38 protein-coding genes and 1 tRNA gene are annotated in these 44,784 nt (G+C 67.2%); 17 read left to right on the top strand and 22 right to left on the bottom strand.

The annotated features are described in order from the left end of the window. Positions 1 to 210: 210 nt before the first annotated feature. Positions 211 to 2,742, bottom strand: coding sequence for an FtsX-like permease family protein (locus IM708_RS14125; protein ID WP_209427216.1), 2,532 nt, complete (start codon positions 2,740 to 2,742; stop codon positions 211 to 213). Beyond that, positions 2,739 to 3,437 carry an ATP-binding cassette domain-containing protein gene (locus tag IM708_RS14120; protein WP_209427215.1) on the bottom strand — a complete coding sequence of 233 codons (699 nt, stop codon included), beginning with the start codon at positions 3,435 to 3,437 and terminating at the stop codon, positions 2,739 to 2,741. The genes IM708_RS14125 and IM708_RS14120 overlap by 4 nt, the downstream gene beginning before the upstream one ends. Here IM708_RS14120 and IM708_RS14115 point away from each other — a divergent pair. The 3 genes from IM708_RS14115 (at position 3,436) to IM708_RS14105 (ending at position 5,707) form a co-directional block, all read left to right on the top strand. Then, positions 3,436 to 4,167, top strand: coding sequence for an arylesterase (locus tag IM708_RS14115; protein WP_209427214.1), 732 nt, complete (start codon positions 3,436 to 3,438; stop codon positions 4,165 to 4,167). The genes IM708_RS14120 and IM708_RS14115 overlap by 2 nt on opposite strands. Continuing rightward, positions 4,164 to 4,595, top strand: a complete 432-nt coding sequence (locus IM708_RS14110) for an HIT domain-containing protein (RefSeq protein WP_209427213.1) — start codon at positions 4,164 to 4,166, stop codon at positions 4,593 to 4,595. Before IM708_RS14115 ends, IM708_RS14110 begins: the two co-directional genes overlap by 4 nt. A gap of 185 nt (positions 4,596 to 4,780) precedes the next feature. Then, positions 4,781 to 5,707: a PRC-barrel domain-containing protein gene (locus IM708_RS14105; protein ID WP_209427212.1), complete on the top strand. Its 927-nt coding sequence runs from the start codon at positions 4,781 to 4,783 to the stop codon at positions 5,705 to 5,707. Positions 5,708 to 5,935: 228 nt separating this feature from the next. On the opposite strand, the gene carB is transcribed toward IM708_RS14105, so the two are convergent. The 9 genes from carB to IM708_RS14060 form a co-directional block, all read right to left on the bottom strand. After that, on the bottom strand, positions 5,936 to 9,265 hold the full coding sequence (gene carB, locus IM708_RS14100) for a carbamoyl-phosphate synthase large subunit (RefSeq protein ID WP_209427211.1): 3,330 nt from the start codon (positions 9,263 to 9,265) through the stop codon (positions 5,936 to 5,938). A gap of 306 nt (positions 9,266 to 9,571) precedes the next feature. Continuing rightward, positions 9,572 to 10,723, bottom strand: coding sequence for an iron-containing alcohol dehydrogenase (locus IM708_RS14095; RefSeq protein ID WP_209427210.1), 1,152 nt, complete (start codon positions 10,721 to 10,723; stop codon positions 9,572 to 9,574). Beyond that, positions 10,720 to 12,108 (bottom strand): aldehyde dehydrogenase family protein, encoded by a 1,389-nt coding sequence (locus IM708_RS14090; protein WP_209427209.1) that lies wholly within the window; start codon positions 12,106 to 12,108, stop codon positions 10,720 to 10,722. The genes IM708_RS14095 and IM708_RS14090 overlap by 4 nt, the downstream gene beginning before the upstream one ends. Positions 12,109 to 12,172: 64 nt before the next feature. After that, a complete protein-coding gene (locus IM708_RS14085; RefSeq protein ID WP_209427208.1) occupies positions 12,173 to 13,540 on the bottom strand; it encodes a glutamine synthetase family protein in 1,368 nt (455 codons plus the stop codon). 102 nt (positions 13,541 to 13,642) lie between these two features. Beyond that, positions 13,643 to 14,680: a TRAP transporter substrate-binding protein gene (locus IM708_RS14080; RefSeq protein ID WP_209427207.1), complete on the bottom strand. Its 1,038-nt coding sequence runs from the start codon at positions 14,678 to 14,680 to the stop codon at positions 13,643 to 13,645. 26 nt (positions 14,681 to 14,706) lie between these two features. Further along, complete coding sequence (locus IM708_RS14075; protein ID WP_209427206.1) at positions 14,707 to 15,393, bottom strand: hypothetical protein; 687 nt, start codon at positions 15,391 to 15,393, stop codon at positions 14,707 to 14,709. Positions 15,394 to 15,413: 20 nt separating this feature from the next. Continuing rightward, positions 15,414 to 16,814 (bottom strand): TRAP transporter large permease subunit, encoded by a 1,401-nt coding sequence (locus IM708_RS14070; RefSeq protein ID WP_209427205.1) that lies wholly within the window; start codon positions 16,812 to 16,814, stop codon positions 15,414 to 15,416. After that, the gene (locus IM708_RS14065; RefSeq protein WP_209427204.1) at positions 16,814 to 17,323 is read right to left on the bottom strand and encodes a TRAP transporter small permease subunit; all 510 of its coding nucleotides are present in this window, start codon (positions 17,321 to 17,323) and stop codon (positions 16,814 to 16,816) included. The genes IM708_RS14070 and IM708_RS14065 overlap by 1 nt, the downstream gene beginning before the upstream one ends. Beyond that, positions 17,308 to 18,150 carry an N-formylglutamate amidohydrolase gene (locus IM708_RS14060; protein ID WP_209427203.1) on the bottom strand — a complete coding sequence of 281 codons (843 nt, stop codon included), beginning with the start codon at positions 18,148 to 18,150 and terminating at the stop codon, positions 17,308 to 17,310. The genes IM708_RS14065 and IM708_RS14060 overlap by 16 nt, the downstream gene beginning before the upstream one ends. 140 nt (positions 18,151 to 18,290) lie before the next feature. Here IM708_RS14060 and IM708_RS14055 point away from each other — a divergent pair, with 140 nt between their 5' ends. The 4 genes from IM708_RS14055 (at position 18,291) to IM708_RS14040 (ending at position 22,797) form a co-directional block, all read left to right on the top strand. Next, positions 18,291 to 19,178 carry a MurR/RpiR family transcriptional regulator gene (locus tag IM708_RS14055; RefSeq protein ID WP_209427202.1) on the top strand — a complete coding sequence of 296 codons (888 nt, stop codon included), beginning with the start codon at positions 18,291 to 18,293 and terminating at the stop codon, positions 19,176 to 19,178. 131 nt (positions 19,179 to 19,309) lie between these two features. Next, positions 19,310 to 21,718 carry an endopeptidase La gene (lon, locus tag IM708_RS14050; protein ID WP_209427201.1) on the top strand — a complete coding sequence of 803 codons (2,409 nt, stop codon included), beginning with the start codon at positions 19,310 to 19,312 and terminating at the stop codon, positions 21,716 to 21,718. A 105-nt stretch (positions 21,719 to 21,823) separates the two neighbouring features. Further along, positions 21,824 to 21,898: transfer RNA gene (locus IM708_RS14045), tRNA-Val, on the top strand. A 236-nt stretch (positions 21,899 to 22,134) separates the two neighbouring features. Next, the gene (locus IM708_RS14040; protein WP_245243198.1) at positions 22,135 to 22,797 is read left to right on the top strand and encodes a hypothetical protein; all 663 of its coding nucleotides are present in this window, start codon (positions 22,135 to 22,137) and stop codon (positions 22,795 to 22,797) included. Here the strand turns inward: IM708_RS14040 and IM708_RS14035 are convergent. From IM708_RS14035 to IM708_RS14025, 3 genes are all read right to left on the bottom strand, one after another. Beyond that, complete coding sequence (locus tag IM708_RS14035) at positions 22,783 to 24,051, bottom strand: VWA-like domain-containing protein (protein ID WP_209427200.1); 1,269 nt, start codon at positions 24,049 to 24,051, stop codon at positions 22,783 to 22,785. The two genes, IM708_RS14040 and IM708_RS14035, sit on opposite strands and share 15 nt — an antisense overlap. Then, positions 24,048 to 25,160 (bottom strand): MoxR family ATPase, encoded by a 1,113-nt coding sequence (locus IM708_RS14030; RefSeq protein WP_209427199.1) that lies wholly within the window; start codon positions 25,158 to 25,160, stop codon positions 24,048 to 24,050. Before IM708_RS14030 ends, IM708_RS14035 begins: the two co-directional genes overlap by 4 nt. Before the next feature lie 113 nt (positions 25,161 to 25,273). Further along, a complete protein-coding gene (locus IM708_RS14025; protein ID WP_209427198.1) occupies positions 25,274 to 26,515 on the bottom strand; it encodes an MFS transporter in 1,242 nt (413 codons plus the stop codon). A gap of 171 nt (positions 26,516 to 26,686) precedes the next feature. Here IM708_RS14025 and IM708_RS14020 point away from each other — a divergent pair, with 171 nt between their 5' ends. Beyond that, positions 26,687 to 27,085 (top strand): DUF2177 family protein, encoded by a 399-nt coding sequence (locus IM708_RS14020; protein ID WP_209427197.1) that lies wholly within the window; start codon positions 26,687 to 26,689, stop codon positions 27,083 to 27,085. Positions 27,086 to 27,139: 54 nt separating this feature from the next. Here IM708_RS14020 and IM708_RS14015 read toward each other — a convergent pair whose 3' ends face one another. Further along, positions 27,140 to 27,394: a hypothetical protein gene (locus tag IM708_RS14015; RefSeq protein WP_209427196.1), complete on the bottom strand. Its 255-nt coding sequence runs from the start codon at positions 27,392 to 27,394 to the stop codon at positions 27,140 to 27,142. A 265-nt stretch (positions 27,395 to 27,659) separates the two neighbouring features. Here IM708_RS14015 and IM708_RS14010 point away from each other — a divergent pair, with 265 nt between their 5' ends. Next, the gene (locus tag IM708_RS14010) at positions 27,660 to 28,724 is read left to right on the top strand and encodes an AbrB family transcriptional regulator (protein WP_209427195.1); all 1,065 of its coding nucleotides are present in this window, start codon (positions 27,660 to 27,662) and stop codon (positions 28,722 to 28,724) included. 165 nt (positions 28,725 to 28,889) lie between these two features. Beyond that, positions 28,890 to 30,062 carry a YbfB/YjiJ family MFS transporter gene (locus IM708_RS14005; protein ID WP_209427220.1) on the top strand — a complete coding sequence of 391 codons (1,173 nt, stop codon included), beginning with the start codon at positions 28,890 to 28,892 and terminating at the stop codon, positions 30,060 to 30,062. A gap of 38 nt (positions 30,063 to 30,100) precedes the next feature. Here IM708_RS14005 and IM708_RS14000 read toward each other — a convergent pair whose 3' ends face one another. Then, positions 30,101 to 30,658, bottom strand: a complete 558-nt coding sequence (locus IM708_RS14000) for a DUF882 domain-containing protein (protein ID WP_209427194.1) — start codon at positions 30,656 to 30,658, stop codon at positions 30,101 to 30,103. A 317-nt stretch (positions 30,659 to 30,975) separates the two neighbouring features. On the opposite strand from IM708_RS14000, the gene IM708_RS13995 reads away from it, so the two are divergent. From IM708_RS13995 to IM708_RS13985, 3 genes are all read left to right on the top strand, one after another. Beyond that, complete coding sequence (locus tag IM708_RS13995) at positions 30,976 to 31,560, top strand: hypothetical protein (RefSeq protein ID WP_245243197.1); 585 nt, start codon at positions 30,976 to 30,978, stop codon at positions 31,558 to 31,560. A 115-nt stretch (positions 31,561 to 31,675) separates the two neighbouring features. Continuing rightward, positions 31,676 to 32,347 carry an SDR family NAD(P)-dependent oxidoreductase gene (locus tag IM708_RS13990; protein WP_209427193.1) on the top strand — a complete coding sequence of 224 codons (672 nt, stop codon included), beginning with the start codon at positions 31,676 to 31,678 and terminating at the stop codon, positions 32,345 to 32,347. 64 nt (positions 32,348 to 32,411) lie between these two features. Beyond that, positions 32,412 to 32,834: an NIPSNAP family protein gene (locus IM708_RS13985; protein WP_348524979.1), complete on the top strand. Its 423-nt coding sequence runs from the start codon at positions 32,412 to 32,414 to the stop codon at positions 32,832 to 32,834. Positions 32,835 to 33,026: 192 nt separating this feature from the next. On the opposite strand, the gene IM708_RS13980 is transcribed toward IM708_RS13985, so the two are convergent. From IM708_RS13980 to IM708_RS13955, 6 genes are all read right to left on the bottom strand, one after another. Beyond that, entirely contained in the window at positions 33,027 to 33,329 is a 303-nt protein-coding gene (locus IM708_RS13980) for a hypothetical protein (RefSeq protein ID WP_209427192.1), read from the bottom strand. An 8-nt stretch (positions 33,330 to 33,337) separates the two neighbouring features. Next, positions 33,338 to 34,810, bottom strand: coding sequence for a carboxypeptidase M32 (locus tag IM708_RS13975; protein WP_209427191.1), 1,473 nt, complete (start codon positions 34,808 to 34,810; stop codon positions 33,338 to 33,340). Next, positions 34,807 to 35,949: a heme A synthase gene (gene ctaA, locus IM708_RS13970; RefSeq protein ID WP_209427190.1), complete on the bottom strand. Its 1,143-nt coding sequence runs from the start codon at positions 35,947 to 35,949 to the stop codon at positions 34,807 to 34,809. Before ctaA ends, IM708_RS13975 begins: the two co-directional genes overlap by 4 nt. Positions 35,950 to 36,022: 73 nt before the next feature. Then, positions 36,023 to 36,757, bottom strand: coding sequence for an RNA methyltransferase (locus IM708_RS13965; RefSeq protein ID WP_209427189.1), 735 nt, complete (start codon positions 36,755 to 36,757; stop codon positions 36,023 to 36,025). Positions 36,758 to 37,061: 304 nt separating this feature from the next. Then, on the bottom strand, positions 37,062 to 38,237 hold the full coding sequence (locus tag IM708_RS13960; protein WP_209427217.1) for a cytochrome P450: 1,176 nt from the start codon (positions 38,235 to 38,237) through the stop codon (positions 37,062 to 37,064). 243 nt (positions 38,238 to 38,480) lie between these two features. Beyond that, positions 38,481 to 39,887 carry a dipeptidase gene (locus tag IM708_RS13955; RefSeq protein ID WP_209427188.1) on the bottom strand — a complete coding sequence of 469 codons (1,407 nt, stop codon included), beginning with the start codon at positions 39,885 to 39,887 and terminating at the stop codon, positions 38,481 to 38,483. A 118-nt stretch (positions 39,888 to 40,005) separates the two neighbouring features. Between IM708_RS13955 and IM708_RS13950 the strand changes: the two genes are divergently transcribed. The 4 genes from IM708_RS13950 (at position 40,006) to ispG (ending at position 44,576) form a co-directional block, all read left to right on the top strand. After that, positions 40,006 to 40,581: a 5-aminolevulic acid synthase gene (locus tag IM708_RS13950; RefSeq protein ID WP_209427187.1), complete on the top strand. Its 576-nt coding sequence runs from the start codon at positions 40,006 to 40,008 to the stop codon at positions 40,579 to 40,581. A gap of 140 nt (positions 40,582 to 40,721) precedes the next feature. Next, positions 40,722 to 41,945 (top strand): 5-aminolevulinate synthase, encoded by a 1,224-nt coding sequence (gene hemA, locus IM708_RS13945; RefSeq protein WP_209427186.1) that lies wholly within the window; start codon positions 40,722 to 40,724, stop codon positions 41,943 to 41,945. Between the two features lie 142 nt (positions 41,946 to 42,087). Then, a complete protein-coding gene (locus IM708_RS13940; RefSeq protein ID WP_209427185.1) occupies positions 42,088 to 43,272 on the top strand; it encodes a RodZ domain-containing protein in 1,185 nt (394 codons plus the stop codon). A gap of 173 nt (positions 43,273 to 43,445) precedes the next feature. Next, positions 43,446 to 44,576 (top strand): flavodoxin-dependent (E)-4-hydroxy-3-methylbut-2-enyl-diphosphate synthase, encoded by a 1,131-nt coding sequence (ispG, locus tag IM708_RS13935; protein ID WP_209427184.1) that lies wholly within the window; start codon positions 43,446 to 43,448, stop codon positions 44,574 to 44,576. Positions 44,577 to 44,784 lie beyond the last annotated feature (208 nt).

The raw sequence follows: 44,784 nt of genomic DNA, 5'->3' as shown, positions 1-44,784 counted from the left end.
GCCCACCAGCAGCAGGCAGAGCGTCTCAAGACGGCTCTTGCTCAAACCCACATGCGGGCGCAGAAAGATCTCGAGGGCGGTGACGGTGCGTTGGGACATCGGGTCGCTTCCTTGGTCGGAGTCGACCAGAAAACCACCTCTTCACCCCCTCAGCCAGACCAGTGTCGTGCAGTGTGACCTGATCGTAACCGCGTCCGGGGCGACGGCGGTCTATTCCTGCGCCCGCAGGATGCGCGCGGGGCGCGAGGCCAGGGGCCGCAGAGCAAAGGCGAGTCCCGCCAGCAGGGTCGCCAGCACGCCCCCCGCGATGATCATCAGCGCCGAAACGGGCTGGAAGACATAGGCCACGTCCATCACCCGGGTCAGCACCAGCCAGGAGGCCAGCACCGCGGCGACCACCGCGACCGCCGCTGCCGCCGCGCCCATCAGCGCCGAGCGCAGCGCGAAACTGGCGAGGATCGTGGCGCGGGTGGCACCGATGGTCTTCAGCACCGCGGCCTCGAATACCCGCGCCCGTTCGCCCGCCGCGGCGGCGCCGATCAGCACGACGAAGCCGGTGATCAACGTCGCCAGCGCCGCCACCGCGGTCGCCCCGGCCAACGCCCCCAGCGCCTCGGCCACGCGGGCGGCCACTTCGCGGACCTGCACGGCGGTGATGTTGGGAAACTGGTTCGACAGGTCGCGCAGGATCGCGGCCTCGGCCTCGGGCGCGGCGTGGACGGTGGCCAGATGGGTGTGCGGCGCGCCGGCGAACGCCGCCGGGTTGAAGGTCATGACGAACCCGATGCCCCCGGTGCGGAAGTCGAGTTCGCGGAAATTGGCGATGCTGCCGGTGATCGACCGGCCCAGCACGTTCACCGTCACCCGGTCGCCCAGCGACAGGCCCAACTCGCGCCCCTCGTTGATGCCGAAGCTGATCAGCGGATCGCCGGCGTAATCGGCCGGCCACCACTCGCCCTCGACCAGCACGGTGCCCTCGGGCGGGGCGGTGGAATAGGTCAGGCCCCGGTCGCCGCGCAGCACCCAGTGATCGCCCCATTCGCGCGCCGGGATGTCGTTGATCGCGGTGATCACCCCGCGCAACTGCGGCGCGGTGGCGATCTCGGACACCGCGGGATCGCCGCGCAGGCGTTCCAGGAAGCCCTCCAACTGGTCGGGCTGGATGTCGATGAAGAAGTACGAGGGCGCGCGATCCGGCAGGTCGGCGGCAATGGCGCTGCGCAGGTTGGCGTCGATCTGCCCGACCGTCGCCAGCACCGTCAGCCCCAGACCCAGCGACAGCACCACCGCCGTCACCCCCTCGCGCGGGTTGCCTACAGCACCCAGCGCCAGCCGCAGGGCCGTGCGCCCGCGCAGCCAGCGCACCTGCGCCAGCCGGCGCGCGGCGAGGCGCAGCAGAAGCGCCGCGCCCAGCAGCACCCCCAACGCGACGACGATCCCGGCCGCCGCCGCCAGCGCCAGCCGTGGCACCGCGGCCAGACCCGCCGCCGTGCCGACCAGCGCCGCCAGCGTCAGCGACAGCGCCACCAGGTAGCGCCAGCGCGGCCAGCCCAGCCCCTCGGACCCGACCCCGCGAAAGAGGGCGGCGGCACGCACCTGCTCGACCCGCGCCAGCGGCCAGAGCGTGAAGACCAGCGCCGTCAGCATGCCATAAAGCGCGGCCTCGATCAGAGGCTGCGGATGCACCGTGAAGACCGCGGGAACCGGGAGGCGCGCCTCCAGCACCGGGGCCAGCAGGATCGGTGCGCTGATGCCCAACAGCAGTCCGGCGGCCACCCCCAGCGCGGTCAGCACGCCGATCTGGGCGAAATAGACGGCGAAGATCGTCCGACCCTCGGCCCCCAATGTCTTCAAGGTGGCGATGACCGGCGTCTTGCCCTCCAGATAGGCGCGGACCGCGGCGGAAACGCCGACCCCGCCGACCGCCAGCCCGGCCAGCCCGACCAGCACCAGGAACGACGCGATGCGGTCGACGAACTCGGCCACGCGCGGCGCCCCGCGGCGAGAATCGCGCCAGCGCGCGCCCTCGCCCTCGAACCGCTGGGCGCTGGCCACGCGCAGCCGGTCCAGCGTGTCGCCCTCGGCCAGCATCATGCGGTAGTTGGTCTCGTACATCGTGCCCGCGCCCAGAAGCTCGGACGCGGCCAGCGCCTCGGTCGAAACCAGCGTGCGGGGGCCGGCGGCAAAGGTCGTGGTGATCGCGTCGGGTTCGCGCAGCAGGTGCGCCACCAGCACGAACTCCTGCACGCCAAGCCGGAACCGCTGCCCCAGTTCCAGCCCCAGCCGGTCGGCGATCAGCCGGTCCATCGCCGCGCCCGGCAAGCCGTCGCGCTCGGCCAGAACCTCGGCCACCGACATCGGCGGGTCGAAGACCGCCTCGCCGATCAGCGGCCAGTTGTCGTCGACGCCCTTGACCTGGGTCAGCGCGCGTTCGGTCGTCTCGCCCTGCCCGACCACCGCCATCGACCGGAAATCGACCACCTGCGAGACCTGCGCGGCCTCTTCCGCCATCCAGGCGCGCTCGTCGTCGCGGGCAAAACGGAAGGTGAACTGAAGTTCGGCATCGCCGCCCAGCAGCGTCGCGCCCTCGCGCTGCATGCCTTCGGTGATCGCCGCACGGACCGATCCGACGGCGGCGATCGCCCCCACGCCCAGCGTCAGGCAAAGAAGGAAGATCCAGAAGCCGGAAAGCCCGCCGCGCAACTCGCGCCGCGCGATGCGCAGCGCCACCGGAAGCGTCATTGCGCGGCCTCCAGGCGGCGATCCTCGCCGTCGATTCGGCCGTCGCGCAGGCGGATCACACGGTCGCAGCGCGCCGCCAGGTCGGGCGCATGCGTGACCAGCACCAGCGTCGCCCCATGCTTGTCGCGCAGCCCGAAAAGAAGCTGCATGATCGCCTCGCCGTTGGTGCCGTCCAGATTGCCCGTCGGCTCATCGGCCAGCAGGATAGCCGGCCGGGGTGCCGCGGCGCGGGCGAGCGCCACGCGCTGCTGCTCACCGCCCGACAGCTGCGCGGGGTAGTGATGCATCCGTGGGCCCAGACCCACCGAGCGCAACTCGTCCTCGGCGCGCTCGAACGCGTCGGCGCGGCCGGCCAGTTCCAGCGGCGTGGCGACGTTTTCCAGCGCGGTCATCGTCGGGATCAGGTGGAAGGATTGAAAGACCACCCCCATATTCCCCCTGCGGAACCGTGCCAGCGCATCCTCGTCCAGCGCGGTCAGATCATGACCCAGCGCCCGGACCGACCCGCCGGTCGCGCGTTCCAATCCGCCCATGAGCATGAGGAGCGATGACTTGCCAGACCCCGACGGACCCACCAGCCCCAGCGTCTCGCCCCGGTGGACATCGAGCGTGATGCCCCGCAGTATCTCGACCGGGCCGGCGTTGCCCTGCAGGGTCAGCGCCGCGTCCTTCAGCGACAGAACGGGATCGGTCATGCAAGATTTCCTCGTACCAAAGCGTTCCTCGGCATATGGGCTTTCGGGCCTCGGTGACAAGCTGCGGCGCGGCATCGGCGCCCTGATATGCACGCTCGGCCTCGGGTTTTCCGTCGCAGCGCCTGCGGAAACGGCACCGCTGCGCCTGGTCGCGCTGGGTGATTCCCTGACGCAGGGTTACGGGCTGACGCAGGGCGACGGTCTGGTCCCGCAGCTGGAGGCCTGGCTGCAGGACGCCGGCCATGACGTCATTTTGATCAATGCCGGCGTCAGCGGCGACACGACGGCGGGCGGGCTCTCGCGTCTGGACTGGACCCTCGCGGACGAACCGGATGCGATGATGATCGCGCTGGGGGGCAACGACCTTTTGCGCGGGATCGACCCGGCGAACAGCCGCGCCAACCTGCAGGCAATCCTGGAACGTCTGCAGGCCGAGGATCTGCCGGCGCTGCTGATCGGCCTGCCCGCGCCCGGCAACTACGGCCCCGAATTCCGCGACGCGTTCGAGGCGATGTATGTCGAACTGGCCGAGGAATACGGCGCGGTCCGCTATCCCAACCTTCTGCAGCCGATCAGCGACAAGCATGAGCTGGGCCTGTCCTACAGCGAGTTGATGCAGGACGACCGGATCCATCCCAGCGCCGCCGGCGTGCAGGCGATTGTCGAGGCGCTGGGGCCGGTCGTGTCGGACTGGCTGCGGCAGATCGAGGCGGAAGATACCGGATCATGAGCGCCGATTGCCTGTTCTGTCGCATCGCGCGGGGCGACCTGCCGGCGCACAAGGTGCACGAGGACGACCATATCCTCGCCTTCCTCGACCTGCACCCGATCCGGCCCGGCCATACGCTGGTCATCCCGAAGGATCACCACGTCTGGTTCGAGGACCTGCCCGAGGATCTGGCGACGCGGGTCACCACCTGCGCGCAGCGGCTGGCCCGCGCCATGAAACGCCTCTACGCGGTGGAACGCGTGGCGATGTTCTACACCGGCATCCACGTGCCGCACGCCCATGCCCATGTCGTGCCGATGCACCACGTCCACGACGTCTCCTCAAAGGCCTATCTGGCCGATGGGGTGGAAAGCTACGCGCTGCCGCCAAAATTGGCGGATGATGAAATGTCGAATATCGCCAAGTCCTTGAAGGCCGATCTTACCTGATCTTCGCGGCTCTCTCTCTGGCCCTGAGAGAATGCTCCCCCGGCGTCTTCCCACCGGGTCCGACACCCCGCCCGGCGACGGTTTTCAGCCAACTTCACCGGATGGTCAGGGAACCTCGACGCCGTCTTGGGTGTTATGTGTTGGAACCCCTTAACATTTGAGACCCAGCAATCGGAGGAAATCCAATGCGAAGACTCATGTTCACCACCGCTCTTGTCAGCATGTCCGCTTTCGGCGCCGTTGCGCAGACCTCGGGCGAAGGCGATCGCGCTGCAGCGCCGGCGCAATCCGGACAGATGGTGCCGGCTTTCAATGCCAGCGGCTTCATCGGCAAGGATCTTTACACGCTGGACAGCGACACGGTGCGCGAACTGCCCGATGTCGCGCCGGTCCGCGATGTCAGGCTGCGCTGGACCAGCGACGAGGCCTTCCTGGCCGAACGAGACTCGTGGGAGAATATCGGCTCGATCGATGAGGTGATCCTGACTCAGGACGGCCGGATCCGCGGCGTTCTGGTCGATGTCGGCGGCTTCCTGGGCTTCATGGCGCGTACTGTCATGGTCGATATGGACGAACTCTACTTCGTGGCAGAGGAGGCCCAGCCCGAGGATATCGGCGACTTCCTCGTCGTCGCAACCATGACGCGCGAAGAACTCGAGGCTTTGCCCGAATGGGACGAGTCGACGCTCGACCTGGGCTTCGAATGGTCCGAGATCCTGCCGGACATGCCGGAAATAGGCACCGACACCACCGACGCGACGGCCGATACCGGTGGCGAGGCCATGATCGGCTCGCCGCGCGGACCGGCCGAGCCGCCCGCAGGCTATGTCCTGCAGGACACCCCGCCGACGGCGAGTTCAGTGATCGGCGCCGACGTCTATGACGCGCATGGCGAATCGATCGGCCAGGTCGATGACGTGTTGATCGGCGACGACAACACGATCACGCATCTGGTGCTCGATATCGGCGGCTTCCTTGGCGTCGACGATCATGTCGTCGCGCTGGAGGTGCAGAACCTCGATATCTACCACAGTGCCGATACCGACTCGGTGCGCGTGCACACCCCGGCGACCGAGGAGCAGTTGACCACGCTGCCCGCATACGAAGGCTGACCCGGGGCGCCCTATGCGTGCAACCCCGACCGCGTCCGCGCTGCTGCGTGGGCGCGGTTTGTTTTCGGACGGATCATGCGGGCCGCCGTCAGCGGACGAACCTTTCGTTGCGGTTAACGGCCCAGATTAAACCATCTATTACAATGTCTTGCGAAAGCGTGCGCATGCGCACACCGGACGCGCCGCCGCCTTGGCCGGGCGGGCCGCGCACCTTCAGGGCCGCAAACCTCAGCCCTGCAGGGTCCGCACGCCGATCCCTTCCTTGCGGGCCTGCATGGCCGCGACCGCGGCGATAGCGCCGGCAGCGGTGGTGAAATAGGCGATCTTGTCCATCAGCGCGTTGGTACGGATCTCGCGGCTGTCGGCGATGGCCTGCGCGCCCTCGGTCGTGTTGAAGACCAGCGCGATGTCGCCGTTCTTCAGCCGGTCGACGATGTTCGGCCGCCCCTCGTAGACCTTGTTGACGGGAACTGTCTTGATCCCCTGCGCGCCCAGCCATTTCGCCGTGCCGCCGGTCGCCACCAGTTCGAACCCCATGCCCGACAACTCTCGCGCCGCCCGCCCCATCGCCTCGGTCTTGTCGGCGTCGCGGATCGAGATGAAGACCCGCCCGCCCTCGGGCAGGATCGTGCCGGCGCCGATCTGCGCCTTCAGGAACGCCAGCGCAAAGGTCCGGTCCCAGCCCATCACCTCGCCGGTGGAGCGCATCTCGGGGCCCAGCAGCGTGTCGACGCCGGGGAAGCGCGCGAAGGGCAGCACGGCCTCCTTGACCGAATACCAGGGCGTGATCGGATCGGCCAGCGTCAGCGGATCGGCAAGCGGCAACTCGGTATCGGGGCCGACACCCGCCGGATACGGCTCGCGCAGCGGGAACTGGTCCAGCGGCTCGCCCGCCATCAGCCGCGCGGCGATGGACGCGATGGCGCTGTCGGTCGCCTTGGCGACGAAGGGCACGGTACGGCTGGCGCGTGGGTTGACCTCCAGCACATAGATGTCGCCGTCCTTGATCGCGAACTGCACGTTCATCAGCCCGACGACATTGAGGCCACGCGCCATCAGTTCGGTCTGGCGCTTCAGTTCCGCCACAGTCGCATCGGTCAGCGAATGCGGCGGCAGGCAGCAGGCGCTGTCGCCCGAATGCACGCCCGCCTCCTCGATATGTTCCATGATCCCGGCGACATGCACGCGCTGGCCGTCCGACAGCGCATCGACATCGACCTCGATCGCGCCCGACAGGTAGCTGTCCAGCAGCACCGGGTTCTTTCCCGAGACCTCGACGGCATTCTGGATGTAGCGCTTCAGATGGTCGCGGTCGCGCACGATCTCCATCGCCCGCCCGCCGAGCACGTAGGAGGGGCGGATCACCAGCGGGAAGCCGACGGTCTCGGCGATCTCCATCGCCTGCGCCTCAGAGGACGCGATGCCGTTGACCGGCTGCTTCAGCCCCAAGTCATTCAGGAGCCTCTGGAACCGCTCGCGATCCTCGGCCAGGTCGATGGCGTCGGGCGAGGTGCCGAGGATCGGGATCCCCTCGGCCTCCAGATCGTTGGCCAGCTTCAGGGGCGTCTGGCCGCCGAACTGGACGATGACGCCGTGCAGGGTGCCGTTCTGCTGCTCCACCCGCAGGATCTCCAGCACGTGCTCCAGCGTCAGCGGCTCGAAATAAAGCCGGTCCGAGGTGTCGTAGTCGGTCGAGACGGTCTCGGGGTTGCAGTTGACCATGATCGTCTCGTAGCCCGCGTCGGTCAGCGCAAAGCAGGCATGGCAGCAGCAATAGTCGAATTCGATCCCCTGCCCGATCCGGTTGGGCCCGCCGCCCAGGATCACGACCTTCTTGCGGTCCGAGGGGCGCGCCTCGCACTCGACGCCGCCCATCGCGGGCGCCTCGTAGGTCGAATACATGTAGGGCGTCTGCGCCTCGAACTCGGCGGCGCAGGTATCGATGCGCTTGAAGACGGCGGTCACGCCGCGACGCAGGCGCGAACGACGGATGTCGGCTTCGACCTGCCCGGTGAGGGTCGCGAGCCGCGCATCGGTGAAGCCCATCATCTTGAGCGCGCGCATCCCCTCTGCGGTTTCGGGCAGCCCTTCGGCGCGGACCTGCGCCTCGGTCTCCACGATCTCGCGGATGCGGGCCAGGAACCACGGATCAAACGCCGTGGCGTGCCCGATCTCGTCATCCGAAAGCCCCTCGCGCATGGCCTGGGCGATCAGCCGCAGCCGGTCCGGGGTCTGGGCGCTGATCGCCTTGATGACCGCGGCCTTGTCGGGGGCGCCGGGGATCCTGATCTCGTCAAAGCCCGTCAGCCCCGTCTCCATCGAGGCCAGCGCCTTCTGCACGCTTTCGTGGAAGGTCCGGCCGATGGCCATCGCCTCGCCCACCGATTTCATGGCGGTGGTCAGTTCGGCCTTGGCGCCGGGGAATTTCTCGAACGCAAAGCGCGGGATCTTGGTGACGACATAATCGATGGAGGGTTCGAAACTGGCCGGCGTGACCTTGGTGATGTCGTTGTCCAGCTCATCCAGCGTGTAGCCCACGGCCAGTTTCGCGGCGATCTTGGCGATGGGGAAACCAGTCGCCTTGGAGGCCAGCGCCGAGGAGCGGCTGACGCGCGGGTTCATCTCGATCACGACCATGCGGCCGTCTTCGGGGTTGACCGCCCATTGCACGTTCGACCCGCCGGTCTCCACCCCGATCTCGCGCAGCACGGCGATGGAGCCGTTGCGCATCATCTGGTATTCCTTGTCGGTCAGGGTCAGCGCCGGCGCCACGGTGATCGAGTCGCCAGTGTGCACCCCCATCGGATCGACGTTCTCGATGGCGCAGACGATGATGGCGTTGTCGGCCCGGTCACGCACCACCTCCATCTCGAATTCCTTCCAGCCCAGAAGGGATTCGTCGATCAGGATCTGCCCCGCGGGCGAGGCGTCGAGGCCCGAGCGGCAGATCGCCTCGTAATCGTCGCGGTTGTAGGCGACGCCGCCGCCGGTGCCGCCCAGCGTATAGGCGGGGCGGATGATGGCCGGCAGGCCGACCTCTTCGATAGCGTTCATCGCCTCGACGACGCCGGCAGCGATGTCGAACCGGCCGTCGGCGCGTTTAGGGGCGGCAATGATGGTGGCGCGGGGGTTTTCCAGCCCGATCCGGTCCATCGCCTCGCGGAAGAGCTTGCGATCCTCGGCCATTTCGATGGCCTGCCGGTTGGCGCCGATCAGTTCGACGCCGAACTTGTCCAGCACGCCCATGTCGGCCAGCGACAAGGCGGTGTTCAGGCCCGTCTGCCCGCCCATCGTCGGCAGCAGCGCATCGGGGCGCTCGGCCTCGATGATCTTGGCGACGATCTCGGGCGTGATCGGTTCGATATAGGTGGCGTCCGCCAGGCCCGGGTCGGTCATGATCGTCGCCGGGTTCGAATTGACCAGGATGACGCGATAGCCTTCCTCGCGCAGCGCCTTGCAGGCTTGCGCGCCGGAGTAGTCGAATTCGCAGGCCTGACCGATGACGATGGGTCCCGCCCCGATGATCATGATGGATCTGATATCGGTTCTTTTCGGCATTCCGGACCCCGTTCAGACATTTTGGCGCCGCCGGATGGCGGCGCGCAAATCGAGGCGGGTTATAGCCGGGCACAGGGTCGGCGCAAGCCCCGTTCGGGCGCAATCGCTCGCGTTCGGCCCCGATGGTGGCGCCGAAATCGCGAAACGCGCAGCGCGACACCCGCGCCCGCCACACAAGGCGGACGGCGCGGCGGCGCACCCGCAAAGCGCGCGCGCCAAAAGTTTCTTTGCGGTTAACGACGCCGATTATACGTTTCTTGTCAATGCCTTGTCGAAACGCACAAACTTGTGCGCCCCGCCATCAGACTAGCCGAAACAAGCCTCCAGCAAAGCACGCGTGTTTTCTTTTGCCATCTTGCGGGGGTTCGCCCCCGCGGTCGGGTCGGCCAGCGCCATCTCGGTCAGCTCGTCGATCCGCCCCGCGTCGATCCCCAGCGCGGTCAGGTGCTCGGGGATGGCGAACTCGGCGCGCATCTCCATGATCCGCGCACGGAACCCGTCGAACCCGCCATCGATGCCCAGATAGGCCGCCATGCGCCCGATCTTCGCCTCGATCACCTCGCGGTTGAAGTCCAGCACCCAGGGCATGACGACCGCGTTGGTCGTGCCATGATGGGTGTTGAAAACCGCGCCGATCGGATGGCTGAGCGCATGGATCGCGCCCAGGCCTTTCTGGAAGCCGACCGCGCCCATCGCCGCCGCGCTCATCATGTGGGCGCGGGCCTCCAGGTCGTCGGGGCGGTGATAGACGCGCGACAGGTTCTCCATCACCAGCCGCATGCCCTCCAGCGCGATACCCTCGCTCATCGGGTGGTAGTAGGTCGTGCAATACGCCTCCAGACAATGGGCGAGCGCGTCCATCCCGGTCCCCGCGGTGATCGCCCGCGGCATGCCCACGGTCAGTTCCGGGTCGCAGATGGTGACGGCGGGCATCAGCTTCGGGTGGAAGATGATCTTCTTGGTATGCGTGGCCGAGTTGGTCAGAACCCCGGCGCGCCCGACCTCGGACCCGGTACCCGCCGTGGTCGGCACGGCGACGATGGGCGCAATTGTGTCGGGGTTGGCACGCGTCCACCAGTCGCCAACGTCCTCCAGATCCCAGACCGGCACGGGCTGGTCGATCATCAGCGCGACCATCTTCGCCAGATCCAGCGCCGAGCCGCCGCCAAAGGCCACGACGCCATCGTGCCCGCCCGTGCGATAGGCCTTGAGCCCGTCTTCCATGTTGATCTCGGTCGGGTTGGCGTCGACGCCGGAAAACACTGCCCTGCCCAGACCGCCCCCCTCCAGCACGTCCAGCGCCTGGGCGGTGATCGGCAGGGTCGCCAGCGCCTTGTCGGTGACCAGCAGCGGCTTTGTCATGCCGACCGCGCGGCAATGATCGGCCAGTTCCGAAATCCGGCCGAGGCCGAACTTCACCAGCGTCGGATAGGACCAGTTGGCTTTCGGAACTTTCATTTGATCACCTTCTTCAGATGGTAGGATTTCGGCCGCGTGACCGAGTGATAGCCGAGGGTGGAGAGCGCCGCACCCCGCCCGGTGTCCTTGCATCCGGTCCAGCAGAGCGCGGGATCCAGATAGTCGCAGCGGTTCATGAACACCGTGCCGGTCTGCAACCGCGCCCCGATCGCCTCGGCGCGGTCGGGATCGGCGGTCCAGATCGACGCGGTCAGGCCGTAGGGGGAATCGTTCATCAGACGGATCGCCTCGTCGTCGCTCGCGACCTTCATGATGCCGACCACAGGACCGAAGCTTTCCTCGCGCATCACGCGCATCGAATGATCGACATCGACCAGCACCTGCGGCGCCAGATAGGCGCCGCCGTCATCGGCCGGAAACCGCGCGGGGTCGATCAGCGCCTTCGCGCCGGCGGCGACCGCCTCGGCCACCTGATCGCGCACGGTGCGGGCGAAGCGGACATTCGCCATCGGTCCCAGCGTCGTCTCGGGGTCGAAGGGATCGCCCAGCTTCAGCTTGTGGACCCAGGCGACCGCCTTTTCGACGAAGGCGTCATAGAGGCTCTCGTGGACATAGATCCGCTCGATCCCGCAGCAGCACTGGCCGGCGTTGAACATCGCACCGTCCATCAGCCCCTCCACCGCCGCGTCGAGGTCGGCATCGGCGCAGACCAGCCCCGGATCCTTGCCCCCCAGTTCCAGCCCCGTCGCGGTGAAGGTGCCGGCAGCGGCCCGCTCGATCGCCTGTCCGCCGCCGACCGAGCCGGTGAAGTTCACGAAACCGAAGCTGCGCGCCCTGATCAGCGCCTCGGTGGTGTCGTGCGTCACCACGATGTTCTGGAAGACATCCTCGGGCACGCCGCCGGCATGCATCGCTTCGGCCAGATGCTCGCCCACCAGCAGGGTCTGCGACGCGTGCTTCAGCATCACCGAATTTCCGGCGATCAGCGCGGGCACGATGGTATTAATCGCCGTCATGTAGGGGTAGTTCCAGGGGGCGATGACGAAGACCACGCCCACCGGTTCGCGCGCGATATGCCGGCGAAAGCGGTCCGACTCCTCGACGAGCTGCGGCGTCAGCGCCGCGGCGGCGATCCCGGCCATGTAGTCGGTACGCTCGTTCACGCCGCCGAATTCGCCGCCGTAGCGCGTGGGCCGGCCCATCTGCCAGGCCAGTTCCTCGACCGCGCGCTCCTTCATGCCGTTCAGCACCGCGATGCCCGACTTGACGCGCGCGATGCGGTCATCCAGCGGCAGCGCCGCCCAGCCCGTCTGCGCCGCCTGCGCCCGAGCGACCGCCGCCTGCACGTCCTCAAGCGGCATCGCCGGCCTCTCGGCATGGACCCGCCCATCCACGGGCGAGATGCATTGGATCATGCGTGTCATGTCACCCCTTCTGCCGCCGGGACCACCGGCGGCGTGTTCTTTCCCTGCTCTACTGGTTCAAGCTTCAGGCGCGTTCAAGGCCCCGTCGCACGTCCCAGTCCGTCACCGCGCGTTCGGATTCGGAAACTTCCCAGCGCGCGGCGTGGACGTAGTGATCGACCACCTCGTCCCCGAAGGCGCCGCGCAACCAGGTGGAGGTCGCGGCCAGATCCGCGGCCTCGCGCAGGGTGGTCGGGATCTCGCGCGCGTTTTCGGCGTTGTACATGTCGCCGCGCAGTTCAGGCTCCAGTTCCATCTTCTTCTCGATCCCGTCCAGCCCCGCGGCCAGCAGCGCGGCGCAGGTCAGATAGGGGTTCAGATCCGCCCCCCCGATCCGGCATTCAACCCTCACGGCCTTCGTGTTCTCGCCACAGATCCGGAAACCCGCGGTCCGGTTGTCGCGCGACCAGACGGCCTTGGTCGGCGCGAAAAGCCCCACGGTGAACCGCTTGTAGCTGTTGACATAGGGCGCGAGGAACAGGGTCAGGTCGCGCACATGCGCCAACTGCCCGGCCAGAAAGTGCTTCATCGCCACGGACATGCCGTGCGGGACCTCAGGGTCGTGAAACGCCGCCGCCCCGTCCAAGGACCAAAGCGACTGATGCACATGACTTGACGATCCCGCCTTCTCGGTCGCGTATTTCGCCATGAAGGTGACCGACTTGCCAAGGCTGTGCGCGATCTCCTTGGTGGCGTTCTTGATGATGACATGCGCATCGGCCATCTGCAGCGCATCGGTGTAGCGCACATTGACCTCGGCCTGGCCGGAATCCGCCTCACCCTTCGTGTTTTCGACTATGATCCCAGCGCCATATAGACCGTTTCTCAGCGCGCGCATCAACGGCTCTTCCTTGCTCGTCTGGAAGATATGGTAGTCCTCGTTATAGCCCGAGATCGGCCTGAGCCCGCCCACGCCGTCGTCGCGCAATGCCTCGTAGCTGTTCTCGAAGACGTAGAACTCCAGCTCGGTCGCCATCATCGGCTCGAAGCCCATCGCGCGCGCGCGCGCCACCTGCCGCTTAAGGATCGCGCGGGGCGATTGCGGCACCTCCTCATGCGTGTGGTGATCCAGAAGGTCGCACAGGACCAGCGCCGTCCCCTCCAGCCAGGGCACGCGGCGCAGGGTGTCCAGGTCGGGCTTCACGACGTAATCGCCGTAGCCCTTTTCCCAGCTTGCCGCGGCATAGCCGGGCACGGTGTGCATTTCCATGTCGACGGTCAGCAGGTAATTGCAGCAATGCGTCTCGCGCCAGCCGCTGTCGACGAAATGGGCGGCATGAAAGCGCTTGCCCATCAGGCGGCCCTGCATGTCGATCGCCGCCACGATCACGGTGTCGATCTCGCCGGCCTCCAAGGCCTCTTTCAGCGCATCCAGCGTCAGGTTTCCGGGCATCTGTCCCTCGTCTCGTCGCAGCCCTCGGCTGCTCATTTTCTGTCTGAAAGTATCCTCGGGGGTGCGGGGGGCAGACAGCCCCCCGCGACCTGTCGGTCGGGCTCAGCTGTAGCGATAGGGCCGCCCGGCCTCGTCCATCGCGGCGTTGTAGTCGCGGAAGATCTGCACGACGCGCGCCTTGGTCTCGGATTCGTCCGCGATCTCCTGCCAGAACTCGCGCGCGGCGCTTTCCACCTGCGCCCATTCGCCATCGGGGATCGAGGTCAACTCCAGCTTCTCGCCCTGCGTCCGCAACCGTGCCTCGCCGGCCCAGTACCAGTGCTGGCGGTAATAGTGCGACTGCTCGAAGCAGGTCGCCATCAGGTTCTGCAGATGCTCCGGCAACTCGTTCCAGCGCTCCATGTTGGCAAAGAAATGCCCGATCCACGCGCCCGAGATGTTATTGGTCAAAAAATGGCTGCAGATATCGGCCCAACCGACCTCGTAGGCCTCGGTGATGCCGCACCAGGCGACGCCGTCGATCTCCTGCGTCTGCAGCGCGATTTCCACATCCTCCCAGGGCACGGTGACCGGCACCACGCCGAACTGCGACAGGAACCGCCCCGCCGTAGGGAAGGTGAAGACGCGCTTGCCCTCCAGGTCTGCGAGCGAGGTGATGGGCGAGGTGGTGATGAAGTGACAGGGGTCCCAGGCGCCCGCCGAGATGTGCTTGACGCCGACGGCGGCGTATTCATCCGCCCAGATCTCGTTCAGCCCCCAATCGTTGAAAAGCGCCGGTACGTCGAGGCTGTAGCGGCTGCCGAAGGGAAAGTAGCCGCCGAAGACCGTGACCTCGGTCGGCCCCGCCATCGAATCGTCGTCGGACTGCACGGCGTCGATCGTGCCGCGCTGCATGGCCTGGAACAGCTCCTCGGTGGGCACCAGCTGGTCGGCATAGAACAGGTCGATCTGCATCTCGTCGCCGGCGATGGCGTTGAACATCTCGATCGCCGGCAGCGCCACCTGCGCGCCCAGCGCGGCGCCGGCATAGGTCTGCAGCCGCCAGCGGATCGTCGATTGCGCGTGTACCGCCGGGGCGGCCAGCGTGGCGGCGCCACCCAGCGCCCCGGTGGTCAGGAACTTGCGTCTGGTCGTGGTCATGGTCGTTACCTCCTTGTTTGGTATGATTATAGACAACAGGTAGCACCCCAGTTTCCGCGGATGATATCTTGACCGGTGCGGATATTCATTCCTTGGGCACATCCCGATGTTTCTGCTTGTTGCCACGGATAGACAATCGTACCGGAAATGTCGGTTACGCTTTGTCCCCGGACCACCTCCGCAATCCATCCCCACGCACACCATTCAGCACCGCGTTCAAATGCTTGTTGAACCTCCTCTAATCTACAGAGCCGAGCGCCACGCGCGGCGCACATCGCTACAGCCGCTCCGTAGTTCAATGTGTAGCGGCGTTCGGGAAGAACATTGAATATGCAGAACCCTACATCATCAACCCATCGCGGGTCGTGGCACGCTTGCCGTAGTTGCGCGCGGATGGTCTGAGCATCGATTTCCGCCTGCGCGCGCAACTCTGTAGTCCGTTCGACGTTTTCGTTTATTGCGTCGGCGCCAAGGGCGCGAACCTGCTCTTCGATTTCACTCGCGATGTTGCTGTATGCTTGGTAGACAGCGAGTCCCGAGCCGAGACCGAGAAATGCAATAGTGCCGAGAGCAAGGTAGCGTATCCCGGAAAGCTTGTCCTCGATCCGCTTCTGGCTTGCCTCAAGGCTTCTGATGCCTTCACGTTGTTCGCCTTCGAGCTTCTGAATTTGGAGTTCGAGATTGAATGCTCGATCACGCCATTCATCGGTCATTCCCAACCCTCCTCCCTTTGTCACCGAACACCCAGCGTCTGCGGCAGCCAGAGCGCGATCTGCGGGAATGCCATCACCAGCGCCAGCCCCAGGATCATGACGCCGACGAAGGGAAAGATCGAGCGGTAGATGTCCGCGAGCGTCACCTCGGGCGGGGCCATGGCGCGCATCAGAAAGAGGTTGTAGCCGAAAGGCGGCGTCATGTAGGCGATCTGGCAGGTGATCGTGTAGAGCACCCCGTACCAGATCAGATCGAACTCCAGCATCCGCACGATGGGCACGTAAAGCGGCGCGACGATGACCAGCATCGCCGTGTCATCGAGAAACGCGCCCATGATCAGGAAGGACAGCTGCATCAGGATCAGGATCTGCCAGCGGTTCAGGCCCAGTTCCTCGACAAAGAGCGCGCGGACGAAATCGACGGCGCGCAGCCCGTCGAAGACCGCGCCGAAGGCCAGCGCCGCGAGGATGATCCACAGGAACATGCAGCTGATCGCCAGCGTCATCCGCGTGCAGGTCTCCAGCACCGCCCAGGTCATCCGCCCCTTGAGGACCGAGGCCGAAAACGCCGCCAAGGCCCCGATGACCGAGCTTTCGACCAGCCGCGTGTAGCCCATGATGAAGGGCACCATCATCACCGCGAAGATCGCGAGGGGTAGAAGTCCAGCCAACAGCAAACGAGACTTTTCGCGATTGAATGAGGAGTCTTCAATCTCCTCGATAATTATTCCGTCAGCATCCTTGATAATTCGAACTCGAGGTGGTCCCAAAACCTCGGCGCGCTCTTCGTCAGAGATCGCCGGCCCAAGCGCGGGGTTCAGCCGGCAGCGAATCCAGATGTAGCTGATGAACAGGCTTGCCATCATCAGCCCCGGCAGGATGCCCGCCATCCACAGCTGCGTGACCGGCTGGCGGGCGATCATCGCGTAAAGCACCATGACGACCGAAGGCGGGATCAGGATGCCGAGCGAGGCGCCGGCCTGGATGACCCCGGTGACCATGCGCTTGTCGTAGCTGCGCTTCAGCAGTTCCGGCAGCGCGATGGTCGCGCCGATGGCCATGCCGGCGACGCTGAGGCCGTTCATCGCCGAGATCAGCACCATCAGAAGGATCGTGCCGATCGCCAGCCCCCCCGGCACCGGGCCGAACCAGACGTGGAACATGCGGTAGAGGTCATCGGCCAGCCGGCTCTCGCTGAGCACGTAGCCCATGAAGATGAACATCGGCAGCGTGATCAGCGGGAACCAGTTCATCAGCTTGAAGGATTGCGAAAACGCCAGATCGTGCCCGCCCCGGTCGCCCCAGAGCAGGATGGCCGCCACCACCGCGACAAACCCGATGATGCCGAACATCCGCTGCCCGGTCAGCATCAGCATCAGCATCGTGCCGAACATCAGGGCGGCGATGTATTCGGCGGGCATCAGAACTCCCCTCGCCCCAGCGCGCGGTTGAGGTCGCGGATGAAGATCGCCGTGCATTGCATGATCATCAGGACGATGCCCACGACCATGATGATCTTGATCGGCGCCATGTAAGGCCGCCAGAGCCCGCGTCGCCGCTCGCCGTATTCCAGCGCGAACTGCGTGCTCTCGATCCCGCCCCAGAGCAGCACGCCCAGATAGACAAAGAGGGTCAGGATGGTGACCGCATCGACCGCGGCCTTGGTGCGGTCGGACCAGCGGTCGTAGAGCAGGTCCATCCGCACGGCCGATCCCAGTTGCAGCGCATAGGCCCCGCCGATCATGAAATAGCCCAGCAGCAGGAACTGCGCCATCTCGTCGGTCCAGATCGGCGGGGTGAAGGCCGCGCGCCCGATCGCCCCCCAGAGCAGCACGCCCATCAGCGCGAAAAGCGAGAACATCGCCACCCGGCCGAAAGCGTAGTTCAGCCGCTCCACCGCGCGGACATAGGCGATCACGAAGCGCGGCATGCGTCGCCCCCCGCCGATTTCAGCGCGCGCGCCAGCACCGGCGCCAGCCGGTCGGCCATCGCCGACTGCTGCGCTGCGCTGCCGATCAGGTCGTTGCGGATCTCCAACATCGTGTTCGGGAGGCGCAGGGGTACCGCATGCAACCGGATCGTATGGGTCACGTCGCCCGCCGCGGAATAGGGCTCGTTCAGGCGGGTCTCCAGCCCGCAGCCCCGGGCCGCTTGTATCACCGCATGGGTCAGTGCCTCGTCGTCGTCATGGATGACGCCGAATTCCACCGCGCGCGGCAGGCCGTGATAGACCGGCGTGAAGGAATGCACCGCGATCAGCGCCGGCCGCCGCCCCAGCGCGACCAGCGCCGCGATCTCGGCCGCGAGCGTCGCGTGAAAGCCCGTGCAGACCGTCCGCGTACGGACCAGACGTTCCGCCGGCGTCACGTCCCGGTTCCCCGGGATTTCGTAAACCTCGGACCGGGCGGGCATCGCATTGGGGTGGTCCGGCGCCCGGTTCAGATCGAAGATGAGGCGCGAAAGCGGCGCATGCACCAGCACCGCGCCGCCGCACTCCGCCGCCAGCCGTTGCGCCAGCCCCCGCGCCAGCCCCAGCGCGCCGATGTCCCACGCGACATGCGTGCCCCAGATGTCCGGCGCCAGGCCCAGGTCGCCCCAAGGCTCGGCCGTCGCGTTCGAGGCGTGCTCGCAGATCATCACCACGCCGGCGGCATTCGGACCGGACGCGGGCGCGGCGCGGTTGTCCCAGCGCTCGACAAGGCCCGGCCATTCGGCGGGCGCGGGCGGCGTCAGGGCGGCGACATCGGGCTGCGACATGGAAGCGAGAATCCGGCTGATCGGACCGCCAGCCTGTTTCATCGCCCCCGAATCTGTCAAGTTCTTTTCGGGACCGTAATTTCTGTTACGAATCGAACATTCTGCTGTATCCTGCGCCCTGCCCCAGCGCCGGGAGAAAGATGACAGAACCGTCACCCCCCCCTCGGACGATCGAAGCGCGCCTGCGCGCCGCGCTTCCCGATCTGACACGGGCCGAGCGGCAACTGGCCGCTTACATGCTGAATTCCTATCCGGTCGCAGTCCTGGGCTCGATCGCCTCGGTGGCGCGTGGGGCGGGCGTATCGGCGCCGACGGTCGGGCGCCTGCTGCAGAAACTTGGGTTCACCGGTTATCCCGAGTTCCAGGCACAACTGCGCGAGGAAGTGGGCGAGCGCCTGGCCTCGCCCCTGGCCAAGCACGAAAAATGGGCACAGACCGCGCCCGACGCCCATGTCCTCGACAGTTTCGCCGGGCGCGTGGTCGAGGATCTGACCGCAACGCTGGGCCAGATCGACCGGGCGGGGTTCGACACGGTCGCCGGTCTGCTGGCCGACGCGGACCGCCGCATCACGCTGATCGGCGGGCGGCTGACGCAGGCCATCGCCGGCTATTTCCAGACCGCGCTCCGGATCATGCGCGACGATGTCGTGCTGCTGTCCGCGGTCCCCTCGACCTGGCCGCCGGTGCTGCTGGACATGCGCCCCGGCGATGTGCTGGTCGCCTTCGATATCCGCCGCTACGAGCCTCCGGTACAGCAATTCGTCGAGCTTGCCCGCGCGCGCGACGCCCAGGTGGTGCTGATCACCGACCGCTGGGTCTCGCCCGCCGCCGCGCATGCCCAGCACCTGATGCCCTGCCATATCGAGGCGCCCTCGGCCTGGGACACGCTGACCGCGCCCCTGATGCTGGTCGAGGCGTTGTTGACCGCCGTGCAGCGCCGCGACCGGCCGGGAACGCTGGCCCGGCTGGAGAAGCTGGAAATCATGTACGAGGACGCGCGCATCTTTCGACGCTCGCGTCAGGGTTGAGCCGCGCGCAGAACCGGCATAGGGTCCCATTTGCGATTGGTTGAAATCGGCCCAGCCGCACCCCAGATATGGCGGGAACACGGGCCAATACCACCACCATCTCCGGCCCGCAGAGCTTATCGAGGATCCCGATGACCGCAGAACTCAACGCCTATCCCGTCCTGCCGTTGCGCGACATGGTGGTTTTCCCCCACATGATCGTGCCGCTTTTCGTCGGTCGCGACAAATCTGTGCGCGCGCTCGAGGCGGTGATGCGCGACGACAAGCCGATCCTTCTGACCACACAGATCGACCACGCCGCCGAGGATCCCGGCTTTGACGGGATGTTCCGGGTCGGCGTGCTGGCCAGCGTCCTGCAACTGCTGAAGCTGCCCGACGGCACCGTCAAGGTGCTGGTCGAGGGGAAATCGCGCGTGCGCATCGATGAATTCCTGGAGAACGACGCACATTTCGAAGCGACCGCCGAGGCGCTGGAGGAAACACTGGGCGATGCCGAGGCAGTGTCCGCCCTCATCCGCTCGGTCGCCGACGATTTCGAACGCTACGCCAAGATCAAGCGCAACATCCCCGAGGAAGCGCTGACCGCCGTGTCCGAGGCCAGCGAGCCCGGCAAGCTGGCCGACCTGGCCGCCGGCCATCTGGGCGTCGACGTCCCGCGCAAGCAGGACCTGCTGGAAACGCTGGATATCGCGCAGCGGCTGGAAAAGGTCTTCGGCCTGATGCAGGGCGAAATCTCGGTCCTGCAGGTCGAGCGCAAGATCAAGTCGCGCGTCAAGACCCAGATGGAGCGCACCCAGCGCGAATACTACCTGAACGAGCAGATGAAGGCCATTCAGAAGGAACTCGGCGAAGGCGAGGACGGTCAGAACGAGATCGCCGAGCTTGAGGAGCGTATCCGCAAGACGAAGTTCTCGAAGGAAGCGCGCGAGAAGGCCGAGGCCGAACTGAAGAAGCTGAAGTCGATGTCGCCGATGTCGGCCGAAGCAACCGTCGTGCGCAACTATCTCGACTGGCTTCTGAACATCCCCTGGGGTGTGAAGAGCCGCGTCAAGAAGGACCTGAACCGCGCGCAGAAGGTGCTGGACGACGACCACTACAGTCTGGAAAAGGTCAAGGAACGGATCGTCGAGTATCTGGCGGTCCAGTCGCGCTCGACCAAGCTGCGCGGCCCGATCCTGTGCCTCGTCGGCCCGCCGGGCGTGGGCAAGACCTCGCTCGGCCGCTCGGTCGCGCGCGCCACGGGACGCGAATTCATCCGCATCAGCCTGGGCGGCGTACGCGACGAATCCGAGATCCGCGGCCACCGTCGGACCTATATCGGCTCGATGCCCGGCAAGATCATCCAGTCGATGAAGAAGGCCAAGACCACGAACCCGCTGATCCTTCTGGACGAGATCGACAAGCTCGGCCAGGACTTCCGCGGCGACCCGGCCTCGGCCCTGCTGGAGGTGTTGGACCCCGAACAGAACAACACCTTCTCCGACCACTACCTGGAGGTCGAATACGACCTGTCGAACGTGATGTTCATCACCACGGCGAACAGCTACAACATGCCGGGGCCGCTCCTCGATCGGATGGAGATCATTCCGCTCTCGGGCTACACCGAGGACGAAAAGGCCGAGATCGCCAAGCGCCACCTGATGCCCAAGGCGATCAAGAACCACGGGCTGAAGAAGGGCGAGTTGTCGCTCAGCCACGACGCGCTGCAGGGCACGATCCGCACCTACACGCGCGAAGCCGGCGTGCGGAACCTTGAACGCGAACTGGCCAAGCTCGCGCGCAAGGCGGTCACCCGCATCCTGAAGGACGGCGAGAAGCAGGTCAGCGTCACCGGCGAGAATCTCTCCGACTTCCTTGGCGTGCCGCGCTACCGCTTCGGCCTGGCCGAGAAGGAGGATCAGGTCGGCGTCGTCACCGGCCTTGCCTGGACGCAGGCCGGCGGCGACCTCCTGCAGATCGAGGCGCTGAAGCTGCCCGGCAAGGGCCGGATGAAGACCACGGGCAAGCTGGGCGACGTGATGAAGGAATCGATCGACGCGGCGAATTCCTTCGTCCGTTCGATCGCGCCCAACATCGGCGTGAAGCCGCCGCGCTTCGACACGTTCGACATCCACGTCCACGTCCCCGAGGGCGCGACGCCCAAGGACGGGCCTTCGGCGGGCGTGGCGATGGTGACCTCGATCGTCTCGGTCCTGACGGGCATTCCTGTGCGCAAGGACATCGCCATGACTGGCGAGGTGACGCTGCGCGGCAACGTGCTGCAGATCGGCGGGCTGAAGGAGAAACTGCTGGCGGCACTCAGGGGCGGCATCAAGACCGTGTTCATCCCCGAGGAAAACGCCAAGGACCTGCCCGAGATCCCCGACAACGTGAAGGAGGGGCTGACGATCATCCCCGTCGCGAACGTGCGCGAGGTGATCGAACAGGCGCTGACCCGCCGGCCCGAGCCGATCGAATGGGACCAGGCCGCCGAAGACGCCGCGCAGGCCGCCCGCGCTGCGGCGCGCGAAAAGGACACGAACGGCGCGACCGCCCACTGATCCACGGTCGCCTGCAAAGGACAAGGGCGCGCCCCCGCGGGCGCGCCTTTTCGCTGCCCGCCCCTTGCGCCGCCCGAAGGCCGGCGATAAATACCCGGCGCAAGGGGGCGATTAGCTCAGCGGTAGAGCGCTTCGTTCACATCGAAGATGTCGGCGGTTCAAATCCGTCATCGCCCACCATGCTACATTGAGTTTCGCCCGTCCGCGACGTGCGCTTCGGTTCTACGAACCCGGGGGCGGGCGAGCGAAGCACGGCGCTGACATCTGCCGCCGTGACGCCGCAGCGGATCGACCGCGCGGGCCTACCCGCCCCGGTTCACTGGCCTTGATGCCGGCGCCCAATGTTCCATTTCCCAGGCATGTTCATTCTCAGCCGCAGCACTGTCTTGAACCCGGACGCGTTGGACATACGCTGGTTGCCGCGAAAATTCCTTGGCCGAACGACGCTCTGGCCGCGCGAGGGCGGCGCGCGTCTATGGTTGCGCCTGCTCTTCGAGATGGAGTTGCCGCGCTACCTGATCGCGCTTTCGCCGTTCGTCATCGCCATCTTTGTCTGGCGCGACCATGCGCTGGCCATCGCCCAGGCGCCGATCCCGATGCTGATCCTGATCTATCTGGTAGAGGCGCGGTTCCTGCGCGCGGGACCTTCACAGCGGGCGCGACTGATCGGACCGGACGATGCCGATCGCGCCCTCGATCTGCTGCGCGCCCGCGCCCGGAGCATCCTCACGCGCATCGCCGCCGCGCGCGGACTGGTCGCCGGCCGGCTGCATCTGGTGATCGAGCAGTCCGATCTCATGCGCGTGCCGGTCCTGACGCTGGTCTCGGTTCAGTCAGAGGACGGCCCGACACTTCTGAACCTGTCCCCCACAGAGCGCGCTCTGATCGCAGAAACCCTCTTCGCCGCGCCGCTGAGCGAGCGGTTGCTGCAGCATGTCGGCATCGCGCGCAAGATCGAGCTTCACGATCTGACCCTGGAGCCGGCGCAAGTGTCGGCCCACGCGCGCCTCGCCGCCGCGCGGGCGGCGCGTGCAACCGAGGCCAAGCAGCCCGTTGCCGATGGTTCAGCGCGCAAGTGACAGGACGCGCCCGAAGGGCGCGGAGGGCGGGTCGGGCTGCGGTGCCGCCCAGATCACGGGAAAGCGTGGGCGGCACGCGCCGATGGGGCCGTCCATGTCGGTCAGGATCACCAGCGCCGACGGCGAAAGGGCGGCAGCGCGCGCCAGAACCGGTGCGAAGTCGGTGCCGCCGCCCTCGGGCAGCGCGAGCGACCGCAGCTCGGTCTGCCAGCTGGCCGGATCGAGCGGTCTGTCGATGCGGATCTGCTCATCAAAGACCAGAAGATGCAGCGCGCCCTGCATCCGGCGGGTCACGCCGGTCACCTCGGCCAGAAGAAGCCCCACCGCGTCCGGCGCGATCGAGCCCGAACAGTCGAGCGCGAGAACCAGCCGCGGCTGCCGGACGAGGCCCATCTGACGCGGCTGCCAGGGGGGCGGGGCGCCGCCGTCCTGAAGCGCGCGCGCCGTCTGCGCCAGCCAACTTCGTGCCGGCCGGAATGGGTTCGGCTCGGGCCGGTGCACGGTGGCACGCGCCAGAAGGCGGCGCAGGACGACCTCCCATGGGGTGCGCGAGCGCGGCAGATCGGCAAGCCGCAGGCTGATCGCGCCCAGCCCAAAGCCCGCCGCCCGGCCCAGGGCCAGCGCGCGGGCCAGGTGCGTACGCCATTCGGCGCCGTCATTTTCTTGTCCGGCGTCTTCCCCTGCCCCACGCGCCCGGGACCCGACACCCTCCTCGGCACGCAGATCCGCTCGCAAACCCTGGTCCTGGGCGTAGCGGCGCGCCCCGCCCGCGCCATCCGGCGCCTGCGCCAGCAGGTGGTAGAGCCGCTCGCAATCCCATTCCGCGAGCGCGTGGGGTGCGCCGTCCTTCGCATTTCCCGCGCCGAGACGGTCCAGAAGACCGCTCAGGGTGACCGCCGGACGCGGCAGCGCGTGACCGGCGGCGAGGATCACGTCGTTGGTGATCGCGTCGCAGGCGATCTGCCAGAGTTCGGCATCGAACCGCTCGCCCAGTCGCAGCGCCATATCCGCCATGCGCGCCGAATGCTGGAGGCTGACATGCAGGACGTGATGGCCCGCCAGCCCGATCTGCTCGTGCAATGCCAGCGCCTCGAACGCGGCGCCATAGCGGATCTCGCTTCCTTCGGTTTCGGCCGGCACATCCGGCAAATCCGCATCGCGATGCCGACACCAGAGCGCGAGGGCCGAGAGCGCCGGATCCACTTCGGTCAGGGCCCGCAATGCGGCGGTGGCACGGCGGGAATGGCGGCTCATTCCAGCCCTGCCGCGCGCCGTTCGTCGGCATAGGCGGCGTAGGCGGGCGAGTCGAGAAACGCGTCCTGCCAGCCCCGGTCCAGCGCCTTCCGGATCAGCAACTCGAAGCCATGCGTGCAAAGCTCGGCAGTCGGCATCGCCGCGCAAGGTCCGCCGCGTTTGGCGCTTAGGTCACGGATCTCCGCCATGATCTCGATGATCTGCGGCAGGCGCGGCGCGTCGGCGCGGTTGATCAACGCGTAGACCAGCGCGCTGAGCCCGTGCATCGAGGCCGGGTAGAGCGCCAGCCGCTCACGGCCCGCGCAGGCGAGCATGTCCTCCAGTTGCACCGTCGCCGCGATCTCGTCCGCGACGAGCAGGAATTCCGCCGCCACCGCCTCGCCCAGCACGCCGGCGATGGCGATGTTGCGCAGGCGGCGGTCACCCATCGCCCCCATCAGCGCCGAGACCCGCGTCCAGGATCGCGGCGTGCAGGCGATCACGTCACCCCGTCGCAGCGCCCACTCGATCGTGTCCAGAAGGTCCGGCCGGGTGCGGATGAATGCGATCACCGCGGGGTCCAGCCCTTGCGGCACGGCATGACCCGCCAGCCAGTCGTCGGCTTCAGCGATGAGGTTGAGGTGGATCAGTCGATCGCTGAGCGCGGTGCCCATTTCATAGGCGATCGCCCCATCCTCGATCGTATTGCCCGCGGCCACCACGAAGCAGCTATCCGGCAACTGATGCGGCCCCACGCGTCGCTCCTGCAGCAGCCCGTAGACGGTGGGTTGCAGCAGCGGCGAGGCGGCGGTGAGCTCGTCGAGAAACAGCACCGAGGGTAGCGACGGGTCGTCCGGCAGATCCTCGGGGCGGAACCAGACCGTGCGCCGCCGCTCGAGGTCGAAGAAGGGAAGGCCACGCAAGTCCTGCGGCTCGATCGTTGTCAGGCGCAGATCGAAAAGCCGGGCACCGATACGCGTGGCAAGCGTCTGCACGATTTCGGTTTTTCCGATCCCGGGTCGTCCGTGCAGCATCCAGCTTGCCAGCAGCCCGCCCTGCGACTGCGCGCGCCATCCTGCCTGCAACAGGTCCAGCGCCTGTCCGGCGGGTATCGAAGGGGCATTGATCATGGGCGTGCGGCATCCGTTCCGGTGATTCCACTAACATCGGGCACGCGCCGGGTTTGGCAAGTTCAGACGCTGTATCACGCCAAGGTGTTCGGTCAGATCCGTCTACGCACCTTTCAGGGCGGCGTCGGTCGCAGCGATCGGCGCAGCGGCGCGGCAATGCCGAGCATCGGGTGCACTTGCCCGGCGACCCAATACATCGCCAGCAGCCCGGCACCGGCGGCGACGAACAGGCCCTGGACCGGCGCGACCAGCAGCACCAGCGTCCCGATCCCGGGCGTGAGTATCCCCGACACATCGCGGAAGCTGGAATAGACCGCCGCCATCTCGGTGCGTTCCGAGGGTTTCACCGCCATCAGAAACGGCAGCCCGCCCGCCACGTCGAGCAGGATCAGAAAGCAGGAGGCGAGCACCAGCGACGCCACCACCGCGACGGGAACGGGCAGGACCCCCGCCAACAGAAAGCCCGCGCTGGCCATCAGAAAACCGGTCCGGACGGCGCGCCTGACCGATCCCCGCTGCACCCAGCGCAGGATCAGGGGCGTGGTGAACAGCAGCGCGTTGGTCAGCGAGACCGCGGTGCCGCCCAGACGTTCCGGCAGGCCGTTCTCGATGGCGTCGATCGGCAGGTAGACGATGTAGACCCACCATCCGCAGGACCGCAGCACCGCGAACATCCAGCCCGCGATCAGCCGTGGCTGGGCGGCAAACCGGCCCAGAAACGCCAGCGGGTTCGGTGCCGGCGCCCGGGCACGCGCGATCAGCTTGCCGTTACCCAGCCGCAGCCACCAGAAGACGCCGATCAGCACCAGCGCAAAGGCCCCGCCCAGCAGAAACGGCGCCGGCGCCCAGACCTGCCAGAGCAGGACGCCGGTCACCGGCCCGGCGCTCCAGGCGAAGGCCGAGTAGAACATGCGCAAGGTTTCGGTCCGGCCCAGTTCGACCTTGGCGATGTAGTCGAGCACATAGGCATTGAGGCAGACAAAGCAGGTGACCGTGGCCAGCGTGCAAAAGAGCAGCGCCGGTATCACGAAGAGCCCGCCCATACTGCCCAGCCCGCAGCCCAGCACGTAAAGCCCCGCGCCGAAGGTATAGAGCCAGCGCCGCGGCACGACCCGGTTGATCCAGGGCAGCAGCAGCCCGAAGACCAGCGAGGTCACCCCGACCGCAAGATAAACCGCCGAGACCGTCCGCGCGTCGCCCAGCTGCGAATAGAGCGCCAGCGGCAGCACCGACAGCAGCGTGCCGCGGACCAGCGCCTCGATCCCCGACAGCGTCGCGAAGGCGCGGGCCGAGGGCGTGCGGGCCACGCCGGCGGGCGGGTGGCGCAGCCATTCGGGAACGGCGCGTTCGAGCATCAGGAACCTCCTGCGCCTGACCACACCACGCCCGGTTCGCGCTGTCGCGCGGGTTCGCGACAACGAGCATGTCGAAATTGCACAAGTTCAGGGACGTGGAGGTCCAGACCCACGACCAAGCTTTCCGGGAGAGCGCGCCGTCCTACCTCAGCGAAAACTCAAGGAGCTGAAATGACCCTCTTCGTCCTCATCTGCGTCACCGGCCTGATCTTCCTGATCGCCGACGCTATTATGCTGCCCAAGGTGATCAAGCCGCTGTTCGAGCGGCATCTGGGCGACGCGATCCTCAGGAACGTCCGACCGCTGCCAGCAGGCCTGTTCTACGTCCTCTACATGGCCGGGGTGATCTGGTTCGCGGCATGGCCCGCCTTGTTGGCCGATGCGCCCGCGCTGGCGCTTCTCAACGGCGCGCTCCTCGGCCTCGTGGCCTATGGCACCTATGAACTCGTCAGTTGGACCGTGATGCGCAACTGGCACCCTTCGATGGTGGCTGTCGACATGGCCTGGGGCACGTCCCTGACAGCGCTCTCGGCCTGGGGCGGGGTTCTGGCCGCGCGCCAGTTCGGGTGACGGTCCTGCGCGCGATCGGCGGGCAGCGAGGGCCCAGTCGCTGGCCCTCCGCCGCTAGCCGCTTTCCTGTATGGCGCGGGCCCTTTCAAGCAACAGCCGCACTTCCAGCGCCGAGGCTGCTTCGATGGCAAAGGCGGGATCCGGGACAGCCCCGGGATCTTCCTGGTGGTCGGAGATCTCCAGCAACGATTCGATCCGTCGGGCGGTGTCGTCGCCGGCCTGCGCCATCATCTGGGCAAGCAGGACGGCCAGAACCTCGCGCTGGCCGTTCAGTCGGCCTTCGAGTTCCGGTGGAGACATGGTGGGCATGAACTGACCTTTCCGCGATTGGTGAATCCGGCAACAGGCCCAGCATCTCAGTCTCCAACCCGCACGACAAGCGGCGCGCGTACCCGCGGATTGATCTTCCCGGAACCATCGGCACCAATGCACAGAACCAAGGCGGAGGCGGCGCCGTCGGAAGACGGTCAACCGACCGAAAGCGCGCGATGCGGCGTCAAGAGTTGCAATGACGGCACCAGGGACATATTGAACATGTAAAGAAAACACTGAAGGAAGGCAGGTCACGTCCGACATGGCATTCAGGGACGGTTTCCGAGAACTCGCGCATGTCATGTCGATCATGGCGGGCGCGGTTACTTTTGGCTTTATTGCATCCTGGTTGAAGTTTCCTCTGCCCTGGATGCTGGGCGCGCTGGTGTTCTCGGCCTTTGTGCGGCTGCTCGATCTTCCTGTGCGTGTTCCGGTTCAGACCCGGCAACTGGGGCAGATCCTGGTCGCCAGTTCGGTCGGCCTGTCGTTCACACCGCAGGCGCTTCAATTGATGGGCACCCTGGCCATTCCTATGCTACTGGCGGCTTTGCTGACCGTTCTGCTGAGCTTCGGCGTCGCCGCCGTGCTGATGAAGATCACCCGTGTCGGCGCCAGCACGGCGATCCTTGCGACCCTGCCGATGGGGCCGGTGGAAAGCGCGATTCTGGCCCGGAAGCACGACACGGCGCCCGGGCCGGTCGTGTTTGCCCAGACGATGCGCATCGTCCTTCTTGTCGTCCTGATCCCCCCGCTGATCGTCTTGCTGGATGGCAGCGTGGCCGATCCGGTCGCGGTGCTGAGCGGGGCCGAATGGTCGACGCTGGGCGCGGTCCTGCTGTTTGCCTTCGGGCTGGCGGGTGCCCTACTGCTGAAATTCCTCCGGCTGTCGAACCCGTTCTTTCTGGGGGCGTTGGGGGGCGCGGCCATTGGCGCCGTGCTGGACCTGCCGGTTTCCTCCTATCCGTATGTGGTTCTGGCCGGCGCCCAGATCTTCCTGGGGATCTGGCTGGGCGCGGTCATCGACAGGGATCTGCTGCGCAATGCGCGCGGCTTCCTGCCCGGGTCGATCCTGACCTCCATCCTGATGATCTTCCTCTGCGCCCTCATGGGCGTTGGCTTGACCTGGGCATCGGGTCAACCCTGGCAGGTGATGGTTCTGGCGACGGCCCCCGGCAGCGTCACCGAAATGGCCCTGACCGCCAAGATACTGCAGGAGGGGCTGGCCGTCGTGACCGCCTTCCACATCGTGCGCATCTTCATCATCCTGCCTTTTTCCGCCCCGATCGTGGCTCAGGCGCTCCGCTTGCTGGCCCCAGCGCAGAAATGACAGGTCGCCGTCGACCTTCGGCACCTCACCAAATTACCCGCGCGCGCCTGCCCCCCGTCATGGGCGCGCGGGAACGTCGCCAGCGGCAAGCCATTCCCAGCCAAAGGCCGAAGCTGCTAAAGGCAGGGTCATGACGCTCGATCGACCGCTGAGACACCGTTGCCCATGACCCCGCGCGCCATGCCGAACCCCTGGCTCGTGCTGACCGGGCTGGCGCTGGGTGTGCTGGTGACGAACGGCTTCGGGCGGTTCGCGTACGGGCTGATCCTGCCCGCGATGCGCGACGATCTTGGCTGGAGCTATGCACAGGCCGGCTGGCTGAACACCGCGAACGCGATGGGCTATCTGCTGGGCGCGGTGGCCACGCTCATGCTGCTGCGCTGGGTCGATGCCGGCCGGCTCTTCGCCTGGGGGCTGGTGGCGACGGCGCTGTCGCTGGTGGCGACCGGTCTCGTACCGGATCTGTGGTGGCAGAGCCTGTGGCGGTTCCTCACCGGCGTGGCGGGGGCGCTGTCCTTCTCCACCGCGGGGACGCTGGCGGCGCGGCTTTTCGCCGACAATCCGCGCCACAACGCGCTCGGCATCGCGATTCTCTTCGGCTCGGGCGGCGGCATGGCAATCGTGCTGTCGGGGGCGACCCTGCCGGCATTGATTGCCATTCAGGGCGTCGCCGCCTGGCCCTGGGCCTGGATCCTCGTCGGCGGGCTGAGCCTCGCCTGCCTGCCGCTGGCCCTCTGGGCCGCGCGCGCGGCCGAGCCCGCGTCGCTGCCCCATCGCGCCGGCGCCGATATCCCCTTGCGGCGCATGCTGCCGGAACTCGCCGGCTACGCCTCCTTCGGTCTGGGCTATATCGTCTATCTGACGTTCCTCTCGGCCTGGATGGCCGAGCGGGCGGTGCCGGTGCTGCAGGTGGCGTTGGTCTGGGTGCTGCTGGGGGCCTGCATCACCTTGTCGCCACTGCTCTGGCGCGGGGTTTTCGCGCGTCAGGACGGCGGGGTGCCGCTGGCGCTGGTACTGGCCGGCATCGCGGTCGGCTCGGCGTTGCCGGTGCTCTGGCCGGGTCCGGTGGGGTTGATCGTGTCGGCGACGGTCTTTGGCGGATCGGTCTTCATGGCCCCGGGCGCGGTGACGAACTTCACGCGCCGCAACCTGCCGCCGGCCGCCTGGGCGCGCAACATCAGCCTCTTCACCGTGGTTTTCGCCTGCGCCCAGACGGTCGGACCCTGGGCGGCGGGCCTCCTCGGCGACATCTCGGGCAGCATCGGCATCAGCCTGCTGGCCGCCGCGGCCGTGCTGGGCGCCGGGGCGCTGGTCGCGCTGCTCCAGAAGCCGCTGTAACAGGACCCGACACCGTCCCCGCTACTGTATCCCGCCCGTCACCAGCGCCGGGTCGGTCCCGTGTCCACATGGATGAAGCGCCGATACCGCCCCAGCCCACCGTGGGCGAGTGTCAGGGCGTGCTGGTGGAGCGCGCTGGCGCTCAGGCGCGGATGCGCGATGTCGAGCGCGCGCCCCGCCATATGCAACGAGTTCCGCGCGCCATTGCGCAAGCGCCGGTTCGTGTCCGCGGTCCGGAACCCGTGCGTGAGGATCAGCGGCTCCTCTGCCCCGGCAAGGGACTGAAGATCGGCAACCAGGTCCAGCAGCCGTGGATCCATGTCGCCCGCCACCCCGGCACGCAGGTCCCGGGCGAACAGCGCAAACTGCTCCAGCGCGGCCGCATGATACCCGTCGTCGTTGCGATAGACCTCGTTGAAGACCTCGCCGGTACGCTGGTGCACCATCAACAGACGGCGTTCCCCGGCGGGCGGGTCGCGGCGCAGGAACGGGATGGCGGCCGCCGGCGTGGCGCCAAGGCAACTCGCGCCGATCAGTCCGGCCGAGGCCGCAAGAAGGAAGCCCCTGCGCGTGGGGTTTGGGCCGTTTGACGGCATCGATCTCTCCGGTGAAGCGTCCGTTACATGGCGCGGGCTGTAACCCGAAGTGCCAGGGCAATGGCATGGGCGCGGCGGTCACAGAACCGTGTCGGCGGAAGTCCACCGAGAACGCAGGTGGCGTTCCCGGCCACCGCGCCCAGGCGGTTGCCAGTGCCCTTCCGCGCCGCCACCGGTGGCGAGCTTCAGGTCAGGACCACGGACCGGGACGCTGAACACGCCATCGGGCACCGACCGGCCACTCGACACGGCCGGTGCAGCAAGCTAGCACCGGGGGCATTGGGGGTGCGTGGCACTTGACGGCGATGGGGATCGACATGGGCATATCCCGCCTGTTCTGGCTTCTGGCGATCCTGTCGCTTTGCGCCTGCGCGGCGTCGTCGCCGCAGGAACCCCCTGCCCCGGACCGGCGCGAGGTCGTCGCGCTTTCCGACGCGATCCTCGCCCTCGGCCCCGGCGTCGACCCCGAGGAGGCCGAGCGCGCCGCGCGCATCGCCTTCAGCTACAGCCGGCAGCTCGCGCGCGAATATCGCATCACCGATCCGCCGCTGATCCACAACGCCAAGATCAACCTCGGGCTGCGGGAGCGCGGCCTCTGCTACCACTGGGCCGAGGATATCGAGGCCCGCCTGCTGGAGGAAAACTTCAGGACGCTCGTCCTGCACCGCGCGATCTCCCCCGACCGCCCGTTCCGGATCGAGCACAGCACCGCCGTCATCAGCCGAAAGGGGGACGGCCTGCACGACGGCGTCGTGCTGGACCCCTGGCGGATGGGCGGCAGGCTCTTCTGGTCGCCGGTCAGGGAGGACACCGCCTACGACTGGCAGCGCGCCGCCAAGGTCCTCGACGCGCGCTGGCACGCGAGGGAGGCACGACGGCAGCGCGCGACCGCGTCGCCATGACGAGGCGGAGGGCGCAGAACCAGCACCGCTCGCCCGGACACCGACTGCGGCAACCGTTTGCCTCGCAACGCGCGCGCCCCACCTGAAGGGGAAACCCATGAAAGGGAGAACACGAATGGCTCAAACGCTTCTCATCACCGGCGCGTCGTCGGGTATCGGCGCGGCAACGGCGCGGGCGGCTGTGGCCGCGGGCTGGAACGTGGCGCTGGTCGCGCGCTCGACCGCCAAGCTCGAGGCCCTTGCCGAGGACCTGGGCGACGCCGCGATCGTACTGCCGGGGGACGTCGCCGACTTTGCCGCGATGGAGGCCGCGGTCGCCAAGGCGGTCGCGCAGTTCGGCGCGTTGCACGCGGCTTTCGCCAATGCCGGTCAGGGCATCACCCGGCCCGGCACCGAAAACGGCGACCCGCAGGAATGGCGCCAGGTGGTGGACGCGAACGTGATGGGCGTCCTGCATACCGCAAAGGCCGCGCTGCCGGAACTGCGCAAGACCCGGGGTCACCTCTTGCTGACCGGCTCCGCAGCGGGACGGCGGCACATCAAGGGCTCGATCTACGGCGCCACCAAGTGGTTCGTGCACGGCTACGGCGGAAACATGTCCGAAGAAATGCGCGAATGGGGCGGCCGCTGCACCGTCATCTCGCCGGGTATGGTCGACACCCCCTTCTTCGACGAGGCCAAGCCCGACAAGCTGCAGCCCGAGGACGTGGCGGCGGCGGTGATGTTCGCCCTGAGCCAGGACCCGCGGGCAGAGGTGCGCGAAGTTCACCTCATGCCGGTGAACTGACCCGACGGGCCGCCGCTTCCCCGGCAGGACGTGCGATAGGGCACGGGGTCCGCCGGCTGGTCCGGTGGCGTCGACTTCCTCCGGCGCGCTGGCGCTCGCCCGCCCGACGTGCGATCAGGAAGATGGCCCGCGCAGACGCCACTACAAGCAAGGGAAATCCGGCTCCATGCTCTACGACCACCGAACCTACACCTGCCGCCCCGGCACGATCGCCCGGCAAATGAAGCTCTACGAGGACCACGGGTGGCCCGTCCAGTTGCGCCATCTCGGCGCGCCGGTCCTCTACGGACGGGTCGAAACCGGCGACGTGAATTCGTATGTCCATGTCTGGGCCTACGACGATGCCGCCGACAGGGCCGCGAAACGCGCAGCCATGGCCGCGGACCCCGACTGGGCGGCATACCTGAAGAAAAGCGCCGAATCCGGCTACCTGGTCAGTCAGGTCAACACGCTCCTGACACCCGCGCCGTTCTTGCAGCCGACCTGAGGCGCCGGTCGCGCCGCCGCGCCCTCCTCGGCGCGGCCCGCCCACAGGACCACATGCCAATCAGACGGCAATGAGAACCGCCAAGGCCAGAAGTTTCATAGCGGTTAATTTCCGGAAATAATCAATGGAAATCAATGCCATGCGCAACCGTCCACGCGTGGACACCTTTGCCGTCTAGCCAGAATAATCGCGTCACTTATCGTCCCCCGGCCCTAGTCCGTGCCGGCGCGCGAACCACAGGAACAGCGGCAGCCCCATCGCGATCAGCGTGGTCAGCGCGAAGACGAACCAGTTGACCGAAAGCCCGATCAGCCGGAACTCGGCCCCCGCGCCCCAGAACAGCGCCCCCGCCGTTCCCAGCGCCACCCCCGAGACCACCAGATCGCCCAGCCCAACCGCCACCAGCGATTTCCGCGCCAGCGCCGGGTAGATGCCGAAATAGCCGATGGCAAGGCACGTCGCGTTGATGATCAGGATCTGGAACTCGGGCGACATGACCCCTCTCAAAGCCGGTAGATCGCGGCGAACTTGGCGTCCAGATAGTCCAGAAGCGGCCCCTCGTGCGGCGCGAAACCGCAGGCCCGCGCGACGGTCTCGGTCGGCTCGAAACGCGCGCCGTGGACCTGCACCCGTTCCCGCAGCCAGCCGGTCGCCGGGCCGGGGTCGCCCCGCTCCAGCGCCGTGTCGAGGTCCGGCAGATCGGCCCGCATCGCCTGCATCAGGCAGCCCGCATAGACATTGCCCAGCGTGTAGGTCGGGAAGTAGCCGAAGAGCCCGACCGCCCAGTGCACATCCTGCAGCACCCCGTGCGACGGCCGGTCGACCGGATAGCCGAAATCCGCCCGGAACCGCTCGTTCCAGGCCCCCTCCAGCTCCGCGACGGCCAGATCGCCGGCGATCAGCGCGCGCTCCAGATCGAAGCGCAGCATGATGTGCAGGTTGTACTGCACCTCGTCGGCCTCGGTGCGGATATGGCCGCCGGCCAGCCGGTTGACCGTGGCATAGAACGCCTCGGTCCCCTCGATCCCGCAATCGCCGAACTCCGCGCGGATCCGCTCGAAAAGCCAGCCGCAGAACGCGCGCGACCGGCCGATCTGGTTCTCGTAAAGCCGCGACTGGCTTTCGTGCACGCCCATCGACGCGCCCCGTCCCAGCGGCCCCAGCGCATAGGCCGGATCGACGTTCTGCTCGTAGGCGGCGTGGCCGACCTCGTGGATCGTCGAATAGAAGCAGTTGAACGGGTCGTCCTCGGCCACGCGGGTGCTGATGCGCACATCGTCGCCCGACCCCGAGGAGAACGGATGCACCGCCAGATCCAGCCGCCCGCGCTGAAAATCGTAGCCGAAGGCCTCGGCCAGCTGGCGCGCCAGACGCAACTGCGCCGCGCGCTCGAACTCGCCCAGCAGCGGCGCCGGCGCGTCGGCCACGCCCAGCACCCGGTCGCGCAGCGCGCGCAGCCGCGGCCGCATCCGGTCGAACATCGCCGCAATCCCCGCGCCGGTCGCGCCCGGCTCGTATTCGTCCAGCAGCGCGTCGTAGCGCGCGCCGCCCTGCGCCAACGCCGCCGCCTCCTCGCGCCGCAGCGCGACGATGCGCTCCAGCATCGGCAGGAAATGCGCGACATCCTCGCGCGCCCGCGCCTCGGCCCAGGTGCCATGCGACAGCGACACGCTGCGCGCGATCTCGGTGGCCAGCGCCACCGGCACGCGCGTGCGGCGGTCATACTCACGCCGGATTTCGCGCAGCTTGGCCGCCGCCACATCGTCGCCCGGCGCCGCCGCCTCCAGCCACTCGCCGATCCGCGGGTCCGCGGCGCGGGCGTGCAGCACCGCCTCCAACGCCGCCATTTCCTCGGCCCGCTGCGCGCCCGCGCCGCGCGGCATCATCACCTCCTGGTCCCAGCGCAGCCGGCCCATCACCTGCGCCAGCGCCTGGGTCTGGCGGTCGTGCTCGATCAGCCGTTCATAAGCCGTCATGCCGCGCGCCCGCCGCGGATCGTCCCACCCTCGGGATAGCCCGCCAGAAAGCGCGCGCGCAGGATCGTCACCCACAGCACGACGGCCAGGAACTGATGCGCGATCGCCAGCGGCCAGGGCGCGGCATAAAGCACGGTCACGATCCCCAGCACGATCTGCGCCGCCATCGCCGCCAGCATCAGATGGAACGCCCCGCGGACCGAGGCAAAGCCCGACCGCCGCGCCCGCATCCAGACGACGACGGCAAAGATCGCCAGCAGATAGCCCGACACCCGGTGGATGAACTGCACCAGCCCGTCATTCTCAAAGAAGTTGCGCCAGACCGGCTCCAGCTCGAACATCCCCGGCGGAAAGATCCCGCCGGCCATCAGCGGCCAGTCGGTATAGCCGCGCCCGGCATCGATCCCGGCGACCAGCGCGCCCAGCAGGATCTGCAGAAAGGCGAAATGCATCAGCCCCGTGGACATCCGGAACGCCCGCCCCTCGCGCGCCCGGCCCGCCTGCAACAGCGCCGCCTGCGACCGGCCCAACCGCATCACGTACCAGGCGATCAGCCCCAGGATGACAAAGGCCAGCCCCAGATGCACCGCCAGCCGGTAGGAGGCCACCGCCACCATCCCCTCGCCCAGGCCCGAGGCCACCATCCACCAGCCGATCGCGCCCTGCAGCCCCCCCAGCGCGCCCAGCCCCAGCAGCCGCCCTGTCCAGCCCGGCGGGATCTGCCCCCGCAGCCAGAACCACAGAAACCCCGCCGCCCAGACCAGCCCGATCAGCCGGCCCAGTTGCCGATGCCCCCATTCCCACCAGAAGATGACCTGGAATTCGCGCAGGCTCATGCCTTCGTTGAGCAGCCGGTACTGGTCGATCTGCCGATAGGCGTCGAATTCGCGCGCCCAGTCCGCTGCCGTCAGCGGCGGAATCGCGCCCGAGATCGGGCGCCAGTCGGTGATCGACAGCCCCGACCCGGTCAGCCGCGTCAGCCCGCCCACGGCGATGATCGCCACCACCAGCGCGAACAGTACCATCAGCCAGACCCGGATCGCCCGCCGCGCGCCGGCCGGGCGCTCGATCGTCACCCGCGGCGCCTCGGCCGGGCGCGCGCTGTCGGTCACTTCCTCGAAAATGGGGCGTCTTGCCATCGTCCACTCCTACACGCGCGGCAAGCTAGAGGCGCGCCCCGCCGGCATCAAGGGCGCATCGGCGGCAAAGGGGTCACGGCCGCCGGGTCAGTTGTCGCAGGATTCCGTGCAGGGTCTGAACCTCCGCACGGGTCAGCGACCAGCGCGTGAGCATGTTTCGCAGGTTGCGCTTCATCATCGGCGCCTTGTCCGGCGGAAAGAAGAATTTTACCGCCTCCAGCCGGTCCTCCATGTGATCGCCCAACCGCGCGACATCTCCTTGACTGGCAAGCTCGGGCACCAGGCCAGTACCCGGCGTCACGCCTTGCTGGCGCTGCCATTCATAGGCCATCAGCAGCACGCATTGCGCCAGGTTCAGCGAATAGAATTCCGGGTTCACCGGGACGGTCACGATGGCATTGGCGCGCACGATATCGTCGTTCTCCAGCCCCGCGCGCTCGGGCCCGAACAGCACGGCGACGCGCGCGCCGGCCGCCGACAGCGCCTGCGCCTCGGCCATCGCCGCCTCGGGGGTCAGGACCGACTTGACCAGCTCGCGCCCGCGCGCCGTCGTCGCATAGACCCGGTCGCAATCGGCCAGCGCGGTGTCGAGGTCGGCAAAGAGCCCCGCCCCCTCCAGCACCCTTCCTGCGCCCGAGGCCATCGCCACCGCCTTCGGGTTTGGCCAGCCATCGCGCGGCGCGACCACCCGCATCCGGTCCAGCCCGAAATTCAGCATGGCGCGCGCCGCCGCACCGATGTTCTCGCCCATCTGCGGCCGCACCAGCACCATGATCGGCGCCGCCGGCCCGCCTGCTTCCTGTTCCATCGCCATCCCCGGATCGTCCGCCGGTGCCTTGCCCCGCGCCGCGCGAAAGATCAACCGCGCGCCCCACCCCCGCCGACTTCGTCTGTCCGGAAATATCCCGGGGGGTGAATTGGTGCAGCCAAGAGGGGGGCAGCGCCCCCATTTCCCGCCTCACTCGCAGCCCGTCGGGGGCGGTCGCAATCGTTGCCAAACCCCTGCCGCACCGTTCGGAACTGCCATACGTTTGCCATACGCTTGCCAGCCATTTGCCATACGCCTGCCAGCACCCTGCCGGCGGCGTTTCCGGGTCCCGATCCCGCCCCGATCAGCCCTCGACCCGCAGCGCGGTCAGCCCGTGAAAATGGTAACTGTCGGCATATTCGGGCCGCCCGACCAGCCGCAAACCCGGCCGCCGCGCGAACAGGATCGGCAGCGCCGTGCGCATCTCAAGCCGCGCCAGCGGCGCGCCCAGGCAGAAGTGCAGCCCCGCGCCAAAGGCCAAATGCGGCTTGGCCATACGCCCCGGATCGAACCGATGCGGGGCCTCCCAGTGCCGCGGATCGCGCCCCGCGGCGGCCAGCAAACACGTCACCTCGGTCCCCGCCGCGATCCGGCGACCCATCACCTCGACCTCCTCGTAGGCGATGCGGGTGAACAGGTGCAGCGGCGGATCGACGCGCAGGATCTCCTCGACCGTGGCGTCCAGACGGCCGGGGGAAAGCCAGTCGCGCGGCCCGCCTGCCTCCAGCAAGACCTTGATCCCATTAGCGATCGCATGAACCGTCGCCTCGTGCCCGGCGTTCAGCAGCAGCACGCAGGTGGCGATCAACTCGTCGGTCGACAGCTGCGCGCCGGCGTCCCTGGCCGCGATCAGATGCGTGATCAGATCGTCGGCCGGACGCGCACGCCGCGCCTCCACATGGCCGCGCAGAAAGTCCGCGAAGTCCCGCGCGGCCGAGGCGGCGCGGTCCTCCACCGCGCGGGTGCGGCCGGCCTGGTACATCGCCACCATCGCGTGCGACCAGTCCAGAAGCTGGTCCTTCATCGCCTCGGGCACACCCAGCAGGCGGGCGATGACGATGACGGGGATCTGCTGCGCGAAGGCCGGCAGCAGGTCGACCGGCCCTTCCGGAAAGCGGTCGATCAGCGCCTGCGCCAGCGCCGCGATCTCGGGCTCCAGCCCGGCGATCCGCCGCGCGGTGAAGGCGCGCAGCACCAACCCGCGCAGCCGGGTGTGGCGCGGGGGTTCCAGCTCCAGCATCGAATGGTCGTCGATGGCGTAGAACGGGCGCAGGTGATCGGGCGGCGGCGAACGGTCCGGCCGCTCGCGCCCGAAGCGGCGGTCGCGCAGGATGGCGTTGACCGCGGCGTGCGACACGGCGCAGGGCAGGTCGTAGTCGTCCCAGTGGAGCAGCGGGCCGAGTGCGCGCATCCGGTCGTAGAACGGATACGGGTTCTGGACGAAGGCCGGATCGGTCGGCGACTGGGCGATGCGGGGCAGTTTCATCCGGCCATCGACCGCGTGTTCGCATGCGAAAGATCGCGTAGATTATTGATAATACGCGATAAAAGTCGTGATTTTAACAAGAATGAAAGGATTGGCGCCTGAGCCGCCGTGGTCGCCTCAAGGGGAAGCAGCCCGCGGGCATGCGAAAGTTTCGTTGCGGTTAACGGCACAGATTTTCTGTTCATTCCCAGTGCCTTGCGCGGGTGCTCAAATTTGAGCACCCGCGCGCCGACAGCCTCAGGCCCGAGCCAGCGCGGCCAGGATCCGCGCCCAGGACCGGATGCCCTTGTGAAAGCTTTCCAGGTCGTATTTTTCGTTCGGGCTGTGGATCTGGTCGTCGTCGCGGCCGAACCCGATCAGCAGCGAATCCATACCCAGGATCGTCTTGAAATAGCCCGCGATCGGGATCGAGCCGCCGCCGCCGATAAAGGCCGCCTCCTGCGGCCATTCGTCCGACAGCGCCTGCCGCGCGGCCTCGAACGCGGGATGATCCGTCGACATCACGCTGGCCGGCCCGGCCGAGTGGTTGATGAACTCCACCTTGCAATCGTCCGGCACGCGGGCGCGCACGAAGTCCTGGAACGCCTCGCGCAGCTTGGCCGGGTCCTGCTGGCCGACCAGCCGGAAGCTGATCTTGGCCGAGGCTTTCGACGGCAGCACGGTCTTGAAACCCGCGCCGGTGTAGCCCGAGGTCATGCCGTTGATCTCGCAGGTCGGGCGCGACCACAGCATCTCCAACGCCGTGCGCCCCTTCTCGCCCGCCGGGTGCTGCAGGCCGACCGCACCCAGGAAACCTTCGGCATCAAAGCCGAGGGCGTCCCACTGGCTGCGCAACTCGTCCGAAATCTCGGGCACGTCGTCGTAGAAACCCGGCACCTGGATGCGGCCGTCCGCGTCGTGCAGATCGGCGAGGATCCGCGCCAGCACGCGCGCCGGGTTCATCGCCGCGCCGCCGTACATGCCCGAATGCAGGTCGCGGACCGGGCCGGTGATGATCACCTCCTGCCCCAGCAGCCCGCGCAGCATGGTCGAGATGGCAGGCGTCTGCGTATCGAACATGCCGGTGTCGCAGATCACCGCCAGATCGGCGCGCAGGTCGTCGGCCTGTTCCTTCAGGTAGGGCACCAGCGAGGGCGAGCCCGACTCCTCCTCGCCCTCGAACAGGATCGACACCTGGACCGGCAACTTTCCGTGCTCGGCGACCCAGGCGCGGCAGGCCTCGACGAAGGTCATCAACTGCCCCTTGTCGTCCGCCGCGCCGCGCGCGCGGATCACCTTGCCCGCGGGCGTCTCCTCGACCTCGGGGTCGAAGGGATCGCGGTCCCACAGGTCCAGCGGATCGACGGGTTGCACGTCATAGTGCCCGTAGAACAGAAGATGCGGCCCCTGCCCCGCGGCCCCGTGCGCCACGACCATCGGATGCCCCGGGGTCGGATCGATGCGCGCCTTGAGCCCGAGACTTTCAAGATCGGCGCGCAGCCAGTCCGCGGCGCGGGCGCAAGGCTCGCGATAGGCCGGATCGGTCGAAATCGACGGAATGCGCAGAAGCGCCTTCAGCCGGTCGAGCGCGGCCGGAAGGTCGGCATCGATACGGGCCAGTACGGAACCGAGCGCGGCTTCGTCGGTGGGTGGGTTTTGCGGCACGATCTCACTCTCCTTCTTCGGATGTGGGCACGCTATGGGGGCGCAACAGGACTGTCCAGTGCCGGTTCCGTTTCCCGGCGCCGGATGCTAATAACGGCTGAAGTCCACGGAGTCCGCCATGCCCCTACCCCGCCTTTCGATCGCCGCGATTGCGCTTCTTGCCGCGCCGGCGGCAGCCCAGACCGTCCCCGGCGACGCCGCGCAGGCCATGCTTTATCCAAGCGACCGGGTCGAAGTGCTGGCCTACACGGTCGAAGGATTGAGCGAGGACGAGATCACGCTGCTGACACAGATCGCGGCGGACCAGAAATACTATGCCGCCGTGGCGTTCGCCCCGACCGAGGGGATCCTGGCCGAACCGACCGTCATGGCCGCCAACTTCCACACGATCGACGCCGCGCGCGTCGCGGCGCGCGCCCAGTGCAACGATCGCCGCAGTGGCGGCCAAGCCTGCGCCATCGCCTTCGAAGTCCGCCCCCGCGGCTGGGAACCCCGCGCCCTGCAGCTGAGCGCGGACGCCACCGAGGCCTTTGCCGCCGATTATGCGCGCGCCGCCACGCCACGCGCCTTCGCCATATCCACCGCGACGGGACAGTGGGGGGTGGGCACCGGCGCGGATGCCGCGGCGGCCGCGCTGAACCAGTGCCGCAGCGCCCCCGGTGCGGGCGATTGCACCGTCGTGGTCGCCGACTGACGCCGGCGGGGTGCGACAAAGTTTGGAGTTGATCCAGGTCATGTTATATGGGCATGGCGAAGTGTAACCGAACGAAAGACACCGACAGAGACCTGCTGTAGAGACGCCCGTTGCCCCAGCTCGTCGCCAGGGAGTTTGCCTTGACCTACGACGCCGCCCTCGACACCGCCCTGCAACGCCTGCACGATGAAGGCCGCTATCGGACGTTTATCGACATCGAACGCCGCCGTGGGCATTTCCCGCGCGCGGTCTGGCGCCGGCCCGATGGCACCGAGAAGGACATCATCGTCTGGTGCGGCAACGACTACCTGGGGATGGGACAGCATCCGGTAGTGCTGGCGGCCATGCAGGAAGCGGTGGAGAAGACCGGCGCCGGGTCGGGCGGGACGCGCAACATCTCGGGGACGACCGTCTGGCACCGGCGGCTGGAGGCGGAACTGGCGGATCTTCACGGCAAGGAGGCGGCGCTGGTCTTCACCTCGGCCTACATCGCCAATGACGCGACGCTGTCGACGCTGCCAAAACTGTTTCCGGGGCTGATCATCTATTCCGACGCGCTCAACCACGCGTCGATGATCGAAGGGGTGCGACGCAACGGCGGCGCCAAGCGCATCTTCCGCCACAACGACGTGGCGCATCTGCGCGAGTTGCTGGAGGCCGACGACCCGGCCGCGCCGAAGCTGATCGCGTTCGAATCGATCTATTCGATGGACGGCGACTTCGGTCCGATCGAGGCGATCTGCGACCTGGCCGACGAATTCAACGCCCTGACCTATATCGACGAGGTCCATGCGGTCGGCATGTACGGCCCGCGCGGCGCTGGCGTGGCCGAGCGGGACCGCCTGATGCACCGGCTGGACATCATCAACGGCACGCTGGCGAAAGCCTATGGCGTGATGGGCGGCTATATCGCCGCCAGCGCGAAAATGGTCGATGCGATACGGTCTTACGCGCCGGGATTCATCTTCACCACCTCGCTGCCGCCGGCGGTGGCGGCGGGCGCGGCGGCCAGCGTCCGGCACCTGAAGTCAGATCAGGCGCGGCGAGACAAGCAGCAGGAACACGCCCGCGTGCTGAAGATGCGGCTGAAGGGCATGGGGCTGCCGATCATCGACCACGGCAGCCATATCGTCCCGGTCCATGTCGGCGATCCGGTCCATTGCAAGCGCATCTCGGACATGCTGCTAGAGAACCACGGGATCTACGTCCAGCCGATCAATTTCCCGACGGTGCCGCGCGGGACCGAACGGCTGCGCTTCACCCCCTCGCCGGTGCACGACCCGAAGGACATCGATGCGCTGGTGAAGGCGATGGATCAGCTGTGGTCGCATTGTGCGCTGAATCGCGCCGAACTCTCTGCGTAAGCGATAAACCGCTTCAAAGAATCGTTGGGCTCTGCTAAAAGGGTCCACAAGGGATAGGTGCAGACCGGGCCAATATAACAACTTTTTGGCGAATCGGGGCAACCCAGAAACCCGTGCGGGCAGTCGAGACAGGAACAGCTTCATGATCTGGCGCAAAGATCAGGCACCGGCGGAGCAGCGCACAGGCCCCAGGGGATTCGACGATTACGAACTGAAGCTTGGCGATCTGCTGCGCGGGGAGCGCGCGACGCTGGGCAAATCGCTGATCGACGTCCAGCGTGAACTCCATATCCGCGCCGCACACATCGCCGCGATCGAAAACGGCGATCTGTCGGTCTTTGAAACGCCGAGCTTCATCGCCGGCTTCGTGCGTTCCTACGCGCGCTACCTGCAGATGGACCCGGAATGGGTCTATACCCGTTTCTGCGACGAGCATGGCTTCGCCGTTCAACACGGCATGTCCGGTTTCGAGACAAATCGCGGGCAACCGCGGACGCCGGAGACGCGCGAACCGGTGCTTGCCGGAATGGGCCTTCTGCCCGATCCGGACCCCTTCTGGCGGCGGATCGAGCCGGGCGCGCTGGGGTCTTTCGCGGTCCTAGTCGTGCTGATCGCCGGGCTGGGTTTTGCCGGCTGGACCGTCCTGCGCGAGGTGCAGCGCGTGCAGGTGGCGCCGGCGGATATCGTCCCGAACGTTGTCAGCGATTTCAATCCCTTGTCGGACGAGAGCAACATCGCCTCGCCGCTGTTCGATAGCGATCCGCTGGATGCACCGCTCGGCGGCAACCGCGCCGGCGCGGCGGAGGGACATGTGCGTGTCGCCCGGCCGCAAGCGCTGGATGTCCCCGTGATGGTGCCGCGCGATGGACCGATCGCCGCGATCCCCCGCAACAACGAACCGGTCGAGCCGGCCGTCATCCGCACCGACCTCGCCATTGCCGAGGCGCTTGCCGATCCCGTCGACGAGGCCTCGACCGCGCCGCGCGTCCATGACGACGGACCGCCAAGCGTCGAGGTTCTGGCCGTGCGCGCGTCCTGGGTGCGGGTGCGGGCCGCCGACGGTTCGGTCATCTTCGAACGGATCCTCGACGCCGGCGAGTCCTATACCGTGCCGCAGACGGAATTGCCGCCCACCCTCCATGCCGGGAATTCGGGCTCGGTCTACTTCCTGATCGATGGCGAGCCGCATGGTCCTGCCGCCGAGGGCGCGAACGTGGTCCGCAATATCGTGCTGTCCTCGGAAGCGCTGACAGAGCGCTTCGCCCGCGCCGACCCCAGTCGAGATGCCGATCTGGCGGTTTCGGTTGCCAATCTGCGCAACGACTGACGTCTTCAGGCGCGCTGCCAGAACTGCAGCGCAAAACCCTGTAAATAGACGTAATTTTCTGATTTCCTCCAGCAGGCATCACGACCCTGTGGCCTCCGGAAACGAGGGGGTGATTGCCTTGGTGCCGGAATGGCAATATCTGGAGTTGCGGTGGCGCAGCGAAGGGACAGAGCATGTCGCACAACCCCATCCGACCCTGGCGCAACATCGAACGGCGCAAATCTCGGCAGATCATGGTCGGCGCCGTCCCCGTTGGCGGTGACGCGCCGATAACCGTGCAGACCATGACCAACACCGCGACAACCGACGTCGCCGCGACCGTCGCCCAGGTGCAGGCCGCGGCAGAGGCGGGGGCTGACATCGTGCGGGTCTCGACACCGGACGAGGCGTCGACGCGGGCGCTGCGCCAGATCGTACGCGAGAGCCCGGTGCCGATCGTCGCGGATATCCATTTCCATTATCGCCGCGCGATCGAAGCCGCCGAGGCCGGCGCTGCCTGCTTGCGCATCAATCCCGGCAACATCGGCTCCGCAGAGCGCGTGCGCGAGGTGATCCGGGCCGCGAAGGCCAACGGCTGCTCGATCCGCATCGGCGTGAATGCCGGCAGCCTGGAGAGGCATCTTCTGGAAAAATACGCCGAGCCCTGCCCCGAGGCGATGGTTGAATCCGGTCTCGACCATATCCGGCTGTTGCAGGACAACGACTTTCACGAATTCAAGATAAGCTGCAAGGCGTCCGACGTCTTTCTGGCCGCCGCGGCCTACCAGTCGCTGGCCGACGCCACCGACGCGCCGATCCACCTGGGCATTACCGAAGCTGGCGCATTGATGACCGGGACGGTGAAGTCGGCGATCGGGCTGGGGAACCTGCTGTGGATGGGGATCGGCGACACGATCCGTGTCAGCCTTTCGGCCGACCCGGTCGAGGAGGTGCGCGTCGGCTACGAGATCCTGAAAGCCCTGGGACTGCGACACCGCGGCGTGAACATCATCTCCTGCCCCTCCTGCGCGCGGCAGGGGTTCGACGTGATCAGGACGGTCGAGGCACTGGAAGCACGACTTTCGCATATCAAGACGCCGATGAGCCTGTCGATCATCGGTTGCGTGGTCAACGGCCCCGGCGAGGCATTGATGACTGACATGGGATTCACCGGCGGCGGCGCCGGATTCGGCATGGTCTACGTCGCCGGCAGGCAAAGCCACAAGATGTCGAACGACCGGATGATCGACCATATTGTCGAGCTGGTCGAGCAGCGCGCCGCCGAAATCGAGGCCGACGCCGACCAGACCCGAGAGTCCGCCTGAAAAAAACGCGCCGGGGAACGAATCCTCGGCGCTTCAAGTTGCCCGGCGCGGAAGCGGCACCGGAAACGGGAGATAAAGATCAGGCTGAGCGATATGCCTGAGCCTCACCATTATCCTAAGTCGAAGGACGCATCGAGTCTTTGACATGGATCAATCATTTCTGCGCTTGCAGTGGAACCTTGACGATGACTGGGGTAATCAGGATGGG

Source organism: Pararhodobacter sp. SW119 (genome assembly GCF_017811755.1).
Taxonomy (GTDB): Bacteria; Pseudomonadota; Alphaproteobacteria; order Rhodobacterales; family Rhodobacteraceae; genus Pararhodobacter.
Note: the sequence above shows the minus strand (reverse complement) of the source record. Positions and strands in the feature narration are given on the sequence as shown.

Excerpts from the sequence above, each read along its gene's own strand:
- IM708_RS14125 (WP_209427216.1), bottom strand. The coding sequence starts at position 2,742 with ATGACGCTTCCGGTGGCGCTGCGCATCGCGCGGCGCGAGTTGCGCGGC.
- IM708_RS14115 (WP_209427214.1), top strand. The coding sequence starts at position 3,436 with ATGCAAGATTTCCTCGTACCAAAGCGTTCCTCGGCATATGGGCTTTCG.
- IM708_RS14120 (WP_209427215.1), bottom strand. The coding sequence starts at position 3,437 with ATGACCGATCCCGTTCTGTCGCTGAAGGACGCGGCGCTGACCCTGCAG.
- IM708_RS14110 (WP_209427213.1), top strand. The coding sequence starts at position 4,164 with ATGAGCGCCGATTGCCTGTTCTGTCGCATCGCGCGGGGCGACCTGCCG.
- IM708_RS14105 (WP_209427212.1), top strand. The coding sequence starts at position 4,781 with ATGCGAAGACTCATGTTCACCACCGCTCTTGTCAGCATGTCCGCTTTC.
- carB (WP_209427211.1), bottom strand. The coding sequence starts at position 9,265 with ATGCCGAAAAGAACCGATATCAGATCCATCATGATCATCGGGGCGGGA.
- IM708_RS14095 (WP_209427210.1), bottom strand. The coding sequence starts at position 10,723 with ATGAAAGTTCCGAAAGCCAACTGGTCCTATCCGACGCTGGTGAAGTTC.
- IM708_RS14090 (WP_209427209.1), bottom strand. The coding sequence starts at position 12,108 with ATGACACGCATGATCCAATGCATCTCGCCCGTGGATGGGCGGGTCCAT.
- IM708_RS14085 (WP_209427208.1), bottom strand. The coding sequence starts at position 13,540 with ATGCCCGGAAACCTGACGCTGGATGCGCTGAAAGAGGCCTTGGAGGCC.
- IM708_RS14080 (WP_209427207.1), bottom strand. The coding sequence starts at position 14,680 with ATGACCACGACCAGACGCAAGTTCCTGACCACCGGGGCGCTGGGTGGC.
- IM708_RS14075 (WP_209427206.1), bottom strand. The coding sequence starts at position 15,393 with ATGACCGATGAATGGCGTGATCGAGCATTCAATCTCGAACTCCAAATT.
- IM708_RS14070 (WP_209427205.1), bottom strand. The coding sequence starts at position 16,814 with ATGCCCGCCGAATACATCGCCGCCCTGATGTTCGGCACGATGCTGATG.
- IM708_RS14065 (WP_209427204.1), bottom strand. The coding sequence starts at position 17,323 with ATGCCGCGCTTCGTGATCGCCTATGTCCGCGCGGTGGAGCGGCTGAAC.
- IM708_RS14060 (WP_209427203.1), bottom strand. The coding sequence starts at position 18,150 with ATGTCGCAGCCCGATGTCGCCGCCCTGACGCCGCCCGCGCCCGCCGAA.
- IM708_RS14055 (WP_209427202.1), top strand. The coding sequence starts at position 18,291 with ATGACAGAACCGTCACCCCCCCCTCGGACGATCGAAGCGCGCCTGCGC.
- lon (WP_209427201.1), top strand. The coding sequence starts at position 19,310 with ATGACCGCAGAACTCAACGCCTATCCCGTCCTGCCGTTGCGCGACATG.
- IM708_RS14035 (WP_209427200.1), bottom strand. The coding sequence starts at position 24,051 with ATGAGCCGCCATTCCCGCCGTGCCACCGCCGCATTGCGGGCCCTGACC.
- IM708_RS14030 (WP_209427199.1), bottom strand. The coding sequence starts at position 25,160 with ATGATCAATGCCCCTTCGATACCCGCCGGACAGGCGCTGGACCTGTTG.
- IM708_RS14025 (WP_209427198.1), bottom strand. The coding sequence starts at position 26,515 with ATGCTCGAACGCGCCGTTCCCGAATGGCTGCGCCACCCGCCCGCCGGC.
- IM708_RS14020 (WP_209427197.1), top strand. The coding sequence starts at position 26,687 with ATGACCCTCTTCGTCCTCATCTGCGTCACCGGCCTGATCTTCCTGATC.
- IM708_RS14015 (WP_209427196.1), bottom strand. The coding sequence starts at position 27,394 with ATGCCCACCATGTCTCCACCGGAACTCGAAGGCCGACTGAACGGCCAG.
- IM708_RS14010 (WP_209427195.1), top strand. The coding sequence starts at position 27,660 with ATGGCATTCAGGGACGGTTTCCGAGAACTCGCGCATGTCATGTCGATC.
- IM708_RS14005 (WP_209427220.1), top strand. The coding sequence starts at position 28,890 with ATGACCCCGCGCGCCATGCCGAACCCCTGGCTCGTGCTGACCGGGCTG.
- IM708_RS14000 (WP_209427194.1), bottom strand. The coding sequence starts at position 30,658 with ATGCCGTCAAACGGCCCAAACCCCACGCGCAGGGGCTTCCTTCTTGCG.
- IM708_RS13995 (WP_245243197.1), top strand. The coding sequence starts at position 30,976 with ATGGGCATATCCCGCCTGTTCTGGCTTCTGGCGATCCTGTCGCTTTGC.
- IM708_RS13990 (WP_209427193.1), top strand. The coding sequence starts at position 31,676 with ATGGCTCAAACGCTTCTCATCACCGGCGCGTCGTCGGGTATCGGCGCG.
- IM708_RS13980 (WP_209427192.1), bottom strand. The coding sequence starts at position 33,329 with ATGTCGCCCGAGTTCCAGATCCTGATCATCAACGCGACGTGCCTTGCC.
- IM708_RS13975 (WP_209427191.1), bottom strand. The coding sequence starts at position 34,810 with ATGACGGCTTATGAACGGCTGATCGAGCACGACCGCCAGACCCAGGCG.
- ctaA (WP_209427190.1), bottom strand. The coding sequence starts at position 35,949 with ATGGCAAGACGCCCCATTTTCGAGGAAGTGACCGACAGCGCGCGCCCG.
- IM708_RS13965 (WP_209427189.1), bottom strand. The coding sequence starts at position 36,757 with ATGGAACAGGAAGCAGGCGGGCCGGCGGCGCCGATCATGGTGCTGGTG.
- IM708_RS13950 (WP_209427187.1), top strand. The coding sequence starts at position 40,006 with ATGCCCCTACCCCGCCTTTCGATCGCCGCGATTGCGCTTCTTGCCGCG.
- IM708_RS13940 (WP_209427185.1), top strand. The coding sequence starts at position 42,088 with ATGATCTGGCGCAAAGATCAGGCACCGGCGGAGCAGCGCACAGGCCCC.
- ispG (WP_209427184.1), top strand. The coding sequence starts at position 43,446 with ATGTCGCACAACCCCATCCGACCCTGGCGCAACATCGAACGGCGCAAA.